This is a genomic window from Limnohabitans sp. TEGF004, assembly GCF_027924965.1.
In the GTDB taxonomy this organism is placed as follows: domain Bacteria; phylum Pseudomonadota; class Gammaproteobacteria; order Burkholderiales; family Burkholderiaceae_C; genus Limnohabitans.
This window is the reverse complement of the sequence record NZ_AP027056.1, coordinates 2,201,921-2,257,172: the sequence shown is the minus strand read 5'-3', so window position 1 is coordinate 2,257,172 and position 55,252 is coordinate 2,201,921. Positions and strand designations below refer to the sequence as shown.

The window sequence follows — 55,252 nt, the reverse complement described above, 5'->3', positions numbered from 1 at the left end:
AGAACAGATTGCTGCGGACGTAGGCCAAGAGATTGTGATCGATCAAGTTTTGGCAGTCGGTAACGGCGCTGAACTCAAGGTCGGCACACCCTTGGTGTCCGGTGCAACTGTCACAGTGACAGTTTTGTCTCATGGCAAACACGACAAAGTTCGCATTTTCAAAATGCGTCGTCGTAAGCACTATCAAAAACGCCAAGGGCATCGTCAGCAATTCACTGAATTGCAGATTGCTTCCATCAACGGCTAAGGAGCATTTGACATGGCACAGAAAAAAGGCGGCGGCTCTACGCGCAACGGGCGTGATTCCAAGCCCAAAATGCTCGGTGTGAAAGCTTTCGGCGGTGAGTTGATCTCCGCTGGCTCCATCATCGTGCGTCAACGTGGTACCAAATTCCACCCCGGCGTCAACGTCGGCGTGGGCAAAGACCACACTTTGTTCGCATTGGTTGACGGCCACGTCTCGTTCGGCGTTAAAGGCGCTTTGAACAAGCACATGGTCAACATCACACCCGTTTGATTTTTTCAAACTGATTTGTGACAAAGCCCCGACTTGTCGGGGCTTTACTTTTTACACTAGACCCATGAAATTCGTAGACGAAGCCTATATCGACATCGCCGCTGGTGATGGGGGGAACGGCTGCGTCTCCTTCCGTCATGAGAAGTACAAAGAGTTCGGCGGCCCCAACGGTGGCGACGGCGGGCGCGGCGGCCATGTGTTCGCCGTAGCTGACCCCAACCTCAACACCTTGGTTGACTTCCGTTACTCACGCCGCCACGAGGCCAAACGCGGCCAACACGGCATGGGCTCCGACATGTTCGGCCATGCAGGCGACGACATCATTTTGAAAATGCCCGTGGGCACCATCATCACCGACGTCGAAACCGGCGACGTGTTGTTTGAGTTGCTCACCCCAGGCGAAGTCATCACCATCGCCAAGGGCGGTGACGGTGGCTTTGGCAATATGCGTTTCAAGAGCGCGATCAACCGCGCGCCGCGTCAAAAAACACCGGGCTGGCCCGGTGAAAAGCGCGAACTCAAACTTGAGTTGAAGGTCTTGGCCGATGTCGGTTTGTTGGGCATGCCCAACGCTGGCAAATCCACTTTGATTTCCGCCATTTCCAATGCGCGCCCCAAGATTGCCGACTATCCCTTCACCACCTTGCACCCCAACTTAGGTGTGGTGCGTGTGGCCGCAGAGCAAAGCTTTGTGGTGGCCGATGTGCCGGGTTTGATTGAAGGCGCGTCTGACGGCGCGGGCTTGGGCCACCAGTTCTTGCGCCATTTGCAGCGCACACGTTTGTTGCTGCATCTTGTGGACATTGCGCCGTTCGATGAAGGCGTGGATCCTGTGGCGCAAGCCAAGGCCATCGTCAACGAACTTAAAAAATACGACAAAGCCTTGTACGACAAGCCGCGTTGGGTTGTGCTCAACAAGCTCGACATGGTCGCAGCCGATGAGCGCGAAGCCTTGGTGGCTGACTTCGTTAAGCGCATGAAATACAAAGGTCCCGTGTTCCAAATCTCTGCGCTCACGCGCGAAGGTTGCGAGCACCTGATCAAAGATATCTACAAACACATCAAAGCGCAGCAAGTCTCTGAGCAACCGCCAGAGTACGTGGACCCGCGCTTTGCTGAGCCCACGCCTGAATAAGCAGCCATGACGCCTTCCACCTCCACCGTGTTGCGCGATGCACGCCGCATCGTGGTCAAGGTCGGCTCTAGCTTGGTCACTAACGAAGGCCGTGGCTTAGATGAACAAGCCATTGGCGAATGGTGCCGCCAGCTCAGCGCCTTGGTGCGCGATGGCCGCGAAGTCATCATGGTGTCCAGCGGCGCGATTGCCGAAGGCATGAAGCGCTTGGGCTGGACCACCCGCCCACAAGAACTGCACGAGCTGCAAGCCGCAGCCGCTGTCGGGCAAATGGGCTTGGCCCACATGTACGAAACCAAGCTGCGCGAAAACGGTTTGGGCTCAGCCCAAGTCTTGCTCACGCACGCGGATCTTGCTGACCGCGAGCGTTACCTCAATGCCCGTTCCACTTTGTTGACATTGCTCACGCACGGCGTGTTGCCCGTCATCAACGAGAACGACACCGTGGTGAACGACGAAATCAAGTTTGGCGACAACGACACTTTGGGCGCCTTGGTGGCCAATTTGGTCGAGGCCGATGCCCTCATCATCTTGACCGACCAAAAAGGTTTGTACACCGCCGACCCGCGCCGCGACCCGGCTGCCACTTTTGTGCACGAAGCACGCGCAGGTGACGCCAAGCTCGAAGACATGGCGGGCGGCGCAGGCTCCAGCATTGGCAAGGGCGGCATGATCACCAAAATCTTGGCAGCCAAACGCGCCGCAGGTTCGGGTGCATCCACCGTCATCGCATGGGGCCGCGAGCCTGATGCTTTGGTACGTTTGACGCAGGGCGAAGCCATTGGTACTTTGCTGGTGGCGCAAACTCAAAAGCAGCAAGCCCGCAAGCAGTGGATGGCCGACCATCTGCAACTGCGCGGCTCCGTCACCATCGACGATGGCGCGGTGAGTAAGCTCAAGGGCGATGGTTCCAGCCTCTTGCCCATTGGTATGACAAGCGTGGACGGCGATTTCTCTCGTGGTGAAGTCATCGCCATTCTGGATGGTCAAGGCCAAGAAGTTGCACGCGGCTTGGCCAACTATGCAGCCGCCGAAGCGCGTTTGCTGTGCCGCAAGCCATCCAGCCAAATGTCTGAATTGCTTGGTTACGCCGCCGAGCCAGAGATGGTGCACCGCGACAACTTGGTGCTATTCAAATAAGAAAAAGCCCACCGAAGTGGGCTTTTTCATGAGCCTTCGCGATATCGCAAATCGGCCTGTGGGTCTGGATCAAAGGTCGCGCCTGGCGGCAGTTCCATGTTAATCGCCGGACCAAATCGCTTGTAGCTGGTAACGTGCTCTTGTTGCTGATGTTGACCTGCACGCAAATAACGGCTGCGGTTATCTTGGCGCGGCAAAAAGCGTGACAGCTCGGTCAGCGCCATTTCGTAAACCCCGCGTTTGAACTCGACCACCAAATCGAGCGGCACCCAGTAGTCGTTCCAGCGCCAAGCATCAAACTCGGGATGGTCGGTGGCACGCAAATTCAGATGATGGTCAGGCGCAACCATTTGCAGCAAAAACCAAATTTGCTTTTGGCCTTTGTAAAACCCGCGCGCGTCACGGCGGATGAACCGGTCTGGCACCTCATAGCGCAACCAATCACGGGTACGGGCAACAATACGCACATGCTCTTGTCTGAGCCCCACTTCTTCGTGCAATTCACGAATCATGGCCTGCTCTGGCGTTTCGCCACGGTCGATGCCGCCTTGCGGGAACTGCCAGCTGTGGGTGCGGATGCGCTTACCCCAAAAAACCTGATTTTTCTGGTTGAGCAAGATGATGCCGACGTTGGGTCTGAACCCTTCTCGGTCAAGCATAATCGAACCTCAAATTTTTAAACTGAGTCGATTATGCACAGAGCTGCAGCAGTTCACTCAGAATTTGCCCTAATTCCCTACTAAATTGACGATTCGATTGCACGCATGAAAGCCTCCCAGTTTCTCATTTCCACCCTCAAAGACGCCCCAGCTGACGCAGAAGTGGTCAGCCACAAATTGATGATGCGCGCGGGCTTGATCAAAAAGCTCGGTGCTGGCATTTACAACTACATGCCCATGGGCTTGCGCGTGATCCGCAAGGTCGAAGCCATCGTGCGCGAAGAAATGAACAAAGCGGGCGCAATTGAGCTGACCATGCCCGTGGTGCAACCCGCTGAGCTGTGGCAAGAAACCGGCCGCTTCGACAAGATGGGCCCAGAGCTCTTGCGTATCAAAGACCGCCACGGCCGCGACTTTGTGGTGCAACCCACCAGCGAAGAAGTGGTGACCGACATCGCCCGCCAAGAAATTCGCAGCTACAAACAGCTGCCTAAAAACTTCTACCAAATTCAAACCAAATTCCGCGACGAGCGTCGCCCACGTTTTGGTTTGATGCGCGGCCGCGAATTCATCATGAAAGATGCGTACAGCTTTGACCGCGATCAAGACAGCGCCAAGCAAAGCTACCAAGTCATGGCGGGTGCGTACCGCAACATTTTTGACCGCTTCGGTTTGACCTACCGTGCCGTAGCCGCAGACAGCGGCGCGATTGGTGGCGACTTGAGCGAAGAGTTCCAAGTGATTGCCGCCACCGGCGAAGACGCCATCGTCTATTGCCCCACCAGCAACTACGCCGCCAACATGGAAAAGGCCGAGGCTTTGGCACCTGCGCAAACGCGCGGCGCAGCCACTCAGGCTATGACCAAAACCGCCACACCCGGCAAGAGCACATGCGAAGACGTGGCTGCTTTGTTGAATGTGCCGTTGAACACCACCGTCAAATCATTGGTGTTGGCCACCGATACCCTCAACGACAGAGGCGAAGTCGTCAAATCGCAAGTGTGGCTCTTGCTCTTACGTGGTGACCACGATATGAACGAAGTCAAAGTGGGCAAACTGCCCGGCTTTGAAGGTGGATTCCGCTTTGCTACCACTGCTGAGATTGAAGACCATTTCGGTTGCAAGCCTGGTTACCTTGGTCCCGTGAATTTGAAGCAGCCCTTGAAAATCGTGGCCGACCGCGATGTGGCTGTGATGGCCGATTGGATTTGCGGTGCTAACGAGGTGGATTTCCACATGACCGGCGTGAACTTTGGCCGTGATGTGGTCGAACCTGATTTGGTGGCCGATATTCGCAACGTGGTGGCGGGTGACGCTTCGCCGGATGGTCAAGGCGTGCTCGCCATTGAGCGCGGCATTGAGGTGGGCCATGTGTTCTACCTCGGCACCAAATACAGCCAAGCCATGAACGCCACGTTCTTGGACGTGAACGGCAAACCGCAGTTCATGGAAATGGGCTGCTACGGCATTGGCGTTACGCGCTTGCCGGCTGCTGCCATCGAGCAAAACCACGATGAGCGCGGCATCATTTGGCCCGACGCGATTGCGCCGTTCACCGTCGTGATTTGCCCCGTCAACATGGACCGCAGCGAAGACGTGAAAGCCGCAGCCTTCAAGCTCTACGAAGAGTTGCTGGCCTTGGGCGTGGACGTTATCTTGGACGACCGTGGCGAGCGCCCCGGCGCGATGTTTGCCGATTGGGAGCTGATCGGCGTGCCACACCGCGTGACCATTGGTGACAAGGGTTTGAAAGACGGCGTGGTCGAGTACCAAAATCGCCGCGACACCGAGTCCACCAAGGTGGCCGTGGCCGATGTGTTGGCGCATGTGAAAGCCAAGCTCGGTTTGTGATTCTCATGGCCCGCAGCCTGCGTCTTTTCAGTCGTGTGCTGCGCGCGCCAATGGCAACATGGCGGCTCCGTTTGGGGCCGCTTTTGTTTTTGACGTTCATCAGCGCTGTACAAGCGGGTACGCAACGTGAAGAGCCCTTGATCGACTCTGTGCGTACCGCGCTGAGTGCGGCGGTGCATCAGTCTGGCCCACCCACTTTGGTTCATGCTGATGTGAAGGCAGTCAATGCGTTTGGGCAGTGGCTGACACAAAATGAAGCGCGACTCGACAAGCATTTGCAACGTCGTAAGAGCAGCCCCACAGCTGCGAGCGTGGCAAACGTTGCCATTGCAGCTGCCCCAAATAGCTCAAATGTTGCCCCTGACTTCCTAGCGCATGAATTGGCCAACTCTCATTTGCGCCGGGAGTTTTTGCAAACGGTTTGGTACGAAAGCCAACGTGCAGGCTTAGATCCATCGCTAGTGCTCGGCCTCATTCAAGTGGAAAGCGGATTTCGTAAATTTGCCATCAGCAGCGCAGGGGCGAGAGGTTTTATGCAGGTCATGCCGTTTTGGACGCGTGTGCTGGCTGACGGGGATGCTGGTGTGCTGTTTCAAGCGCAGACCAATTTGCGCTTTGGCTGCGTCATCTTGCGGCATTACTTGAACGTTGAGAATGGAGACTTATTTTTGGCGCTAGGCCGTTACAACGGCAGCCGTGGGCAAGCGCCATATCCAAATGCTGTGCTAGCGGCACAAAAGGGGTGGCAATGAAACTGTGGCTTCTCGTGTTGGCAACGGCGCTGCTGACAGGCTGCGCCACCAAGGCTTATCGGGCAGTGGAAGGTGAGTGTGCGCCACAAGCTTGGGTCGACTACCCCGAGAGCAAAGTGCAAGTGGTTCAAACACGTCAGCGCGTGATCCATGTGTCCACCGGCATGCGCAACTGCTTCAGTCGTAGAGATGGCAACCAAGTGCACACCATTTGCAACGACATCACCCGCCCTGAATACATCCCATACCAAGAAACAGTGGTGATTGACCAAAACGAGGCAGTGCGCAAGATGGCCGTTGCGTCGTGTTCAGTCAATTTGTGTGTGCAGCGTTATGGCAATGCCCAGTGCAAAACTGACCAGTTGCTGGTGCCAGTGTCAGCACCGCCTTATAACGATGCACCCTCACCCGTGCCGTTGCCAGACCCAGTGCCCGTGCAATAAAAAAGCCCGCTTTAAGCGGGCTTTGTTCTATCGGTCCGTATCAGACTCGTATCAGACTCAAGGTCAATCAGCCGTTGATGACTTTTTGCAACTCGCCCGACTCATACATTTCCATCATGATGTCTGAGCCACCGATGAACTCGCCCTTGATGTAGAGCTGAGGGATGGTGGGCCAGTTGCTGTATTCCTTGATGCCTTGGCGAATTTCTGCGTCGTCCAGCACGTTCACAGTTTTGATGGCTTTGGGTTCTACGCCGCAAGCTTTGAGCACTTGAATTGCACGGCCCGAAAAGCCACACATGGGGAAGCTGGCGCTGCCTTTCATAAACAGCAACACTTCGTTGCCTTTCACGAGTTCATCAATGCGTTGTTGTGCGTCGCTCATGGGTTCTCTCCAAATAAAAGTTAATTATTTCACTGTTGGCCATTGTCCACCCGAGCAGCGCAGGATTCCCGCAAGGTCAGGACGGCTTTGTACGTTCACAAACCCTTGGTTGCCCAGCAAGGTTTGCACGGCATGGGCTTGGTCGTAGCCGTGTTCGAGCAGCAGCCAGCCGCTGGGCTTGAGGTGTTGCGCAGCTTCGCGCACGATGGTGCGAATGTCGTCTAGGCCATCCGCCCCAGAAGCCAGTGCGGACAAAGGCTCATGCTTCAGCGCGGCCAAGTGTTCATCATCGCTGGCCACGTAGGGCGGGTTGGACACGATCGCGTCAAAGGTGTGACCGTTCAAAGGGGCAAGCCACGAACCGTGGTGGAAGTTCACTGGCAATGCCAAGCGTTCGGCGTTTGCGCTGGCCACAGCCAAGGCATCGGCGCTGGCATCCACCGCGCTCACTTGGGCATCAGGGCGTGTGTGTTTGATGGCTAAAGCAATCGCGCCGCTGCCGGTTCCTAGGTCCACCACTTCAGGTGACGAGGTATCGGCGAGGCAAGACATGGCCCACTCCACCAAGGTTTCGGTGTCAGCGCGTGGGTCGAGCACGCGTTTGTCCACTTGCATTGTCAAGCCAAAAAACTCTTTTTGCCCAGTGATGTAGGCCACGGGTTCGGTGTTGAGGCGGCGTTGTGTATTGGTTTCAAAGGTGGCTTGAACAGCCGCGTCTAGCGGGTCATCGCCATGCGCCAACAACCAAGCGCGGTCGTGCGGTGCGCGGCCCAAGGCGTGCAGCAACAGCACTTGCGCGTCTAGGCGAGGCAGGCCTAGGGTTTGCGCCCAAGCTGCGGCTTGCATTACGGTCAACACGCTCATGTGTTGCCTTCCAATGCCGCCAGCTGTTCGGCTTCATGCGCGTGCTTCAGCGCCTGCATCGCCTCACTCAAATCACCTTCCATGATGAAGTTGAGTTTGTACAGCGTGAGGTTGATGCGGTGGTCACTCCAACGCCCTTGCGGAAAGTTGTAAGTGCGAATGCGGTCGCTGCGGTCGCCGCTGCCAATCAGGCCTTTGCGCATAGCCGCGTCTTTGGCAGCGCGCTCGGAGCGGTCTTTTTCTTGGATGCGTGCGGTCAACACTTTCAGCGCTTGTGCTTTGTTGCTGTGCTGACTGCGGCCGTCTTGGCATTCGGCCACGATGCCCGTGGGCAAGTGGGTGATGCGCACGGCAGAGTCTGTTTTGTTGATGTGCTGGCCACCCGCACCGCTGGCGCGGTAGGTGTCGATGCGCAAATCCGACGGATTGATTTTGATGGCCTCGGCTTCGTCCGGCTCGGGTAGCACCGCCACCGTGCACGCGCTGGTGTGGATGCGGCCTTGTGTTTCAGTAGCTGGAACGCGCTGCACGCGGTGGCCGCCTGACTCGAACTTGAGCCAGCCATACACGCCGTCGCCACTTGAACCTCCGTCCATGCGCACGACCACTTCTTTGTAGCCGCCCAGTTCGCTTTGTGATTCGCTCACGATCTCGGTGCGCCACCCTTGGCGCTCGGCATAGCGCATGTACATGCGCAGCAAGTCTGCGGCAAACAAGGCAGATTCGTCACCGCCCGTGCCTGCACGAATTTCGATGAAGGCAGGGCGGGCATCGTCTGGGTCTTTGGGCAGCAACATGCGTTGCAGCTCGGCTTCGAGTTGCAACAGTTCGGCTTGGGCGCTGGCAATTTCTTCTTCGGCCATGGCGCGCATGTCGGCGTCATCGCCGCCGTCTTGCAGCATTTGCTGTGCCGCTTGCACATCGGCTTCACGTTGTTGGTAGCGTGCGTAGCGGCCGGCTGTGGCGGTCACGTCGGTGTGTTCGCGTGACAAGGCCAAGAACTGCGTCATGTCCTTCATGATGTCTTCGCGAGACAGCAAGAAGTCGAGTTCATGCAAACGTTGGGTATGGCGCTCCAGCTGAGCGCGCAGAAAGTCTTTCATGGATTCAGCGCCTAACGGTTGCCGCGCAAAAAGAAATGCTCAATCGCGTGGCGTGCGCGTTCGCGCGATTCCGCATCACCCGCATGCAATTCGGCCATTGCGCCGTGCAGCATTTTTTGGGTCAGTCCGCGTGACAGGCTTTCCAGTACGGCATCCACATCGTCGCCTTTGGCAATCGCTTTACGGGCGCGGGCCAATTCGGCACTGCGCCAATCTTCGGCCTGCGCGTTGAGTTGTTGAATCAGCGGCACGTTGCTGCGTTGGTCCATCCAGTGCTCGAAGCTTTGCACGCCAGCGTCGATGATGGCTTCGGCTTGCGCTACCGCGGCTTGGCGGTTGGCTTGGCCGGTTTGCACCACGTCAGACAAATCGTCCACGGTGTACAGATACACATCTTCAAGCGACTTCACCTCAGGCTCAATGTCGCGCGGCACTGCTAAGTCGACCATGAACATGGGGCGATGTTTGCGTTGTTTGAGTGCGCGCTCGACTGCGCCCAAACCAATCAAGGGTAGGGTGCTGGCGGTGCAGCTGATGACCACATCAAACTCGTGCAGTCGTTGCGGCAAGTCGGCCAAGCGCATGACTTCGCCGCTGAATTGGGTGGCCAGTTTTTCGCCGCGTTCCAGAGTGCGGTTAGCAATGGCAATCGCCTTGGGGTTCTTGGCCGCAAAGTGCGTGGCGCACAACTCAATCATTTCGCCCGCACCTACAAACAGCACGCGGGTTTCGCTCAGGTCTTCAAACAGCTGGCTGGCCAAACGCACGGCCGCAGCAGCCATGCTGATGGAATGCGCGCCAATCTCGGTGGAGCTGCGCACTTCTTTGGCCACAGCAAAGGAGCGTTGGAATAGTTGGTTGAGCGTTGTGCCCAGTGCGCCGGCTTCAGAGGCGGCACGCACCGCGTCTTTCATTTGGCCCAAGATTTGAGGCTCGCCCAATACCATGGAATCGAGACCACTGGCCACGCGGAAGGCGTGACGGGCCGCATCGGCTTCGAGCAGTGCGTAGGTGTGGCCTTTCAGATCGTCGGCAGACACTCCGCCAGACTTGGCCAACCAAGCCATGGTCTGCTGCATTTGCGCCTCACCACCCGCGCAATAAATTTCGGTACGGTTGCAGGTGGATAGGATGGCCACCTCGCTGTCGGGCGAAAAAGAATGGCGCAGGGTCGCGAGGGTCGGACCCATTTGGTCGACCGCAAAAGCGAAACGGCCCCGCAAATCAAGCGGGGCTGTCGTGTGATTGAGGCCTAAAGCCCAGACTGCCATAACGCAGATTATAAAATTTACTCACATGGGCCCTTTAGAACAAATCCTTCACACTTTTAACTTCATCGCACCGGCATGGGGTGTGGCCCTGTTTTGTGTGCTGATAGCCCGATTCACCGCCCGTTGGTGGCTGCCTTTAGCCAGTTGGGGCTTGTTGAAACAAACGGTGGTGAGCGGTGTTTTAGGCACAGCGGTCCTGGCAGTAGGCTTAGTTTTATGGGGTGTCGACGGAAAAATGGCCACGTATTCGGCCCTCGTCATTGCCTGCGGTACAGCCCAGTGGTTGATGTGCAAAGGCTGGCAGCGTTGATGTGAAGCGCTCAAGGTGAGTTGCCTGTATGCACGTTGGCTCCTCTTCGCTTGCTCAGAATGTCGCTCACCGCGCACACAGGCAACTCGCCTTGAGCTTTGGGTTGTCGAATAACCTTAAAAGCCGATGTCGTACACCCCCAGCCCCAGTAAGTGCACTAAGGCCCTCTCCTCAGAGAACCTAAGCCCCTGCAGTAAAATCGGGCCTTAATTCGCGCCTCAATGCGCCTTAGCGCGCACATCACACCATGAATGCTCCCACCTCGCTGAACCACTTGCTCGCCACGGCTGAAGAAAGCCCGCGACTGCGCGAAATTCCCTATAACTACACCTCGTTCTCCGACCGCGAAATCGTGTTGCGTTTGCTCGGCGCAGATGCGTGGGAACTGCTGCTGCGTTTGCGCCAAGAGCGCCGCACCGGCCGCTCGGCCCGCATGTTGTACGAAGTGTTGGGCGACATCTGGGTGGTGCAGCGCAACCCCTATTTGCAAGACGACTTGCTCGACAACCCCAAGCGCCGCCTGCAGTTGGTCGAGGCTTTGCATCACCGCCTTGGTGAAGTTGAGCAACGCCGCACACCTGACGTGGACGCCGAGCGTGATCTCATGGTGGGCCAACTGTTGCAAGCCGCCAGCCGCGCGATTGAAACGTTCAACAGCCAATTTGAAGCGATTGCCGCCCTGCGCAAAAAAGCAGCGCGCATGCTCAAGAAGCACACCGCCCACGACAACATCAAGTTCGACGGCCTCTCACGTGTGAGCCATGTGACCGACGCCACCGATTGGCGTGTGGAATACCCCTTCGTCGTGCTGACCCCAGACACCGAAGAAGAAATGGCGGGCTTGGTCAAAGGTTGTATCGATCTTGGCCTCACTATCGTCCCTCGTGGCGGCGGCACAGGCTACACAGGTGGCGCGATTCCGCTCACGTGGAAGAGCGCGGTCATCAACACCGAAAAGCTCGAAGCCATGACCGAAGTCGAAATGGTCGACTTGCCTGGCATCGCGCACAAAGTGCCCACGATTTACACCGAAGCTGGTGTGGTTACCCAGCGTGTGGCCGATGCGGCTGAGCGCGGTGGTTTTGTGTTTGCGGTAGACCCCACTTCTGCCGAAGCCTCGTGCATCGGTGGCAACATCGCCATGAACGCAGGCGGCAAAAAAGCCGTGTTGTGGGGCACCGCGCTCGACAACTTGGCCAGCTGGCGCATGGTCACCCCCAATGCTGAGTGGCTCGACGTCATTCGCGTGGACCACAACCTCGGCAAGATTCACGATGCCGAGATGGCCAGCTTCGATTTGAAGTACTACCAAGCCGACGGCAAAACATTCATCCGCCAAGAGCGCCTCGACATTCCCGGCAAGTCCTTCCGCAAAGAAGGCTTGGGCAAAGACGTGACCGACAAGTTCCTCAGCGGTTTGCCCGGTGTGCAAAAAGAAGGCTGCGATGGTTTGATTACCAGCGCACGTTGGATCCTGCACCGCATGCCTGCCCACACACGCACCGTGTGTATGGAGTTCTTCGGCAACGCCAAAGACGCTGTGCCAAGCATTGTCGAAATCAAAGACTACATGTTTGCTGAGCAAAAGCGCAGCGGCGTATTGCTGGCTGGCCTTGAGCATTTGGACGACCGCTACTTGCGTGCCGTGGGTTATGCCACCAAGAGCAAACGCGGCGGCCTGCCCAAGATGTTGCTGATTGGCGACATCGCGGGTGACGATGCTGACGAAGTGGCCCGCGTCACCTCTGAGGTCTCACGCATGGCCAACACCCGCAGCGGCGAGTGCTTTGTGGCCGTGAGTGCAGAAGCGCGTAAAAAGTTTTGGCTCGACCGCAAGCGCACCGCTGCGATCAGCCGTCACACCAACGCGTTCAAGGTCAACGAAGACGTGGTGATTCCTTTGCCACGCATGGCCGAGTACACCGATGGCATCGAGCGCATCAACATCGAGCTGAGCTTGCGCAACAAGCTTGAACTGTGCGACGCGTTGGAAGATTTCTTCGTCAAAGGCAATTTGCCTCTGGGTAAATCTGACGACGCAGCCGACATTTCCACACCTGAATTGTTGGAAGACCGCGTGCAGCAAGCCCGCTCGCTTGTGGGTGAAGTGCGTGGCCTGTGGCAGCAGTGGCTCAACGAGTGCGATGCACTGTTCCCACAGTTGCAAGACCACACTTTGCGTGCGAGCTGGAAAACACAAATCCGTGCGCAGTTGCAAAACATTTTCACGGGCGCACAACTCGCGCCCATCTTGGAAGAGTGCAACGCCATTCACAAACGCGTGCTCAAAGGCCGCGTGTGGGTAGCCCTTCACATGCACGCCGGTGACGGCAACGTGCACACCAACATTCCCGTCAACAGCGACAACTACGCCATGCTGCAAACCGCTCACGAAGCGGTGGCCCGCATCATGGTGTTGGCGCGCTCGTTGGACGGCGTGATTTCTGGTGAGCACGGCATTGGTATCACCAAGCTGGAGTTTTTGACCGATGACGAGTTGAAACCGTTTGCGGATTACAAAGCCAAGGTTGACCCAGAAGGCCGTTTCAACAAAGGCAAATTGCTGCGCAACCAAGATGTGGACACATCCTTGCGCCACGCCGACTTGAGCCAAGCCTACACACCAAGCTTTGGCTTGATGGGGCATGAATCGCTCATCATGCAGCAGTCCGACATTGGTGCGATTGCCGATTCGGTGAAAGACTGTTTGCGTTGCGGCAAGTGCAAGCCCGTGTGTTCGACACACGTGCCACGTGCCAACTTGCTGTACAGCCCACGTAACAAAATTTTGGCTACGTCGCTGTTGGTCGAGGCCTTCTTGTACGAAGAGCAAACCCGCCGTGGTGTGTCCATCAAACATTGGCAAGAGTTTGAAGATGTGGCCGACCATTGCACGGTGTGCCACAAGTGTTTGACGCCTTGCCCAGTCAAGATTGACTTTGGTGACGTGACCATGAACATGCGCAACCTGTTGCGCAAGATGGGCCAAAAAACCTTCCGTCCCGGCAATGCTGCGGCGATGTTCATGCTCAATGCCACCAACCCTGAAACCATTAAGTTCGCGCGTACGGCGATGGTTGGCGTGGGCATGAAGTTGCAACGCTTTGCGCACGATCTGCTCAAAGTGGTGGCGCGCAAGCAAACCAAGGCGCCGCCTGCCACCGTGGGTGCGGCGCCCATCAAAGAGCAGGTGATTCACTTCATCAACAAGAAGATGCCGGGCAACCTGCCTAAGAAGACTGCGCGTGCTTTGCTCGACATCGAGAACAACGATTACGTGCCCATCATTCGCGACCCGAAAACCACCACCTCTGAAACAGAAGCGGTGTTCTATTTCCCCGGTTGCGGCTCTGAGCGTTTGTTCAGCCAAGTGGGCCTCGCCACGCAAGCCATGTTGTGGCACGCGGGCGTGCAAACGGTGTTGCCACCTGGCTACCTGTGCTGCGGCTATCCGCAAAAAGGCTCGGGTCAGTTCGACAAGGCCGACAAGATCATCACCGACAACCGCGTGTTGTTCCACCGTGTCGCCAACACACTCAACTACCTCGACATCAAAACCGTGGTGGTGAGCTGCGGCACTTGCTTTGACCAACTGCAAGGCTATGAGTTCGACAAAATTTTCCCTGGCTGTCGCATCGTCGACATCCATGAATATTTGCTCGAGAAGGACATCAAGCTCAGCACGGCTGACCAAGCGGGTTATTTGTTCCACGACCCATGCCACAGCCCCATGAAGCAGCAAGACCCCATGAAAACGGTCAAGGCGCTGTTGGGTGACCAAGTGCGCAAGAGCGACCGCTGCTGCGGCGAGTCTGGCACTTTGGGTGTGACGCGTCCTGACATTTCGACCCAAGTGCGCTTCCGCAAAGAAGAAGAGCTGCAAAAAGACGAAGCCGCTTTGCGTGCCATGACGGGCGAAGCCAAAGGCGACATGAAGATCCTCACCAGCTGCCCCAGCTGCTTGCAAGGTTTGAGCCGCTACGGTGATGACTTGCAAAACGGTTTGCTCGAAGCCGACTACATCGTGGTCGAGATGGCACGCAAGATGTTGGGTGAGCAGTGGATGCCCGAGTACGTGGCACAAGCCAATGCCGGTGGCATTGAGCGCGTCCTTGTTTAAATAGGAATACCTCATGGCAGGCTTGCAAAAAAACACTCCCGCGCCTGAAGACATCACGGTGCATGGCGCATCGCGCGTGTTGGAAGTCAGCTTTGCCGACGGCGCGAGTTTTCGCATCCCGTTTGAGCTGATGCGCGTTTACAGCCCATCCGCCGAAGTGCAGGGTCACGGCCCAGGCCAAGAGGTGTTGCAAACCGGTAAGCGTTTGGTGGACCTCGAAGGCCTTGAGCCCATTGGTAACTACGCCATCAAGCCCACCTTCAGCGACGGCCACGACAGCGGCTTGTTCACTTGGGAATACCTGTATTTCTTGGGCTCGGAGCAAGATCAACTGTGGGCCGACTACGAACGCCGCCTCAAAGAAGCGGGTACAGACCGCGACGCGGCCATGCCTGAAAAAGGCGGCGCGGGTTGTAGCAGCCACGCGCATTGATACCATTACCAATATGAGCAGCACACATTTCGGTTTCAAAACCGTCGACGAAAAAGAAAAAGCCAAACACGTCCGTGGCGTGTTTGACTCGGTCGCGTCCAAGTACGACGTGATGAACGACCTCATGTCCGCTGGACTGCACCGCGTGTGGAAGCGCTACACCGTCATGGTGGCTGACTTGCGTGAGGGCTCGCAAGTGCTCGATATCGCAGGCGGCACGGGTGACCTGTCGATGGCTTTTGCCAAGAAGGTTGGCAAAACCGGCTGCGTGGTGCACACAGACATCAACGAAGCCATGTTGCGCACAGGCCGCGACCGCTTGCTCGACCATGGCATGGTCTTGCCCACCTTGGTGTGCGATGCCGAAAAACTGCCTTTCCCTGATAACCACTTTGATGTGGTCAGCGTGGCTTTTGGTCTGCGCAACATGACCCACAAAGATGCGGCCCTGCGCGAAATGTGCCGCGTGCTCAAGCCCAATGGCAAGTTGCTGGTGCTCGAATTTTCCAAAGTGGCCAAGCCGCTTGAGAAAGCCTACGACTGGTACTCATTCAACATCTTGCCCAAGCTGGGCCAGATGATTGCGGGCGATGCGTCGAGCTACCAATATTTGGCCGAGTCCATTCGCATGCACCCCGGCCAAGAGGAACTGAAATCCCTTATGAAACAAAATGGCTTTGGCCATGTGGACTTTCACAACATGAGCGCCGGCGTGGTCGCGCTTCATGTTGGAATCAAGTGCTGAGATGTAAAAAACAAGACAACGACAACCGGAGATGACGCAATGAAGAAACTTTTGACAGCCCTTTTTGTGGTGGCCATGGCCTTTGCCACCATGCACGCTGAAGCTGCCAAACGCTTGGGCGGTGGTAAATCGATGGGCCAACAGTCCAGCAATGTGACGCAACGCGAAGCTGCCAAGCCTGCACCTGCTGCCACGCCCAATGCTGCGCCTGCTGCAGCTCCGCAAGCGCCCGCAGCACCAGCTGCTGCGCCTAGCCGCTTTGGTGGCATGGGCGGCATGCTCGGTGGTTTGGCTGCCGGTTTGGGCCTCGCTTGGTTGGCCCACTCCATGGGTTTTGGTGCTGAATTCGGTCAGTTCTTGATGTTTGGCGTGTTGGCCTTGGTCGTGATGATGGTCATTGGCGCCATCATGCGTCGCCGCCAACAACCCGAAGCCAGCAACACCAGCCCCTACGCCTTTGAAGGCGCTGGCGCCCCTGCCAACCCCAGCACACTGCCTCAGTACAACCCCAAGAACGTGGGCAACGACTCGTCAGCCCGTCCCATGGACACGCAAGCCAATTTCACACCTGCTGCTGGTGGTTCGATGATTGGTTCCGCTTTGGGCGGTAGCCAAACGTGGGGCATCCCTGCTGACTTTGACACCGCAGGCTTTGTCAACGCGGCCAAGCAAAACTTTATGACTTTGCAGCATGCGTGGGACCGTTCCGACATTTCCGCGTTGCGCACCATGATGACCGACAGCATGTTGGACGAAATCAAAGCCCAATTGGCTGAGCGCGAAGCCACAGCCAACGGCCAAGTGAATCACACCGACGTGGTCATGCTCGATGCACACTTGTTGGGCATCGAAGACGTGGGCAACAACTACATGGCCAGCGTGGAGTTCTCGGGTCTGATCCGTGAAGAGCCATCTTCTGGTCCCACACCGTTCCGCGAAGTGTGGAACATGACCAAACCCAAAGACGGCAGCTTGGGCTGGCTGGTGGCAGGCGTACAAGCCTTGCAATAAACCGGTTAAATCAGGGCGTGCCGAGAAGGGCGCCCAAACAAGGAATAATTGGGGACTATGGCAACACAGTCCCCTTTTTCTTGGTTGGCCGATGCAGCAGACACGCTGCGCGCCCAACTCCCCGCAGATTTCCCGCAATCGTTCACCCCGCCCGCTTGGGCTGTGGCTGAAGTGCAGCAGCGTGTGGTTCTCTTGTTAAACCACATACTCATGCAAGAGCCTGCGGCACGCGACCGCTTGCAACGCCAAAAAGGCCGCCAAGTGCAAGTGTGCTGGCGCGACCAAGTGTTTCAATGCGCGTTCACACCTGCAGGCTTGGTGGAGTTCATCACACCCGATGCAGGCACTAAAGCGGCCGACCTCGTGCTGCGTGTGAACGAACCTTCACCGTTTGAGTTGGCCAAGACTGTGCTGCAAGGCGAGAAGCCTGCTATTCGCATCGAAGGCGATGTGCAGCTGGCCGCCGAAGTTAATTGGCTGATCGACCACGTGCGCTGGGACCCTGAAGAAGACGTGGCCCGTCTCATTGGCGACGCACCTGCCCACACCTTGGTGCAAACCGCCAAGCGCATCGTCGATGCCCTGCGCAGCTTTGTGCAACAACAAACCGCGAAGGCCGCGCCATGATGACCCGTTTGCTGCGCGGTATTTATATTGTCTTCATCGTCTTGCGTTACGGCTTGGACGAGCTGGTGCTCACCAGTTTCCAAAAGCCGGGCCTGCGTTTGTTGGCCCGCATTGTGTCGGTGGGGCGCGATTTATCGGCGCCACGTGGCCAGCGTTTGCGTGAGGCTTTGGAGCACCTCGGCCCCATCTTTGTGAAGTTTGGCCAAGTCTTGTCGACGCGCCGCGATTTGTTGCCGCCAGACATTGCTGATGAGTTGGCGTTTTTACAAGACCGCGTGCCGCCGTTTTCTTCAGACGTTGCCGTGGGCACCATTGAGCGTGCGTTTGGTCGTCCGCTGAATGAAATTTTTGTGGAGTTCACGCACAAGCCAGTGGCCAGTGCATCCATTGCACAAGTGCACTTTGCGGTTATCAAAGACAGCAACGGTGTCACACGTGAAGTGGCTGTGAAGGTGCTGCGCCCCGGCATGTTGACGGTGATCGACAAAGACCTGAGCCTCATGCGCATGATGGCCGGTTGGGTCGATCGCCTCAGTGCCGACGGCAAACGCTTGAAGCCCCGCGAAGTGGTGGCCGAGTTTGACAAGTATCTGCACGACGAACTCGACTTCATGCGAGAAGCCTCTAATGCTGCGCAGTTGCGCCGCAACATGGAAGGCCTCAACTTGGTTTTGATTCCCGAGATGATTTGGGACTTTTGCCGTGATGACGTGATCGTGATGGAGCGCATGAAGGGCGTACCCATCAGTCAAGTGGAGAAGCTGCGTGCGGCGGGCGTGGATATCCCGAAGCTCGCACGCGATGGCGTGACCATCTTCTTTACCCAAGTGTTTCGCGATGGTTTTTTTCATGCCGACATGCACCCCGGCAACATCCAAGTCAGCTTAGAGCCCGCCACCTTTGGCCGTTACATCTCGCTGGACTTTGGCATCGTGGGCACGCTCACGGAAACCGACAAAGAGTATTTGGCGCAAAACTTCACGGCCTTCTTCCGTCGCGACTACAAGCGCGTGGCCGAGTTGCACATCGAGTCAGGCTGGGTACCTTCTGACACGCGAGTGGATGAGTTGGAGTCCGCCATTCGTGCCGTGTGTGAGCCTTACTTTGACCGCCCGTTGAAAGAGATTTCCTTGGGTCTGGTGCTCATGCGTTTGTTCCAAACCTCGCGCCGCTTCAATGTCGAGATTCAGCCGCAGCTGGTGTTGTTGCAAAAAACACTGCTCAACATCGAAGGCTTGGGCCGTCAGCTCGATCCCAATTTGGATTTGTGGAGCACCGCCAAACCGTTTTTGGAAACGTGGATGCTTGACCAAGTCGGCCCCAAAAAGTTGTGGAAGCAATTGGTGGCCGAAGCGCCGCGCTACGCCAAGCTCTTGCCCGAGTTGCCACGTTTGGTGCATGACTTCTTGAAGCATCGCCAAAGCAATGACAACGCTCAGTTGCAGTTGCTCATTCAAGAGCAGCGCCGCACCAACCGTTTGCTGCAAGGCATTGCGTGGGTGGGCGGTGGTTTTGTGCTCGGCATGTTTGCCATGCAGATGTTTGTGCGTCTGCACCATTACTTTTAATCACTAAGCGGAGTTGACCCGTGCTGCTCACACTCGTCATCGTCTACTTGCTGGTCACCATCGCCATTGGCTTGATGGCGGCCAAGCGCGTTCAAAACTCGGCTGACTTTGCCATTGCTGGCCGTCACCTGCCCATGGCCATGGTCATCACCACCACGTTTGCCACATGGTTTGGTTCTGAAACCGTGTTGGGCATTCCTGCCAAGTTTGTGAACGGTGGTTTGCACGGCGTGGTGGAAGACCCCTTCGGCGCTGGCTTTTGCTTGATCTTTGTAGGCCTGTTCTTCGCGGGCAAGCTTTACCGCATGACGCTGCTCACCATCAGCGATTACTTCCGTGAGCGCTATGGCCGCGTGGTGGAAGTGGTGTGCTCTCTCATCATCATGGTCAGCTATCTGGGTTGGGTGTCGGCGCAAGTCACGGCTTTGGGCCTCGTGTTTAACTTGTTGTCCGATGGCGTGGTCAGCCTAGAGCTGGGTATGGTCATTGGAGTGGTGTCGATTTTGGCTTACACCTTGTTTGGCGGCATGTGGTCGGTGGCCATTACTGATTTCATTCAGATGATCATCTTGGTGGTGGGCTTGTCTGTTCTTGCGGTGTTTGCTGCAGACCAAGCGGGCGGGGCAGACAAGGTGCTGGCGCTGGCCATTAGCCAAGACATGTTCAAGTTCTGGCCCGAGCCACAGCTCAAAGACATTTTGTTTTTCTTCGCTTCTGCCATCACCATCATGCTGGGGTCGATTCCGCAGCAAGATGTGTTTCAACGCGTCATGTCGGCCAACAGCATCAAGGCCGCCACGCATGGCCCCGTGATTGGCGGCATTTGCTACATCTTGTTTGCGTTTGTGCCCATGTTCTTGGTGGTCAGCGCCATGATCATCATGCCCGAGCAAGCGGCAACCTTGATTGCCGATGACCCACAAAAAGTACTGCCCACTTTGGTGATGACGCAAATGCCGTTTGTCATGCAGGTGCTGTTCTTTGGCGCGTTGTTGTCGGCCATCAAGTCATGTGCCTCGGCCACCTTGCTCGCGCCTAGCGTGACGTTCACTGAAAACATTTGGCGTCAGTTCTTTCCCCACCAAAGCGACCAACAAGAGCTGCGCGCCATGCGTGTGACCGTGTTGGTGTTCAGCATCTTGGTGCTGGGCTATGCCATTCGCATGCAAGGCACGTCCATTTACGAGATGGTGTCGGGCGCATATCAGGTGCCCTTGGTTGGCGCATTTGTGCCGCTGACCTTTGGCTTGTACTGGAAACGAGCCACCACGCAGGGCGCTATTTTTGCATTGACCTTTGGCTTGCTGACGTGGGGCCTGTTCTTGGCTACGCCAGCGGGTGACGAGTTTCCGGCCCAGTTGGTCGGCGTGTTGGCCAGTTTGACGGGCATGGTGCTGGGTTCTTTGGGCCCACAAGCCATTCGCAACGCCCACGCCAGCCACCACAAACTGGTGGGCGCGGCCTAAGTCGGCACTTCACGGACGAAAGAGGGCAGCGCAGGTGTCTGCCGCCCCTTGAAATAGGGGCTAGGCGCCTATAATTCAGGGTTTTACCGAACCCCCTCGCCATGCCAATTTACGCCTACAAATGCGGGTCCTGCGGTCATGCCAAGGACGTGCTACAAAAAATTGCGGATGCTCCGCTGACGGATTGCCCTGAATGCGGCAAACCCACGTTTTCCAAACAACTCACCGCCGCGGGCTTTCAGCTCAAAGGCTCGGGTTGGTACGCCACCGATTTCAAAGGCGGCTCGGGTGGCACGTCTGCCCCAGCCGCTACAGCGAGCACGGCTGCCGCAGCCGCGACCAGCGACAGCGCTACTGCCAGCACCAGCTCTAGTAGCAGCACGGACACCGCTTCTAGCAGCTCCGCCACGCCAGCCGCTTCGGGCGGTTGCGCCACAGGCTGCGCTTGTCACTGATTTTTCAAAACCACAAAGCTCTTCATGCCGATTAAAAAATACCTGCTCGCAGGCCTCTTGGTCTGGACACCCTTGGTCATCACTGTGGCGGTCTTGAGCTGGCTGGTGGGTTCATTGGACAGCGCGTTTCTAGGCACGCTGACCAAATTGCACTTGGTCTCACCCGACATGATTTATTGGCTCGATCACGTGCCAGGTTTGGGCGTGATCTTGTTGGTCTTGGTTTTGTTGCTGACGGGCGCTTTGGTGTCTAACGTGGCTGGCCGTTGGTGGGTCAGGCAATGGGACCGTTTGTTGAACCAAATCCCCATCGTCAAGTCGATTTACTCCAGCGTAAAGAAGGTATCAGACACCTTGTTCTCCGATGGTGGCAATGCGTTTCGCAAAGCCTTGTTGGTGCAATACCCACACAGTGGTACATGGACCATCGCTTTTCAAACGGGTACACCGATGGGTGAAGTGGCCAGCAAACTCGATGGCGAGTTTTTGAGCGTCTATGTGCCCACCACACCCAACCCGACCAGCGGCTACTTTTTGCTGGTTCCCAAAAACGATGTCATCGAGCTCGATCTCAGTGTTGACGAAGCTCTGACGTATGTGATTTCCATGGGCGCTGTCTCTCCCAGCGTTCCCGCCCTCAAAGAAAAGAGAAACTAAAAATGGCAATGCGCTCCCACTACTGCGGTCTCGTGACCGAAGCCCTCAATGGCCAAACCGTGAGCCTGTGCGGCTGGGTCAACCGTCGTCGTGACCACGGTGGCGTGATCTTCATCGACTTGCGTGACCGTGAAGGTTATGTGCAGGTGGTGTGCGATCCAGACCGTCCTGAGATGTTCAACGTGGCCGAGAACGTGCGCAATGAGTTTTGTATCCAAGTCAAAGGCTTGGTGCGCGCCCGTCCTGATGGCACGACCAATGAAGGTTTGAAGAGCGGCAAGATTGAAGTGTTGTGTCACGAGCTCATCGTGTTGAACGAGTCGGTCACGCCTCCATTCCAAATTGATGACGACAACTTGTCTGAGACCACACGCCTCACACACCGTGTGCTCGACCTGCGTCGTCCGTACATGCAAAACAACCTGATGCTTCGCTATAAAGTGTCAATGGAAGTGCGCAAGTACCTCGATGAAAACGGCTTTGTCGACATCGAAACACCTATGTTGACCAAGAGCACGCCCGAAGGCGCGCGCGATTACCTCGTGCCTAGCCGCGTGCACGATGGCCACTTCTTTGCGTTGCCACAGTCGCCACAGTTGTTCAAACAGCTGTTGATGGTGGCGGGTTATGACCGTTACTACCAAATCACCAAGTGCTTCCGCGACGAAGACTTGCGCGCTGACCGTCAACCTGAATTCACCCAGATTGATATTGAAACCTCGTTCTTGAGCGAGGAAGAAATCCGCGACATGTTCCAAGGCATGATCAAGCGCGTGTTCACCAACACCATCGGCGTGGACCTGGGCGAGTTCCCCGTCATGACTTACCAAGACGCCATGCACATCTACGGCTCTGATAAGCCAGACCTGCGCGTGAAATTGCAGTTCACCGAAGTGACCGATGTCATGGGCGATGTGGACTTCAAAGTGTTCTCAGGCGCTGCCAACATGAAGGGCGGCCGCGTGGTGGCCCTGCGCGTGCCCAATGGTTCTGTGGAAGGTGGCGGCATCAGCCGTGGCGAGATCGACGCGTACACCGAGTTCGTCAAGATCTACGGTGCCAAGGGCTTGGCCTACATCCGCGTGAACGAGTTGGCCAAGGGCCGTGACGGCTTGCAGTCACCCATCGTGAAAAACATCCACGACGCAGCTTTGGCCGCAGTGCTCGAGCGCACAGGCGTACAAGACGGCGACTTGATTTTCTTCGGCGCAGACAAAGCCAAGATCGTGAACGACGCCATCGGTGCCTTGCGCATCAAGATTGGCCACAGTGAGTTCGGCAAGAAGAACGGTTTGTTCGAAAACCGTTGGGCCCCAATGTGGGTGGTCGACTTCCCGATGTTTGAGTTTGACGACGAAAGTCAACGCTACACCGCCGTGCATCACCCCTTCACCGCGCCCAAAGACGGCCACGAAGACTGGATGGTCACTGCGCCCGAGAAGTGCATCTCCAAGGGCTACGACATGGTGTTGAACGGTTGGGAAATGGGTGGCGGCTCTGTGCGTATCCACCGCGCCGACGTGCAACAAAAAGTGTTTGACGCTTTGAAGATCACGCCCGAAGAAGCCCAACTCAAGTTCGGCTTCTTGCTCGACGCCTTGCAATACGGCGCGCCTCCACACGGCGGCTTGGCCTTTGGTTTGGACCGCATCGTCACGTTGATGACCGGTGCTGAATCCATCCGCGACGTGATTGCCTTCCCCAAGACCCAACGCGCTCAGTGTTTGCTTACCCAAGCACCGAGCCCTGTGGACGAGAAGCAATTGCGCGAGCTGCACATTCGCTTGCGCAACTTGGATGCAGCCAAGGCCTAACATTGGTTCAATGGCACTTCGGTGCAAACGACAAAGGCTCCCTCGGGAGCCTTTTTTATATTTGCGATTTAGCGTGGTGTGTCTAAGTTGAGCACGCTCGCCAGTGGCAAATCGTTGGGTGCTTGGTAATCCGCCACGATCCATGCGCGACTAGTGTGCTCGGCTGCTTCTTGGAAGAACTCATGGATGACGCGAACCGATGCCAAGTCGAGTGCGGCAAATGGCTGGTCTAGCAAGGTCACGGTTGCACCTGATGCCAAAGCCGCCACCACCATCACCTTGCGGCGACTGCCGGCTGACAGCATGCTGAGGCGTTTGTCGAGGTGTTGGGTCATGCCGAGTTCTTCGGCCAAGTCTTGCAGCAGGTCTTGGTTCCAGCGCGGGTAGTGCGCACGCAAGGCATCCCAGCAGGCTTGCACGGTGATGTCATCATGCGTGGCATCTTGCAGATCGACCCAAAACACGCCACCTGCGGGTGTGACGACTTGGCCCGCTGCCGGATGAACATCGCCTGCCAGCAAACGCAGCAGGGTGGTTTTGCCTCTGCCTTCATCGCCGCAGATCCAGCCCACGCCAGAGGGCCATGCAAAAGACAAGTTTTGAATGGGACCACACGTGAGGTGGTTGACTTGGATGAGCCATGGTGCAGACATGGTTCAATCGTATTCAATCTTTGGTGCGTTTTTAAACATGAAAGTCCTTGTTTTATTTCTTCAATACCAATGGGCTAGGATGAACGAATACCTATGACAGTTTCTAAATTCCCCTCCCTTGAATTTCATTTGCCCAAAGGCAACCGCCACTTGGCCTATAGCTCGGTGGGCGATGCCAATAGCCCGCATGTGTTGTTGTGTTTGCCCGGCCTGTTAGAAACTCGCGCCACGTTCGACCCGCTGCTGAAAGCCGCTGATGGTTTACAAGGCTTGCGCGTCATCAGTGTGGATTTGTGCGGACGTGGTGATTCCAGCCCTCTGCCTGGCGACAAGGGCTACACCATGCAGGTGTACTTGGAAGACATCGTGCAATTCATTCGCCACGAGCTGATGCCCGATGGCAAGCCAGTGCCGCACATCGAGGTGCTGGGCACCAGCATGGGCGGCATCTTGGCCATGTACTTGGCGCATGAACAAAGCAACCACATCCGAGGTTTGTTCTTCAACGACATTGGGTTAGAGCTGCCGTGGATGTCCATCTATGGTTTGTACGACGGCATGAAGAAAGAAGGCCGCTTGCCCACGCCAGAAGAGATGGCTGACAAGTTCAATGTGAGCATCGGTGCTGTGCTGGCGGTGCAGTCACCCGCGCACTTTGATTTGCCGTATCGCAAAGACTGGAAGGGCATGAAGTTCGGTCACTTGCTCAGCGACTTCAAGGGCCCTGTGCGATTGATGCATGGCAGCGACTCGGGCGTGTGCACGGACCAACAAGTCAAAGGGTTGCAGCGTGAGTTTCCTAAGGCGCAGGTGCTTGAAGTGGCGGGTGCTGCGCACCCTGTGCCCTTCAATGCCATGGTGAATCAGTTTGTCTTGCAGTCACTCAGCTTGGCTGTTGTGGCGCCTGTCAAAGTCGCGGCCGTGCGCGAAGTGCCTGTGTCACCGACGGTGCAGTTGGCCATGCCCTTAGACGCGCCTGAGCCCGTGGCGGAACCCGAGCCTGTGCCTGCTCAGCCATCGGCAGCGATACCTCCTCAGCAGCCCGTTGCGCCGCGTGTGGGCTTGTTGGGTTTGATCAAGCAGCTGCTAGGCGCCACAAAGAAGTAACTTCTTTGGCGCGTGCCGCGTGCAGCGGGTCCGTCTCGTCGCTGACTTTGCCGTGACGCGGCTTGATGTCATGGCGATCCACCAGCTTCAACCCTGCTTCACTGATCCAACAAATCAGCTCTTCACGCGTGCGCAGCCCCAAGTGCTCGGCCAAGTCCGACAAGATGAGCCAGCCTTCGCCGTTGGGGCTCAAGTGCTCACGCAAACCACTCAAGAACCCACGCAACATGCGGCTGCCTTCGTCGTACACCGCGTGTTCAATCGGCGAGCTCGGACGTGCAGGCACCCACGGCGGGTTGCACACCACCAAAGGCGCTTGGCCTTCTGGGAATAAATCGGTTTGCACCAACTCGACTTTGTCGATGCGCTGCAAGCGTTGCAGGTTCTCGCGCGCGCAGGCGAGGGCGCGTGGGTCTTGATCAGTTGCGATGATGCGCTGCACACCGCGTTTGGCCAACACCGCAGACAACACGCCGGTGCCCATGCCAATGTCAAACGCAAGGGATTTGTCTTGGATGGGTGTATTGGCCACGAGGTCTACATACTCACCACGTACCGGAGAGAACACGCCGTAGTGTGGGTAGATGCGGTTGTTGGAGGCGTCACCCAAGGCGGTAATTTCCACGCCTTTTTTGCGCCACTCGTGTGCGCCCACCACGCCCAGCAGTTCTCGCAACGACACCATGCAGGCTTCGCCATTGGCGGGGCCCCAGGCTTCCGTGCATGCTTGTTTCAAGTCAGGTGCGCGGCGCAGCGGAATGGTGTAGTCGCCTTCCATCGGCACGATGACCATCGCCAAGATGCGGGCGCGTTGACCCAAGACTTGACGGTGTGCATTGAATGCTTGCACCGGTGTGAGTGCTGCCTCAGGTTTTTTGCTTTTCTTCGGCTTGCGCTCGGTGCGGCGGGCCAAGGCTTGCAGCAGTTGGCGTGCGTTGTGAAAGTCCCCTTGCCACAACAACCCTGTGCCCTCGCAAGCGAGTCGGTAGGCGGTATCGGCCGACAGGGTGTCGTCAGCGGCCACCACACGACGTGGGGCGGCTGCGCCGCTTTCGGCGCGCCAAGTGGGTAAGTTGTCGAGTGGGGTGAGCATGGCGGCATCATAGAGGCGATACCGTTGCTGAGTGGTGTTTAAGGTGTGGCGAATTCCCAAACCATGCCAATTTGCCAGCGATGACTTTCGGGTTCTATCCAATATTTGCCGCCCATGGCTACGGTGTTGGAGTCGGCCAAATGGGTGTAGCGCACGAAAGGTTTGAGCGATTCACCATTGCTCAACGCCACATTCATTGCGACTTGTGCGTATTGGCCGCGATGTTGGGTGTTCACGATGTCTTGGTAACTGGTGTTCACTTCTGACAGCTTGGACGTGTGTCGCCCGAAAATCAACAAGCCTGCATCCAATTCCCACATGTCGTCGATGCGCCAACGCATGGGCAACCAAAGTTGGCTTGCACTGCGCTGGTAGCCACCGTAAGTGGTGCCTTGGAAAGTGGTGGTGCCGCGCAAATCGTTCCACAGCGTGTGCAAGGCCAGACCTGCAGACAAGCCTTCTTGGATGTCTGACATCACGGGCCACAGTGCGCGCCAACGCGTTTCAAGGTTGGTGACACCATTCATGCTGCCCGAGCTTTGGCTGGTGTACTTTTGCTGACCCAAGAAGATGTCGCCTTCTAGCTGCGCGCTTGGCATGTCGGCCCATGGTGTGACACGTGCATGCAAACCCAACTCAGGGCCTTTGAGTTGCATGAGGCCGGGTTCTTTGTATTGGTTGATGCCACCGCTTGCACCCCAGTGAATACGGACGGGTTCCGAAATATCTTGGCTGCAAGCGTTGGCAACAAAGAAGCTCAAGCAAATGCCTGCCATGTGCCAGAGACGAGAGGTGTGTGTCATTGGGTTTGGATGCGAACCATGCGAATGGTGGGATTGTTGAAAATGGTGAGGCGCGTCGTATCGGCAGTGGAGACGTTCACCGAACCTGATTGGCTGCTGGCACTCAAAGCTGTGTAAATAGTGACGGTGGCTTTGTTTACCGCAAGCTGCGTGTTGCTTTGAACATCCATGATGCGAATAGAACCTACCTTCCCTGTGAAGCGGTAAAACACATCCTTGTTGTCGATAGGCGCGTTCGTGCCATAGGCTTGTGTCGCGCAGGCCAATGCGCCCACGTAGCCGGGTTTGCTGAACAGACAAATTTGCGCTTGCGCAATGACTGGGTCAGTGTTGGCTCCACCACTGGTGCTGGATGCTGAGCCACTGCTCTCTGTGGTGCCTAGCAAGCGGTAGCTGCTGGCTGTCAAACGCAGGGCCGGCCGTGTGATGTTTTGGCTGCCATCATTGACTGTCAGGTGCATTGCGGAAGAACCACTCAAGCCCAATGCGGCAATGTCGGTGGTCAATGCATTTTCTACTTCTGCCAAGGTGGCGCTGGGTTTGACGCTGTAAAGCACGGCCACGCCACCGGATGCCATGGCTGTGGCGGGCGATGTGCCAGCCACTTCTTGCCAGCAGTCGTAGCTGCCAGCGGTGGGGCACACCACGGGTAGGGTGTAGCGGCCTGAGCCATCCACATCGCCACCGAGCGCAATGAGTTTGGTTTGGTTGTTGAAGTTGGCGTAACTCGCCAAACCGCTGTAGTTGAGTTTGGCCGCGGACACACTCAGGGTGTTGCTCACACAGGCAGGAAACGCAATGGCATTTTTGGTGCCACCGTTGCCTGTGGCAATGATGGGCAACACCCCTTGGGTGCGCAAATTGGCAAATGCGGTTTTGAACAAGCTGCCCACATAGTCTGAGTCGCACGCTGCGGTGTAGCTGCCGCCACCTAAGCTCATGTTCATGGCCACGATGGGACTTTGACCTGCGGTGCGTCGACGGCGCGCTTCGCTGGTGACCCATTCGATGCCTGCCAGCAAATCACCCGCTGATGCCGACAGGCTTTTGCCTGTGCTGGTGATGGTTTGGTTGAACACCTGTACCGGCAAAATTTGCGCGTTGGGTGCGATGCCTTTGGCAGTGACGCCACCCACGCTGTAATTCATGCTCGCGGCAGCGGCCATGCCCGTGCCGTGAGCGCAACCTGCTTGAATGGCTTCGGTGCGCGTGCCACTCCAAGTGTCAGCGCAGCTTTTACCGGCAGTGGTCGAAGTGGTGTCTGTGCTTTGGCCGTTAGGGCAAAAACCGCGCCCGCCATTGGTGGGGGTGGAGAAGCAGGCACCGTTCAAAACCTTGTCACCACTCAGTGCGGGATGTAGGTTTTCCACACCTGAGTCCATCAATGCGATCACTTGGCCTGTGCCGTCTGCCACGCGTGTGTTGAGAGTGGGCTGAGCGGTCACGCCATCAAAACTCAGTTTGACAGCATCGTTGGTTTTGCTGACGGTGCTGTTGGTGATGCTTTGCGTGGACATGGGAATGTCCGCATGTACCGCCGCCACGCCTTTGAGCTTGGGCAGCAAATCGAGTTCGCAGGCGTTGAGGTCAATGCGCACCACGTTGCCAGAGTTAGGGGTATGCGCTTGGTTGATGCGTGTGGCCAAGTCGGCGGTGGTGCAACTGCTGCCGGTGGTGGCTTGCAAAGCGCCGCTGGCGTTGGCTTTGAGGGAGGCCAAAAAGTTTTGTTGGCTTTGCGCGCGTTGCTCGTCTTCGGTTTGAAAGACGCTGCCGATGCCTGAAACGGTGTTGTTGCTGTCTAAAGCCACAAACACTGACACGGTGTCATCGGCGTTGCCGGGTGTGATGTCTGCCACTTGGGCGGCCACCGTGGCATTGGGTGTGCTGTTGAGCGAGTTACCCCCGCCGCCACCCCCACCGCACCCAGCGAGAATGGCAGATAAGAAGAGGGGGACAATGAGGCGATGATTCATCTGTTGCAGGGTGTGGGTGTATTCAACCACTGTAAATCGACCTTATGTCCATATTTTAAAGAGAGCTTTACATTTCTAGTGATAAGCCACCTGAAGTCATGAACACTTTTCGTATCGCGACCTACAACATCCACAAAGGCGTGCAAGGCCTAGGCCCCGCACGCCGCCTTGAAATTCATAACCTCGGCCATGCGGTGGAGCAGTTTGATGCCGACATCGTGTGCCTGCAAGAAGTGCGTGCGTTCAACCGCCAACAAGCCCGTCGTTTCAAGCGCTGGCCGGATCAAGGTCAAGCTGAATTTTTAGCGCCTGAGGGCTACACACCGGTGTACCGCACCAACGCCATCACCAAGCATGGCGAGCACGGCAATGCGCTGCTGAGTCGCTGGCCCGTGCTGGAGCATCGCCACGAAGACATGTCGGACCACCGCTTGGAGCAGCGTGGTTTGTTGCACGTCACCTTGCAGATGCAAGCGCGTGAGGTGCATGTGATCGTGATTCATTTGGGGCTTTTGCCGGGCAGCCGTTTGCGTCAAACACAGCAACTGCACGACTTCATTGCGCGTGAAGTGCCTGCCGATGCGCCGTTGTTGGTGGCGGGCGATTTCAACGACTGGGGCAGCGCGGTGTCGCGCATGATGGCCACGGTGGGCTTGCACACCAACATGGGCAAGCAATATCCCACCTACCCATCGCGTTTGCCGCTGGCGCAACTGGACCATGTGTATGCGCGCGGTGTGCATCGCGTGGCCACGCATGTGCCGCGCGGTCCGATTTGGGGGCGCATGTCTGACCACTTGCCGTTGCTGGTGGAGTTCGCGTGGGACGCCCCATGAACGCCCAGCACGCCGCACACGACACACGTTTGTTGCGCAGCGGTGGTGCTTTGTTTGCCGCCTTGATCGAGGCGGTTGACCGCGCTCAACATGAAGTACTTTTAGAAACCTACATCTTTGACTTTGCAGGCGCAGGTGCTGATGTGGGGCATGCGCTGACCCGTGCTGCCCAGCGCGGCGTGCGCGTGTGCGTGGTGGTGGATGGTGTGGGCACGGGTGCGTTGCCTCCCGAGTGGACGCAACGTTTTGACCAAGCTGGTGTGCAGTGCCGCGTGTACTCGCCCTTGGCGGGGCTTGGCTTTTGGTTGCCCAGCCGCTGGCGGCGTTTGCACCGCAAGCTGTGTGTCATCGATCAAGCCTTGGCGTTTTGCGGTGGCATCAACATCTTGGATGACTTCATCGACCCCAATGTGCCCGGTGGTTTGCAGCTGCCTCGCTTGGACTATGCGGTGAGCCTGCGTGGTCCTTTGGTGCGTCAGGTGCATGACGCCATGAGCCAGCTGTGGTCGCGCATCGAGGCTGTGCGCGAATTGCGTAGCCAAGATATTGCGGGCGCGCTTGATGCCCTGCGCAGCGCTGACCAAGATTTGAAATTGCCCACGCGCGGGACCGTGCAATTGGTGCTGCGCGACAACGTGCGACACCGTTCACAAATTGAACGTGCCTATCGCAAAGCCATTGGTTCGGCTCGACACGAGGTGCTGGTGGCGAGTGCGTATTTCTTTCCAGGCTTGCGTTTGCGTCGCGCTTTGGTGCTGGCAGCACGCCGGGGTGTGCGCGTGCGTTTGCTGTTGCAAGGCAAGTACGAATACTTCGTGCCCTACCGCGCCTCACGCCAGCTTTACAGCAAGCTGTTGGCGGCAGGCGTGGAAATTTATGAGTACCACGACAGCGTGTTACACGCCAAAGTCGCTGTGGTGGATGGGCACTGGGCCACGGTGGGCTCGTCCAACCTCGACCCGTTTAGCCTGCTGCTGGCGCGTGAAGCCAATGTGGTGGTGCGCGACACCACTTTTGCCCAAGACCTGCAAGCCAGCCTGAGCGAAGCCATGTACACCGGCGCAACGCGGGTGGACGCGCACACCTTTGCCCACCGACCGTGGTGGCAGCAGCTGGTGGACTGGGGCGCTTCGTTGGTCTTACGCTTTGGCGTGTTTTTAACGGGCAAACGCTACTGAAGGCCCTAGCCCGTAGGGGCTTTGCTTCGCTGATACCATCGTTGCCATGACTGCAAAAGACAACTTCGAAGGCACGCCCGTTTCTGTCAAGATCCGCGAGCGCATTGCCGCCTCACGCAAACGCTTCCACAGCAATGACAACATTGCCGAGTTCATCCAGCCCGGCGAATTGGAAGCCTTGCTCGACGAAGTCGAAGTCAAGATGCAAGGCGTGCTCGACAGCTTGGTGATTGACACCGAGCACGACCACAACACTGGCGACACCGCCCGCCGCGTGGCCAAGATGTACTTGCAAGAAGTCTTCAAAGGCCGTTATGTGCAAGCACCGGCCATCACTGAATTCCCCAACGCTGAGCATTTGAATGAGCTGATGATCGTCGGCCCCATCACCGTGCGCAGCGCCTGTAGCCACCACTTTTGCCCTGTCATTGGCAAGATTTGGATTGGCGTGTTGCCCAACGAGCGCACCAACGTCATTGGCCTGTCCAAGTACGCACGCTTGGCCGAGTGGGTCATGGGTCGCCCTCAAATTCAAGAAGAGGCCGTCGTCCAATTGGCCGACCTCATTCAAGAAAAAACACAGCCCGATGGCTTGGCCATCGTCATGGAAGCCAGCCATTTCTGCATGTCATGGCGCGGTGTGAAAGACATGGACAGCAAGATGATCAACTCGGTCATGCGCGGTGCTTTCTTGAAAGACCCCAACTTGCGTCGTGAGTTCTTGTCTCTGATTCCCAAATAAGGATAAATGCCATGTTGGTTCGTTTGCTATACGTCAGCCGTTCGGTCAAACCCGAAACTCCAGAAGAGACAGAATCTATTCTCAACAGCTCGCGCGAGCACAACATCAGCAATGGCATCACCGGCGTGCTGTGTTTTGGTGGCGGCATTTACTTGCAAGCCATCGAAGGTGGCCGCAACCAAGTGAACGCGCTGTACACCCACATCGTCAAAGACCCACGCCACAAAGACGTGGTCATCTTGGACTATCAAGAAATCACCGAGCGTCGCTTTGGTGGCTGGACCATGGGCCATGTGCGCCTCGACAAACTCAACCCATCCATCGTGTTGAAGTACTCCGAAACGCCAGAGCTCGACCCCTACGGTGTGTCGGGCCACGTGTCGTTCGCGTTGCTGGAAGAACTGATGGCCACTGCGTCCATCGTCGGTCGCGCCTGACGCGCTTGTTGGTCAGCGCTTGAGCGCCAACGCTCTTTCCATTGTTTTGCTCGCAGGGCTGCTGCATGCCTTGTGGAACATTCTCGCCAAAAAAGCGGGCGGTGACGCACGCTTTGCTTGCTTCACCGCAGGCGTTGCCATGGTGGTTTGGGCCCCTGTTGGGGTTTGGATCGGATGGGACGTGTTGCCGCAGTGGGGTACATGGGAATGGGGCTTTGTCATTGCCAGTGGCGTGTTGCACGTGCTGTACTTTGTGGTGCTGTTACGCGGCTATCGCCATGCCGATTTGACTGTGGTGTATCCCTTGGCGCGTGGCACAGGCCCCTTGTTGTCATCGCTGGTGGCCTTGGTGTGGTTGGGCGAATCCATGTCGTACATCGGCGCTTTGGGTGTTGCGGGGGTGGTGAGTGGTGTGTTCCTCATTGCGGGTGGCCCTAAGCTCATCACCGATTGGCGCCGTGTGGATGTTGTCAATGAAGATCAGCTGGCATTCCAACGCCTGCGCAGCGCAGGCTTGCGCTATGGTGTGTTGACGGGGCTATTCATTGCCGGCTACACCGTGGTGGATGGCTATGCGGTGAAGGTGTTGTTGATGTCGCCTATCTTGGTGCACTACCTGGAAAATTTGGTTCGCTTTGCCTTGTTGGCGCCTGTGGTGTTGCGCGATCGACCCACGGCTTGGACGCTGTGGCGTCAACAGTGGAAGTACGCGCTCATCGTTGGCACGGTCACGCCCATCTCGTATGTGCTGGTGTTGTATGCCATGCAAACTGCGCCTTTGTCTTTGGTGGCGCCTGCGCGTGAGGTGTCCATGCTTTTTGCTGCGCTCATTGGTGGTCACTTGTTGGGCGAGGGAGATCGCTGGTTGCGCTTGCTAGGTGCCTTGCTGATTGCTGCTGGTGTGGCGATGTTGGGGCTGGCATGACCGCTTCGCCACTTTTGGTGGGATGCGACTTCAGCAGCAGCCCCACCCCACGCAAAGCCATCGTTGTGGCCCTGGGCCACGCCAAAGCCGGACGCGTGCAATTGCAAAGCCTGCTGCGGTTTGACGCCTTGGCCTCTTTCGCTGATTGGCTCAAACAGCCCCAAGCGTGGGTGGGTGGTTTTGACTTGCCCTTTGGCCTGCCGCGTGAACTGGTCGAGCATCTGCAATGGCCCACCGATTGGTTGGCCTGCATGCAGCACTACAGCGCACTCAGCCGTGCCGACATTCGTGCCACCTTCAAAGCCTTTTGCGATGCACGCCCCGTGGGCGGCAAGTTTGCCCACCGCGCCACCGATACGCCCGCAGGTTCTAGCCCATCGATGAAATGGGTCAACCCACCCGTGGCCTACATGCTGCACGCGGGTGTGCCTTTGCTGATCGAGGCTGGCGTGACCTTGCCCCGCTTGCACGCACCTGCTGTGCCTGTTGCTTCACCCGAGTCATTGCGCGTCGCGCTAGAGGCCTACCCCGGCTTGCTGGCGCGTGAGCTGATTGGCAACACCAGCTACAAAAGCGATGACAAAGCCAAACAAACCCCTGAGCGTTTGATAGCCCGTAAGCAACTGCTGCAAGCTTTAGAAGTTGGCCAAACCCGTTTGGGTCTGCGCCTCAAACTCACCCATGCGCAGCACGACACCTTGGTGGACGATGCATCAGGCGACAGCCTAGACGCCGTGCTTTGCATGGTGCAAGCTGCGTGGGCACAAAGCCAGCACGAGGCGGGTGACGGGCACTACGGGCTGCCCGAATGTGACCCGCTAGAAGGCTGGATCGTCACCGCTTAACTTGTGAAGTGATTGGTATTCATTTCTGCATCGTTCTGGCTATAGTTGCACATCGCAACAAAGCTGCACGGCGCAGGAGTTTTTATGGATCGCAAAGACTGGCTGGTTCCCTTGTTGGCCGCCGTCATCGGGGTGATGGGCACATTGGGTGGCAGCTGGGTGGCGGGCTATCAGCACGAACGTGCCGCAGGTCGCCAGGCGCACATCGACCTCGCCAATCAACTTGCGGCCGAACGCGCCGCCGAACTCAATGCCTTCAAAGAATCGGGCCTGCGCTACATGAATGCCACCGATGCATTGGTGAACAACCTTGTGTTTGCTCAAGCCCGTGACAAAACCTTGGCAGAGCACCTCTCCCTCGTGCAAAGTGCGGCCAACGAAGTGATGCTGATTGGCGACGAAGAACTTACCCATCAAACCATCACCCTCAATCAAACCATCGCTCGCCTGCTCATGCCCAGCGCCAAACCCATGGAGCAGCGTTTAGGCGAACTCAATGTGCAGGTGCTAGCTTGGATCAAGCAATTCAAACGCAGCTTGGATGCTTTGAAAATGCAAAACGAAGAAGCGCTTGGCTTGCATGCCAGCGTGCAAGTGGCTGCGCCACTCAAGCGCTAAGCGCGCAGCCTAACGTTCCGACTCCAAATCCGGAATCCGATTAAACGCAATCCGCATCGGCGCATGGTCCAGCCCCGCTTGTGCGCTGGCAAAGTACACGGTGTTTTTGCCGTGCTTGCCGTTGAGTGCATCAATCGCGGCCATCAGTTTGCGGCGGTCTTTGGCAGGCGCTACACGGGCTGACAACGAGCCTGAAGGGCTAGGCTCAGTGCCTGCTGCCACCGCATCTAAAGCAGCATCCGCCGCTGCTTCCTCAAACCCAAACAAATCGCCCGTGTGCTGACCCGCTTCAATGAGGCCATGCAGCTGCACCCCAACTGTCACAGGCTGAGGCAGCAAGTGCAGGCCGCTGTGCCACAGCTGCTCTAGCGTGTGCAGCAAAAATGCGGTGTCTTGTGTTTCGCCCACATGCGCGGCGCGGTCGTCACCCATCAGCCCACGGTTGTCGCCATACCCGTGGCGGCAGCGCACATGCACGCTCATGCTGGTGGCGTACACGTTTTGTTTGCGCAGGCGCATGGCAGCTTTTTGCGTGAGGCGGTTGAGCACGGCAAACGCACCTGCGGGGTTGCGCAGGTCGGGCGGCAGCACGTGCGAGTGGCCCAGCGACTTGGCCACTGTCTCACGCGGGCCGTACCACTGGCCGCGCAGCTTGTCGTACATCTCGGCCCCCGCCACGCCGCCCCATGCTGTGCGCAGCAGCTCGCGGGGCGCGGCATACAGCTGCTCCATCGTGTGAATGCCGCAGCGCTCTAGCCGCTGCACCATGCGCGGGCCAATGCCGTTGATCGCCTTGGGCTTGAGCCCATACAAACGCTGCGGCAGCTCGTGCGCCTCAATCACCGTCAGCCCATCGGGTTTTTGCATGTTCGACGCCAGCTTGGCCAGCAGCGTGTTGGGCGCAATGCCCACCGACGTGCGCATGCATTCGCCCAGCTGCGCCACCATCTCAGCCTTGACGCGCTCGGCCAGCCCCACCGCACGTTCGCGCTGTTGCCAGCGGCCGGTTAGCTCGCACTCCATTTCGTCAATCGACAGCACTTGGCGCACGGGGGCCAGAGTGTCCACCACCGCCACCGCGCGGTGGTGCATCTCCACATACTTGGCGTGGTCGGCCAGCACGATGGCAATGTCGGGGCACAGCCGCCGCGCCTCGGCCACACCCGTGCCCGTGCCAATGCCCAGCGCCTTGGCCTCGTAACTGGCGGCAATACAGGACGACGTTTCGGCCAGCACCGGCACCACGCCCACAGGCCGTCCGCGCAGAGCGGGGTTGAGCTGTTGTTCAACCGAAGCAAAGTAGCTGTTGAAGTCGACGAAGAGGGAACGGAGTGTCATTGAATACTGTTTATAAAAACAGTATTCTAGGCATATGGCTTTAAATACACCACCCCATATCCGCAGGCAACGCCTCCAGTTGTCGCAGCTGCTGAATCGCTTCCGCATCCGTGCGATACATGTGCAGCCCCGCATGCGCTTGCAGGCAGCCTGCGCGGCGCAGCACGGTTTCTACGGGTAGCTTCATGCCGCTGATGTGCAGGCTGATGCCGCGCTCGCGCAGCATGGCTTCTAGCTTGGCGAGGCTTTCCACGCCGGTGGCGTCGATGCGGTTGATGGGCAGTGCAAACAGGCACACATGGCGCACGTTGGGGTGCTGGCCCAGGTGCTCCATCACCGCACGCTCTAGGGTGCTAGCGGCGGCAAAGTCCAGCTCGGCGTCCATGCGCAGGGCGTAAAGGTGGTTCGCCAAGGGCGGCAGTTTCCACAGGTGGCGGTCGCGCAGGCTGCCGTCGGGGTGCAGGCCCACTTCAATGATGCGCGGGTGCAAGCGCGTGTGTAAAAAGTGACTCAGGCCCATCACCACACCGGCCAACACGCCCCAATACAAACGCGGGGCCGAGAGCAGGGTAATCACAAACGTCACCACCGCCGTGGCGGCTTCGACGCGGTCAATTTTGTAAAGCTGCACAAACGCGTGTGGCTTGATCAGGCCCAGCACGGCAGCCACCACGATGGCCGCCAACACCGACTGCGGCACAGGCTGCAACACCGAGGTGAAGCACAAGAGGATGACCAAAATCACTGCCACCGAAAAGATGGTGGCCCATGCCGACTGCGCGCCTGCATACAAGTTAAGCGCCGAGCGGCTGAATGACGAGCTGGTGGGAAACGCGCCACACAGACCCGATGCCACTTTGGCCAAGCCTTGGCCAATCAAGTCTTGGTCTTGGTCCCAGCGTTTGCCGCTGCGGTCGTTGTCTACTTTGGCGCTGGATGCGGTTTCTAAAAAGCTCACCAGCGTAATCACCAACGTAGGCAGCACCAACTGTTTGAACATTTCCCACTCAATGACGCTGGGCACAAACAACGCAGGCAAGCCCTGCGGCAACGCGCCCACCACCGCTGTGCCCGAGGCCTCTAGCCCCAGCGCCCAGCTAGCGCCCGCTGCACCCAGCACCACCACCAACACGGTGGGGAAAGTGGGCCGCCAGCGCCGCGCCAACAGCAGCAACACCAAGGTGACCACGCCAAACACCAAGCTGGCCCAGTCAATGCCCGCGCCTGTGGCCAACGTGGACCAGCCATTTGTAAAACCCAACATCGCCGGAATTTGCGACGAGATGATGAGCACGCCCGCGCCCTGAGTGAACGCCATCAACACCGGCGAGCTGACCAAGTTGAGCAACCAGCCAAAACGCGCAAAGCCCAACACCACTTGCAACAAGCCCGTCATGAGCGACAGCCACACGGTGAGGTTGACCCACTCGGCACTTCCAGGCGCAGCCATCCCGCTGAGCGAGGCCGCAATCAAGATAGACGTGAGCGCCGTGGGCCCCACCGACAAACGTGGCGAAGCACTGAACAGCACCGCCACCAACGCAGGCAGCAGCGACGCATAAATGCCGGTGATGAGTGGCATGCCCGCCAACGCTGCATAAGCCACACCTTGCGGAATGACCATCAGGCCCACGCTCAGGCCCGCGAAGGCCTCGCTCTTGAGCAGTTGAGGGGTGGGCTTAGGCCAGCTTAGGAACGGGAAGAGACGCTTTGCAGAGTGCATGCGCTAATCGTAACGGCTGGCTCACCACCCGTAACGGCTGGCTCACCACCTGATACGCGGTAGTTTGCACAATGCGGTTTTGGGTTTGAGGTGATGGATGAACTTCACGCGGTGCAAGCAAATGGCAACAACGGCGCAAGGCCTGTGGGCTTGCATGCTTGTCACGTGGCTGCTGTGTCTGTGCGCCTCTGTGCACGCATGGCCCGGCGTGGTCACGCACGTGAGCGATGGCGACACGGTGTGGGTGCAACCGCTGCAAGGCGGTGAGGCGCACAAGGTGCGGCTGCTGGGCATTGATGCACCCGAGATTTGCCAGCCGTGGGGCCCACAGTCACGTGCCGCTTTGCACGCTGTGCTGCAAGGCCAAGTGGTCGAGGTGCGCGCCCGCACGCGCGACACCTATGGCCGCTTGCTGGCGCAGCTCACGCGTCAAGGCAACGATGTGGGCGCGTGGATGGTGGGGCAGGGCTATGCGTGGTCGTACAGTTACAAAAGCAACGCAGGCCCCTATGAGGCGCTGCAGCTGCAGGCGCAAACGCAGCACTTGGGGTTGTTCTCGGATGGGCGGGCTTTGCAGCCGAGGTTGTTTAGGAAACGCTTTGGGTCGTGCCACACACCGGGCAGCTAGCGTTGCGCTGCAAGCGCACTTCGTTCCACTCCATGCCACGGCCATCTAGCATTTGCAGGCGGCCCGTAAGGCGCGAGCCAATGCCTGTGATGAGCTTGACGGTTTCCATGGCTTGCATCGTGCCAATCACGCCCACCAGCGGCGCGAGCACGCCCATGGTTGAGCACATCACTTCTTCAGGTGCATCTGCCGGCGGGAAGATGCAGGCGTAGCAGGGTGATTTGTCGTCACGTGCGTCATACACCGACAGCTGGCCATCCATGCGAATAGCCGCGCCTGAGACGAGCGGCACTTTGTGCTTCACGCATGCGGCGTTCACGGCTTGGCGGGTTTCAAAGTTGTCACAGCAGTCCACCACCACCGTCACAGTGGGTACGAGGGCGTCTAGCTGAGCGGCGTCTAGTTTGTGGGCCAGCGCAGTCACGCGCACTTCGGGGTTGAGGGCCAGCATGGCGTGTGCGGCTGACTCCACCTTGGGGTGGCCCACACGCGCAGTGGTGTGGGCGATTTGGCGTTGCAGGTTGGTGAGGTCGACCGTGTCATGGTCGGCAATGGTGATATGACCCACGCCGCTGGCGGCCAAGTACAGCGCAACGGGAGAACCCAAGCCACCTGCACCCACCACCAGCACATGGCTGTCAACCAAGTGCTGCTGGCCTTCGATGCCCACATCGTCAAGCAGGATGTGGCGCGAATAGCGCAGCAGTTGGTCGTCGTTCACCGCAGATTCACAAGTGAATTACTTGTCTTTCTTCTCAGCAGCAGGGCGCACGCTTTGCGTCTTGCTGGCCAACACGGGTTGGCCTTTCAGGCGGTTGAGGGCCTGTTGCAGCTGGAAGTCTTTGTCGCTGCCAAACTCAGGTGGGCGGCGTTCACTATTTGGCTTTTTGGACTCTTCTTCCAAACGCTTCATGGCTTCTTCGCGTGCTTTCTCTTTTTCTTTTTCCTTAGCCACGTCCTTGGCATCTTTGCCTTGGCCGCTTTCTAAGTGTTTGTCGAGGTCGGCTTCACGCATGCGCAGGATGGCAAACGGGCTGCCCTCGGCGGTGTCATCCAGCAACACATCAGGCACGATACCTTTGGCTTGAATGCTGCGGCCGCTTGGCGTGTAGTAACGCGCAGTGGTGATTTTCAATGCGGTATCAGGGCCCAACTGGCGCACGGTTTGCACCGAGCCTTTGCCAAAGGTTTGGCTGCCCATGATGGTGGCGCGTTTGTGGTCTTGCAAAGCACCGGCCACGATTTCGCTGGCAGAGGCAGAGCCTTCGTTCACCAACACCACCAAGGGCACGGTGCGGTAAATGCCTTTGGTGTTTTGGTGCAAGCGGGCCACGGGGTCGTTGCCACTGCTGCGGCGGTAGAACTCGGGCGATGCTTTGTAAACAAACTTGCTCTCAGCCAATTGGCCGTTGGTGGACACCACAGCAATGTTCTCAGGCAAGAACATGGCAGACACGGCCACAGCTGCATCGAGCAAACCACCTGGGTCGTTACGCAAGTCGAGCACCAAGCCCTTCAGCTTGGGTTCTTGTTTGTAGATTTCTTCTAGTTTCTTAGTGAAGTCTTCCACCGAGCGGTCTTGGAACTGGCTCAGTCGAATCCAGCCATAGCCAGACTCCATCACTTTGCCTTTGACGCTTTGGGTTTTGATTTCTTCGCGCACGATGTTCACGGGGAAGGTGCGGTTCTCGTCTTTGCGGAAAATGGTGAGGATCACCTTGGTGCCGGGCTCGCCACGCATGCGTTTGACAGCTTCATTGAGCGACAGGCCTTTGACAGCCGTGTCGTCAATCTTGGTGATCAAGTCGCCCGACTTGATGCCGCCACGAAAAGCGGGGGAACCTTCAATGGGCGACACAATTTTGATCAAGCCTTCTTCTTGCGTGATCTCGATGCCCACGCCCACAAAGCGGCCGGTGGTGCCTTCGCGGAATTCTTTGAAAGACTTTTTGTCGTAGTACTGCGAGTGAGGGTCGAGGCTAGCGACCATGCCCGAGATGGCATCGCTGATGAGTTTTTTCTCGTCTACGGGTTCGACGTAGTCACTCTTGACCATGCTGAACACCGCAGCGAGCTGCTGCAGTTCTTCCAGCGGCAGAGGGGCCATGTTCGCGCGTGCCGCGGTTTGCAACGAAACAGTGGTCAGTGCGCCGGTCAGGGCGCCGATGGCGACCCAGCCTGCAATCTTGAGTTTTTGACGCATGTGGCCTTCGAGAATTGACAAATTTAGTAGGTGCTCAATATACAACGCGCCCAGAGGGCGCGCTGTGAGTGGGACGATTAGGCTTTGCCTTGTGTGGCTACCGCAGCGGCTGCTTTGGCAGCGGCTTCGGCATCACCCAAGTAGTAGTGACGGATGGGCTTGAGGTTTTCATCCAGCTCATACACAAGTGGGATGCCGTTGGGAATATTCAAGCTCACGATGTCTTGGTCGCTGATGCCGTCTAAATACTTGATCAAAGCGCGGATCGAGTTGCCGTGTGCAGCGATGACGATGCGTTTTCCAGCCTTGATGGCAGGGGCGAGGGCTTCGTTCCAGAAGGGCACCACGCGGGCCACGGTGTCTTTGAGGCACTCGGTCAATGGCACGGGGTTGGGTTCAAAGCGGGTGTAGCGTGGGTCGTTGCGCTCGCTGCGTGGGTCATTGGCTTCGAGTTCAGGAGGTGGGGTGTCGTAGCTGCGACGCCAGACCAGCACTTGCTCATCGCCGTATTGCTTGGCTATGTCGGCTTTGTTCAAGCCTTGCAAGCCGCCGTAGTGGCGCTCGTTCAAACGCCAGCTTTTCACCACGGGCAGCCATGTGGCGTCCATCTCGTCCAAGGCAAGGAACAGGGTGCGAATGGCGCGTTTCAACACGCTGGTGTAGGCCACGTCAAACTCAAAGCCTTCGGCCTTGAGCAGCTTGCCAGCGTTCTTGGCTTGTTCAACGCCGGTGGGGGTCAGGTCGACATCGGTCCAGCCGGTGAAGCGGTTTTCAAGGTTCCAAGTGGATTCGCCGTGGCGGATTAATACGAGCTTGTACATGGTGATTCAAACAAAGTCAGTGAAAGGTTGGCCGTGATTTTAGAATGCTGCACTGACGCGATACTTTTAATTCCCCTTTTTGCTTTTTTGAACTGGATTCCCCTGTGAAATTTATTCTCGATAACTGGATGTTGATCACCATCGCCCTGAGCACTGGCTTCTTTTTGCTGCTGCCCGTGGTGCAAGGCGCCGCAGCCACCGGTATTTCGCCTACAGAGGCGGTTCTGTGCATGAACCGTGAAAAAGGTGTGGTGATTGACGTGTGCGGCGCAGACGAATACGCCCAAGGCCACATCAAAGGCGCCGTGAACGTGCCGTTGGACGAGCTGGAAGCCCGTTTGGACAAGGCCGTGAAGAACAAAAGCACACCCGTCATCATGGTGTGTGCAGCCGGTGCGCGCTCAAAGCGTGCCCAAGGCATTGCGCAAAAACTGGGTTACGAGAAGGTGCATTCGCTGCACGGCGGGCTGAAAGCTTGGAAAGAAGCTAACCTGCCCGTTACTAAAGCCTAAGTTTTTGGCTTCATTACTTCGGAGAATTCCCCATGCCCGCCGTCAAGATGTACACCACCGCCGTTTGCCCATATTGCATTCGTGCCAAGCAACTGCTGAACGCTAAGGGCGTGGCCCAGATCGAAGAAATTCGCATCGATACCGACCCCACAGCGCGTGCACACATGATGGAAATCACGGGTCGCCGCACCGTGCCGCAAATCTTCATTGGTGACACCCATGTGGGCGGTTGCGATGATTTGATGGCCTTAGATGCCAAAGGTGGTTTGCTGCCTTTGCTGCAATCTTGAGCTGACATAATTAGCCATCCCGATTTGCTGCCCGCTTCGGTATTGCCGATGCGGGCATTTTTTTGTTTTAGGAAATAACAATGTCAGACGAACAAGCCACTCCAGTTTTTCAAATTCAACGCGTCTATTTGAAAGACCTGTCTTTGGAGCAACCCAACTCACCCGCCATCCTGACCAGCACCGAGCAACCTTCGGTGGACATCCAGTTGGGCGTGGGCATGGAACAAGTGGCCGACGGCATTGTGGAAGTGACTGTGACCGCCACCGTCACCACCAAGATTGAAGACAAAACTGTGTTCTTGGTCGAAGCCAAGCAAGCTGGCATTTTCGAAGTACGCAACTTGCCTGAAGACCAAATGGGCCCCGTCATCGGCATTGCTTGCCCACAAATCATTTACCCCTACCTGCGCGGCAACGTGGCTGACGTGATTCAACGTGCTGGCTTCCCACCTGTGCACTTGGCCGAAATCAACTTCCAAGCCATGTACGAACAACAGCAGCAACAAGCTGCTGGCTCTGTTCAGTAACTTCACGCATTAGGCCGTCGACATGAAGATTGCCGTTTTAGGTGCAGGCGCGTGGGGCACAGCGCTGGCGATCAACGCAGGCGCACACCACACCGTGACGCTGTGGGCACGCGATGTGCCTCAGGCCCAAGCCATGCAAGCCGAGCGTGTGAACACGCGCTACTTGCCTGAGCAGCCCTTCACCGCAGGCGTTCAAGTGTCGTCAGCCCCTCTCGGCCCTTGGCTGGCCGAGCAAGATTTGGTCGTCATTGGCTCGCCCATGAGCAGCCTGCGTGGCATGCTCACGCAGCTTGCGCCCATCTTGGGCAGCAGCGTGCCTGTGGCGTGGCTGTGCAAAGGTTTTGAAGCAGCGCAAGCCGACGCTTCAGCCGTTGATGCATTGCAACAAAGCATTGGCTTGATGGCCCACGAAGTCAAAGCCCAAGTGGCCCCTGCGTTGCGCGGCGGTGCTTTGAGCGGCCCCAGCTTTGCACAAGAAGTGGCGCGCGGCATGCCTACCGCATTGGTGGCTGCTAGCGATGACGCTGCGGCGCGCGACGCCATGGTGCAAGCCTTTCACAACAGCAGCCTGCGCGTGTACGCCAACGACGACATCGTGGGCGTAGAAGTAGGCGGCGCAGTCAAAAACGTATTAGCCATCGCTACCGGTTTGTGCGATGGCTTGCAGCTGGGCCTCAACGCCCGTGCTGCACTGATTACACGCGGCTTGGCCGAAATCACTCGCTTAGGCGTGGCACTGGGTGCCAAGACCGAAACCTTCATGGGCCTGTCGGGCTTGGGCGACTTGGTGCTCACCTCCACTGGTGACCTCAGCCGCAACCGTAAAGTTGGCTTGGCTTTGGCCCAAGGCATGACGCTGCAACAAGCCGTCGATTCACTGGGCCATGTGGCCGAAGGCGTGTATTGCGCCCGCACCGTGGTGCAACGTGCGCAGCACCTCGGCGTGGAAATGCCGATTGCGCAGGCGGTGGTGGCGTTGCTCGATGGCAGCATCACACCCGCGCAAGCTGTGGCCTTGCTGATGGGGCGTGGCGCAAAGGGCGAATAGCTTTTTGCTGTGCTCGCTTCTCGTCTAAGGAATGAGCGGGTTCCTCATGCTGGGGTACCAGAAATCGTCACCCGCCCACTCCCTAGGCGAGAAGACTGCGGCTGACAAATGGGTGTTTTGAAAACCTCTGGCGCAGGTTAGTTGCTTCAACGTCGCTTTCGTTCCAGCGAAGACTTTCTAGATCGAAAAGTTGTGTGCGTGAGGTGCGGCGGCCAACGATTTCTGGTACTCCAGCATGAGGCGGCCGCCGTGCCTCACGCACACGACCGTAGCCGGAGAAAACCACCACGCACACCAATACCTAAGCCAAAGAGGAACTCAAACTTCGAGGTTATCAATCAACCGCGTCTTACCCAACTTAGCCGCACCCAACACCACCAACGGCTCAGCACATGGGCCATTCAAGGGTGATAAGTCATGCTGGCGGCGCAGGGTGATGTAGTCAGGGGCCCAGCCGCGTTGGCGCAGGGCGTCCATCGCAGCGGCTTCAGCGGCTGCCACATCCAGCTGGCCAGCAGCATTGCCGGCACGAGCGGCAGCAGCCAAACCTTTCAAAGCCATAGACAGTTGCACAGCTTCGGCGCGTTCGTCGGAGCTCAGGTAGCCGTTGCGTGAGCTGAGGGCCAAGCCATCTTCAGCGCGGCGGGTTTCGCCGCCGATGATCTCGATGGGCAGGGCCATTTGCTGCACCATGCGGCGGATGACCATGAGCTGTTGGTAGTCCTTCTTGCCAAACACGGCCAAGTCGGGCTGCACGATGTTGAACAGCTTTTGTACCACGGTGCTCACGCCCACAAAGAAGCCGGGTCGGAACGCGCCTTCCAAGATGTCGGCCAGCTCAGCGGGTGGGTGCACCTTGAACATTTGGGGTTCGGGGTACAGGTCTTTTTCGGATGGGGCAAACACCACGTCGCAGCCGTTGGTTTCTAGCAAAGCGCAATCGTTTTCTAGCGTGCGTGGGTAGGTGTCGAAGTCTTCGTTGGGGCCAAATTGCAGGCGGTTGACGAAGATGCTGGCCACGGTCATGCCGCCGGTTGCTGCTCGCTTATCGACCTCTTGGCGTGCCATTTGCATCAGCTCTAAGTGGCCTTGGTGCAGATTGCCCATGGTGGGCACAAAGGCACGCAGGGCGGCCGGCTGTAAAGCGCGGCGCAGGTCCGCGAGGGTGTGAACGATTTGCATGAAACGAAAGGGGTTGGGTTAGGCCCAAGCGTGCTTGGCGTTGTCGGGAAATGTGCCGTTTTTCACAGCAGCCACATAGGCGCTCATGGCGGCTTGCACGCTGGCTTGGCCTTCCATGAAGTTGTGCACGAATTTGGGGTTCTTGCCCAAGTTGACGCCCAGCATGTCGTGCATGACCAGCACTTGGCCGGCCGTGCCGTTGCCCGCTCCAATGCCGATGGTGTGACAGGTGGGCAGCTCTTGCGTGAGGGCAGTAGACAGTGGCTCGGGCACCATCTCTAGCACCAGCATGCTGGCGCCTGCGTCTTGCAGGGCAATGGCCTCTTGGCGCAGCTTGGTGGCAGAGTCACCACGGCCTTGCACGCGGTAGCCGCCTAGGGCGTGAACGGTTTGTGGGGTCAGGCCCAAATGGGCGCAGACAGGAATGCCGCGTTCGACCAAAAAATGCACGATGTCGGTGGTCCAGCCGCCGCCTTCGAGCTTAACCATGTGAGCACCCGCTTGCATCAGAACCATTGCGCTGCGTAGGGCTTGTTCTTTGGATTCTTGGTAGCTGCCAAAGGGCAGGTCGCCAATGATCCAAGCTGTGCCTTGCACGCGGCGGATGCCACGGGCCACGCTTTCGACGTGATAGCGCATGGTGTCTAGCGTTACGCCCACGGTGCTGGTGAGGCCTTGGCAGACCATGCCCAGCGAGTCGCCCACCAAAATGCATTCCACGCCAGCGGCATCGGCCACGGCGGCAAAGGTGGCGTCGTAGGCGGTGAGCATGGTGATTTTTTCACCACGGGCGCGCAGCTCGTTCAAGCGGGGCAAGCTGATGGGCTTGCGGGCGGCGACGGGGGATGCGGGGGGCAAAGTGCCGTAGGGCGAAGCGTTGGTGTTGCTCATAGAACGGTGTGGCGCAAAGCCAGTCCTGTGTTGCCGAGAGGGTGTGGAGTTTACGTGGGTCTATTACGTAGGGGTATAGGCCAAACGCACGTAAATAGGGGCAAAAGCCTCGGCCTGTGTGATTTCAATCAGCGTTTCTTTGGCCAGCTCAAGCAGGGCGATGAAGGTCACCACCAGCACGGGCACACCTTGTTCGGGCTGAAACAGGTTTTCAAACTCGACAAAGCGTTTGCCTTGCAAGTGCTTGAGCACGATGCTCATATGTTCGCGAACCGAGAGTTCTTCGCGGCTGATCTTGTGGTGCTGCACCAGCTTGGCACGCTTCAAGATGTCGGCCCAAGCTTGCTGCAACTCGACCACATGCACATCCGGGAAGCGTGGCTGCAGCGATTGTTCGATGTAGACCTGTGCACGCAAAAAGTCGCGGCCAAACTGCGGCACTTCGTTGAGCTTGGCGGCGGCCAGCTTCATTTGCTCGTATTCGAGCAAGCGGCGCACCAGCTCGGCGCGGGGGTCTTCGGGCTCTTGGCCTTCGGCTACCTTTTTTGGGGGCAACAGCATGCGTGATTTGATTTCAATCAGCATGGCGGCCATCAGCAGGTATTCGGCGGCAAGCTCTAGGTTGCGTGTGCGAATTTCGTCCACATAGCTCAGGTATTGGCGCGTGAGCGCGGCCATGGGGATGTCGAGGATGTTGAAGTTTTGCTTGCGGATGAGGTAGAGCAGCAAGTCCAGCGGGCCTTGGAAGGCTTCGAGGAAAACTTCGAGCGCGTCTGGCGGGATGTACAAATCCTGCGGCATGGCAAACAGCGGCTCGCCATACAGGCGGGCCACGGCCACGTTGTCGATCACCTCTGGCATGACAGAGGCGATGTGTGCCTCGTCGTTAGGCAGGGTGGGGTCGGCAGGATGCACGTTGGGCGCTTAAAACAAACTGAACGCTTTACGCGTTGGTTTGGTAGGGGTAAGGCTTTTGCGCCACGCGGCCAGCTTGCACGTCTTGCTGGATTTCGGTGTTCACTTGCTTGTCCCACAGCAAAGCGCGACCGTCGCGTTGGGCTTTTTCGAGCTGTGGGTTTTTGACCTTGAGCGACTCGATGAACTGAGTGGCTTCTGAGGTGTAGTTGTCACGTTGAAAAATCGACATTGTGAAGTTCCTAATTTGGATTTCTTGAAATTGGGTAAATTTTAGCGACCGAGGGCCAAGGCCAAACCGTGGCTCAAATTGGGCACAAGGTCTGTGTCAGGCAACGCGTGCAGTACGCCGCTGCGTTGCGCCATGTCCAGCGGCTGGTGGCCCAAGCCGCAGACGATGAGGCGCACATGCTTTTTCTTGCATGAGCGAGCCAGTGCCAAAAGGGCGTCAGCACCGGACGAGTCAACATAAATGAGGTTTTTCAGGTCTAGCACCAGCGCTTGGGCGGGTAGGCTTTCTTCAATGGCCTCGACCAGTTTGACCGCACCAAAAAACAGAGCGCCATACAAGCGGTGGGCTTGCACGTTGGCTTCATGGCCTGCCAGTTCAGGAAAGGCGTCGGCCTGCACATGCTCGGCACGGCTGAGGCTGGAGATGCGGTAGATAAATGTCAGGCACGCGGCCATCAGGCCCACTTCCACAGCCACCGTCAAATCAACGATGACCGTGAGCAAGAAAACCGACAGCAACGTGGCGCGATAAGGTAGACGGAACTGGCGCAGGTGCACAAACTCGTGCCACTCGCCCATGTTCCAAGCGACAAACATCAGAATGGCCGACAACGCAGCCAGTGGCACATCGCCCGCCAGCGGCGCGGCCACCAGCATGACCACCAGCAGCGTGGCCGCATGCACCATGCCGGCCACTGGGCTGTTGCCGCCGTTTTTCACGTTGGTCACGGTGCGGGCAATCGTGCCCGTGGCGGGCATGCCGCCGAAGAAGGGCGTGATGATGTTGGCAATGCCTTGGGCCATCAGTTCTTGGTTGGCATCGTGGCGGTCGCCGTAGGGGCCGTCGGCCATCATTTGGTCCGCAATGCGGGCGCACAGCAAGGATTCAATCGAGCCCAACAAGGCCAGTGTGGTGGCAGGGATGAGCAAGAACTTGGCGGTGTCCCAGCTGAACTCGGGCCACGCAAACGCTGGCAAGTTGCTAGGAATGCTGCCAAAGCGTGATGCGATGGTTTCCACCTCAAGTCCCATCATTTTTGCGGCCACCGTGGCGCCAACCAACACCACGATAGAGCCAGGGATGGTGGAGAAACTTTTGGTGCTGGGCATGGCATTGGCCAAACGTGGCAAGGCCAATTGCCAAAACGCCAACACTGCCAAACACATCACAGCCAAGCCCAAAGCTTCGCCGTTGAGCGTGCCAAAGCTGTCGCTGAGCGTGCGCAAGATGCCAAAGAAGTCGGCCGGCATAGCTTTGACTTGCAGACCAAAAAAGTCTTTGAGCTGCGACACCATGATGAGCACCGCAATGCCGTTGGTAAAACCAATCACCACCGCCACAGGAATGAAGCGAATCAGCGTGCCCAAGCGCAGCAAGCCCATGGCAAACAACATCACGCCCGACATGGCGGTGGCGATGATGAGGTTGGCCAAGCCATAGCGCTCCAAGATGCCATACACGATGACGATGAACGCGCCCGCAGGCCCGCCAATCTGCACGCGGCTGCCACCCAAAGCGGAAATCAAAAATCCCGCAATGATGGCCGTGAACAAACCCGCTTCAGGCTTGAGCCCCGACGCAATGGCAAATGCCATGGCCAGTGGCAAAGCCACCACACCCACCGTGATGCCCGCGCCCACGTCTTGGTAAAAGCGCTGGCGCGTGTAGTCCTTCAGTGAATCAATGACGTGAGGGCGGAAAAAAGAAGACGCATTCATCGTTGCAATCCGGTTTTTACGTCGTCGAGTACGGGGCGCAAGGCCACGGTCCACAGCAACAACGCCAGCGGCAAAGTGGTGATGTAGCCCCAGCCCTTAAAGCCCAAAGCGCCCACCAGTCCGCCGCAGAAAAAACAAGCAATCAACAGCGCTTGAAGCCATAAGCGCTCGCGGTTCGCACGAACGCGGGGCAAGCCTTGGGCTGAGGTTTTGCTGCGATTGACGTAAAACAATTTCCCTAATTCAATGCCAAAGTCGGTCACTAGACCGGTAATGTGCGTGGTGCGAATTTCGGCGTGAGAAATCTTGGTGATGACCGCGTTTTGCAAACCCATCATGAAGCACAGCAACATGACGGTGAGTGGAAGAAATAGGCTGGCATAACTGCTGATGGCCGCGCCAAATAAACCAAATATCAGAAGCGCCAAGGACTCCAGCACCAAAGGCAAGCTGTAAGCGCTGGCCAGATGGCGGCGCAGGCCCCAGTTCACCAATACGGCGGTGCACATGGCGCCCGCAACAAAGGAGATCAAGCTTCCCAAACGTGTTGCCACCAAGTCGACATGCCCCAACACCAAGTCGTCTGCGACCGAAGAGACCACGCCAGTCATGTGCGATGTGTAACGGCCCGCCGCCAAAAATCCACCCGCATTGGCCGCCCCAGCCACAAAGCACAACACAGCCCCCAACTTGACGTTGGCGTGGTTTGAGCGCGCGATGCTGGTCCAGCCGTGGATGAGGGGAAACATGGTGTGTTTAGTGAATACGCATACCGGGCTTTGCACCGAGCCATGGGTGCAACACATAGATGCCGGGTTCGGCCTTTTCGTCTGCGTGGCTGGCGGCAAGCACCATGCCCTCACTCACGCCAAACTTCATCTTGCGTGGGGCCAGGTTGGCCACCATCACTGTGAGTTTGCCTTTGAGGTCTTCGGGCTTGTAAGCGCTGGCGATGCCGCTGAACACGTTGCGCGTGATTGGACGACCCTGCGGGTCGGTGCCTTCGCCCACATCGAGTGTGAGGCGCAACAGCTTGGTGGAGCCTTCCACCGCTTCGCAGTTGACGATTTCGGCAATGCGCAAATCGATCTTGGCAAAGTCGTCGATGCTGATGGTGGGCGCGATCTCTTCGCCACCGGGGGTGACTTTTTCTTCCACCACGGCTGGGGGCTCAAACAAGGCTTCGAGTTGCTCGGGGGTGACGCGTTGCATGAGGTGTTGGTAGGGTTGAATGTTGGCCACGTTGCCTGATGTGTTCCAGTTTTGCATGGACGTGCCGGTGAAGGCTTCGACCGCTTGCGCAAGCGCGGGCAACACAGGGGCCAAGTAGCGGCTCAGCTCGGCAAAGGCGTTGATGAGTAACGAGCAGACTTGGTGCAGGGCTTCGTTGTTGGCGGCGTCTTTGGCCAAGTCCCAAGGTTTGTGTTGGTCCACATACGAGTTCACCTTGTCGGCCAGCAACATGATTTCGCGTGCGGCTTTGCCGTACTCGCGAGCGTCATAGGCTTGGGCGATGCTGTCTTTGGCGGCGTGAATGTCGCTCAGCAACGCCGTGCCTTGTTCGCCAAAACTTTGTGTGAGCTTGCCTTCAAAGCGCTTGGTCAAGAAGCCCGCTGCACGTGATGCGATGTTGACGAACTTGCCAATCAAATCGCTGTTCACGCGCAGCATGAAGTCTTCGGCGTTGAAGTCCACATCTTCGTTTTTGTTGTTTAGCTTGGTGGCCAAGTAGTAACGCAGCCACTCGGGGTTCATGCCCAGGCCTAAGTACTTGAGCGGGTCAAGGCCCGTGCCACGGCTCTTGCTCATCTTCTCGCCGTTGTTGACGGTGAGGAAGCCGTGCACAAACACGTTGTTAGGTGTTTTGCGGCCGCTGAAGTGCAGCATCGCGGGCCAGAACAAGGTGTGGAAGGTGACGATGTCTTTGCCGATGAAGTGGTATTGCTCCAGCTTGTCGTTGGCCATGTAGGCGTCGTAGCTCTCGCCGCGCTTGTCGAGCAAGTTTTTCAACGAGGCCAAGTAGCCCACAGGCGCATCGAGCCACACATAAAAGTATTTGCCCGGCGCATCAGGAATTTCGATGCCAAAGTAAGGCGCGTCGCGCGAGATGTCCCAGTCGCCCAAGCCTTCGCTGGTTGTGCCATCGGGGTTGGCGCGCACGCTGAACCACTCTTTGACCTTGTTGGCAACTTCGGGTTGCAACTTGCCGTCTTGCGTCCACTTCTCCAAGAATGCCACACAGCGCGGGTCAGACAGCTTGAAGAAGAAATGCTCTGAGCTTTTCAATTCAGGCTTAGCGCCCGACAAAGCCGAGAACGGGTTGATCAGGTCGGTGGGGGCGTAAACCGCGCCGCACACCTCGCAGTTGTCGCCGTACTGGTCGTGGGCGTGGCACTTGGGGCACTCGCCTTTGATGAAGCGGTCGGGCAAGAACATGTTCTTCTCGGGGTCGAAGAACTGGTCAATCGTGCGACGCTCGATCAGCGAGCCGCCTTCAGATTCGGGGATGTCGCGCAAGTCACGGTAAATCTGGCGGGCCAGTTCGTGGTTCTCGGGTGCGTCGGTGCTGTGCCAGTTGTCAAACTGGATGTGAAAGCCATCCAAATACGGCTTGCGGCCTGCGGCGATGTTGGCCACAAACTGCTGCGGGGTGATGCCCGCCTTCTCGGCGGCAATCATGATGGGCGCGCCGTGTGTGTCGTCTGCGCCTACGAAATCGACCTTGTGGCCCTGCATTCGCTGGAAACGCACCCAGATGTCGGCCTGGATGTACTCCATGATGTGGCCGATGTGGAAGTTGCCGTTGGCGTAGGGCAGGGCGGTGGTAACAAATAGCTGGCGCTGGGACATTTGGAAGCAAGACCTTAGGGCGAAGGGGGCGATTCTAGTTCCTACAGAATGCGCTGATGAACTTACCCAGCTTTGACGAATTCCGCCAAAAAGTCCTAGCCGCTGGCTTTGATGAGGTGATCGAGCGCGAATGGGAACCCAACACGGTTTTAGAGACCCACACCCACCCGTTTGGCGTGCACGCCATCGTCACGCGAGGCGAGATGTGGCTGACCATGAATGGCCACACCCAGCACTTGCAGCCCGGCGCTATTTTTGAGCTGGAGCCCAACGTGCCCCATGACGAGCGATATGGTGCGCAAGGCGCGATTTATTGGGTAGCGCGCAAGAACGTTTGATCGGCGCTTGCGCTGACCTTCACTTTCTTTTCTCAACGCTCAGTCGCAGGGATGACCTGTGATGTGTGCGGTCAAACGCGCCGCGCTAGACTTGCCAGCAATTCACATTTCAATATCAAGAAGTTTCTATGTCCCTGAACGAACAAACTCTGACCGCCGCCCTGCAGACGGTCATCGACCCCAACACGGGCAAAGACTTTGTCACCACCAAAGCATTGAAAAATCTGCAAATCAATGGCGGTGATGTGTCGTTTGACGTGGTGCTGGGCTACCCCGCCAAAAGCCAAATTGCGGGTTTTCGCAAAGAGCTGATTGCCGCTGCCAAAGGCGTGGCGGGCGTGGACAACGTGTCGGCCAACATCACCATGAACATCGTGGCGCACGCAGCGCAGCGCGGCGTAGCTTTGCTGCCGCAAGTCAAAAACATCATTGCTGTGGCTTCTGGCAAAGGCGGTGTGGGCAAAAGCACCACCGCTGCCAACTTGGCTTTGGCTTTGGCTGCTGAAGGCGCCAGCGTGGGTTTGCTCGACGCCGATATTTACGGCCCCAGCCAGCCCATGATGATGGGCATTGAAGGCCGCCCCGAGAGCAGCGACGGTCAAACCATGGACCCGCTGGAGAACTACGGCGTGCAAGTCATGTCCATCGGTTTCTTGGTGGACCAAGACGAAGCCATGATTTGGCGCGGCCCCATGGCAACCCAAGCGCTAGAGCAGCTGCTGCGCCAAACCAACTGGAAGGCTCTGGATTATTTGATCGTCGACATGCCCCCAGGCACGGGCGACATTCAGCTCACGCTGAGCCAACGCGTGCCGATGACGGGCGCGGTGATCGTCACCACACCCCAAGACATTGCGTTGCTCGACGCCAAAAAAGGCATCAAGATGTTTGAGAAGGTGGGCGTGCCCATCCTCGGTTTGGTCGAGAACATGGCCGTGCACGTGTGCACCAACTGCGGCCACATTGAACACATCTTTGGCGCAGACGGCGGCAAGAAAATGGCCGCGCAATACGGCATGGACTACTTAGGCGCATTGCCTCTCAACATGCAAATCCGCCTGCAAGCCGACAGCGGCAAGCCCACCGTGGTGGCTGACCCCGATGGCGAAGTGGCAGGCATCTACAAGGCGGTGGCCCGTCAAGTCGCTGTGAAGATTGCTGCGAAAGCCAAAGACTTTTCTAGCAAGTTCCCAAGTATCAAGATCTCTAAAGAGACTTAATTCACACATGTCGCAACGCCCTAGCCTCCAAGTCGCCGTCGTCATGCGCCGTGAGCGTGTGCCCGGCGATATGAGCCGTTGGCAACAGTGGCGCTGGGTGCTGCACGACGTGACAGGACATGACTTGTTGCCCCACGCCGATCACTTTGGCACTGAGCCGCGCTGCTTGCGCCAAACCGACGATGAGCAAATTTGGTTGCATCCGGGCTTCACGGTTGAGCTGTTCAAAGATGATGCCGAGGGTTACTACCTCAATGCCTCGTCACCCGCGCCGTGCTGGTTTGTGCTGTGGCGCATGGAAGAAGAACCAAACATCAGCGACGAAGTGATGGCCGTGCCCATCATGGTGAGCCTGAGCTATCACGACGCAGGGCGCTGGCTAGACGCTCAAGAAAACGTGGATCAAGTGCCCGTGCCACCAGAAGTGGTGGCGTGGATGGGCGACTTCATGGATGAGCACTGGGTGGTTGAAACCAAGCGTCGCAAGCGCCCAGACAGTTTTCGTGCCTTGCAAGACCGTTTTGGCAATCCCGCCTCGGTGAGCACCGAAAAAATTCGAGGCGGTGGTCCGCACAACGGAGGCAGCCATGGCCAATGACGACACCCCAGCTGGTTTTTTAAGCCGTTGGTCGCGCCGCAAGGTGGAGGTGCGCGAAGGTCGCCCGCTGGAGGAGCCAAAACACGTGCCTGCTGTCAGCACGGGCCTTGCATCGGCTTCAACAGCTGCAGTGCCTCCCATGCAAGCGCCACAAACGGATGCTGTGCCAATGCCCAGTTTGGCTGACACCCAGCATCTCACGCCTGAGTCTGATTTCACAGCTTACGTGGCCCGTGGCGTGACACCTGATGTGAAAAACGCAGCCATGAAAAAGCTGTTCGCTGACCCGCATTTCAATGTGATGGACGGCTTGGACATCTACATCGACGACTACAGCCAACCCGATCCATTGCCGCTAGCGATGCTGCGTCAAATGACCAGTGCCAAGACTTTGAACTTGTTTGATGATGAGTCGGAGAAAATCGCCGAAATAAGCGGTGGTGACAAGAGCGCAACAGAAGAACCCAAAGTCGTGGCACAGTCCGTCCCTGCTGATAACCATTCCAACATTGAGCCCACTACGCATGACCACGCTGATTTGCGACTGCAACCAGACCCAACCGCTAGACCCGAAGGCACTGAGCCAAAGCCTGTCTGAGCCGCTCACGCTGCACACGGCTTTGTGCCGCCGCGAGGCGAACGCATTTGTGCAAGCCGTGCAAGGCACCGACGATGTGGTGGTGGCCTGCACCCAAGAGCAACGCTTGTTTGGCGACTTGGCTGTGGAGGCGCAAGCCAAGACATCGGTCATCAAGTTCGTCAACATCCGCGAAACCGGTGGCTGGAGCAGCGACGCCAAAAACGCATCTCCCAAAATCGCCGCGCTGTTAGCCGCTGCGCATTTGCCCGAGCCCGAGCCTGTGCCCACGGTGACGTTCAAGAGTGCAGGGCGTTTGCTCATCTTGGGGCAGATAGACCACGCCGAACAAGCGGCCGCTTTGTTGGCCGACACCTTGAAAGTGACGATCTTCACCCAAGGCGCTGGCGAGGCTGGCGGCGCACAAAACCGCACCTACCCCGTGTTGGGCGGCCAAGTGGTGCGTGTGGACGGTTGGCTGGGTGCGTTCAAGCTCACCTGGCAAAACAACAACCCCATTGACTTGGACCTCTGCACACGTTGCAACGCCTGCGTGGCTGCTTGCCCTGAGCAAGCGATTGGCTTGGACTACCAAATTGATTTGAACAAGTGCAGCTCGCACCGCGATTGCGTGACTGCTTGCGGTGCTATTGGTGCGATTAACTTTCAGCGCGAGGTTCAAGAAGAAACCGCCGAGTTCGACCTCGTGCTTGATTTGCGCGAGCAAAGCGCCTTCACACGCCACGCGTTGCCCCAAGGCTATTTCCGCGGTGCAACTGCGGCCAACTTGTTGCGCTTGCGCGAGCTGGTGGGTGAGTTTGAAAAGCCCAAGTTCTTTGACTACAAACAAAAACTCTGCGCGCACAGCCGCAACGAACAAGTCGGCTGTAACGCCTGCGTGGACATTTGCTCGGCCGAGGCTGTTAGCTCTGACAAGTCACGCCAACAAATCAAGGTCAACCCCAACTTGTGTGTGGGCTGCGGTGCGTGCACTACGGTGTGCCCGACCGGTGCGCTGACCTACGCCTACCCGCGTGCGAGTGAGCAAGGCGTCAAGCTCAAGACCCTGCTCAGCACCTACCAAAAAGCAGGCGGCAAAGACGCG

The 55,252-nt window shown here is 57.6% G+C and carries 57 protein-coding genes (2 of these 57 cut by a window edge); 36 read left to right on the top strand and 21 right to left on the bottom strand.

The genetic code is table 11. The features are described from left to right. The 4 genes from rplU to proB all read left to right on the top strand — a co-directional run. Window positions 1-247 carry the 3' portion of a 50S ribosomal protein L21 gene (gene rplU / locus LINBF2_RS11060; protein ID WP_104796975.1) on the top strand. It extends 65 nt beyond the left edge of the window, so the window shows 247 of its 312 coding nt (coding positions 66-312); the start codon falls outside the window, past its left edge; it ends in the stop codon at window positions 245-247. Window positions 248-259: 12 nt separating this feature from the next. Next, a complete protein-coding gene (gene rpmA, locus LINBF2_RS11055) occupies window positions 260-517 on the top strand; it encodes a 50S ribosomal protein L27 (protein WP_104796974.1) in 258 nt (85 codons plus the stop codon). 64 nt (window positions 518-581) lie between these two features. Next, complete coding sequence (gene cgtA / locus LINBF2_RS11050) at window positions 582-1,652, top strand: Obg family GTPase CgtA (protein ID WP_281888901.1); 1,071 nt, start codon at window positions 582-584, stop codon at window positions 1,650-1,652. A 6-nt stretch (window positions 1,653-1,658) separates the two neighbouring features. Continuing rightward, the gene (proB, locus tag LINBF2_RS11045; protein ID WP_281888899.1) at window positions 1,659-2,792 is read left to right on the top strand and encodes a glutamate 5-kinase; all 1,134 of its coding nucleotides are present in this window, start codon (window positions 1,659-1,661) and stop codon (window positions 2,790-2,792) included. A 26-nt stretch (window positions 2,793-2,818) separates the two neighbouring features. Here the strand turns inward: proB and LINBF2_RS11040 are convergent, their stop codons facing one another. Continuing rightward, window positions 2,819-3,451 carry an RNA pyrophosphohydrolase gene (locus tag LINBF2_RS11040; RefSeq protein WP_281888897.1) on the bottom strand — a complete coding sequence of 211 codons (633 nt, stop codon included), beginning with the start codon at window positions 3,449-3,451 and terminating at the stop codon, window positions 2,819-2,821. A 105-nt stretch (window positions 3,452-3,556) separates the two neighbouring features. Here LINBF2_RS11040 and LINBF2_RS11035 point away from each other — a divergent pair, with 105 nt between their 5' ends. The 3 genes from LINBF2_RS11035 to LINBF2_RS11025 all read left to right on the top strand — a co-directional run bounded on the left by LINBF2_RS11035 (window position 3,557) and on the right by LINBF2_RS11025 (window position 6,497). Continuing rightward, window positions 3,557-5,302, top strand: a complete 1,746-nt coding sequence (locus LINBF2_RS11035; protein WP_281888894.1) for a proline--tRNA ligase — start codon at window positions 3,557-3,559, stop codon at window positions 5,300-5,302. 83 nt (window positions 5,303-5,385) lie between these two features. After that, window positions 5,386-6,054: a transglycosylase SLT domain-containing protein gene (locus LINBF2_RS11030; protein WP_281888892.1), complete on the top strand. Its 669-nt coding sequence runs from the start codon at window positions 5,386-5,388 to the stop codon at window positions 6,052-6,054. Continuing rightward, the gene (locus LINBF2_RS11025; RefSeq protein WP_281888890.1) at window positions 6,051-6,497 is read left to right on the top strand and encodes a hypothetical protein; all 447 of its coding nucleotides are present in this window, start codon (window positions 6,051-6,053) and stop codon (window positions 6,495-6,497) included. The genes LINBF2_RS11030 and LINBF2_RS11025 overlap by 4 nt, the downstream gene beginning before the upstream one ends. Before the next feature lie 67 nt (window positions 6,498-6,564). On the opposite strand, the gene grxD is transcribed toward LINBF2_RS11025, so the two are convergent. From grxD to hemA, 4 genes are read right to left on the bottom strand one after another with little or no spacing between them, the layout of a single operon-like run. Beyond that, window positions 6,565-6,882, bottom strand: a complete 318-nt coding sequence (gene grxD / locus LINBF2_RS11020) for a Grx4 family monothiol glutaredoxin (RefSeq protein WP_104796968.1) — start codon at window positions 6,880-6,882, stop codon at window positions 6,565-6,567. A 24-nt stretch (window positions 6,883-6,906) separates the two neighbouring features. Further along, window positions 6,907-7,746 carry a peptide chain release factor N(5)-glutamine methyltransferase gene (gene prmC / locus LINBF2_RS11015; protein ID WP_281888887.1) on the bottom strand — a complete coding sequence of 280 codons (840 nt, stop codon included), beginning with the start codon at window positions 7,744-7,746 and terminating at the stop codon, window positions 6,907-6,909. After that, window positions 7,743-8,849, bottom strand: coding sequence for a peptide chain release factor 1 (gene prfA, locus LINBF2_RS11010; RefSeq protein WP_281888885.1), 1,107 nt, complete (start codon window positions 8,847-8,849; stop codon window positions 7,743-7,745). Before prfA ends, prmC begins: the two co-directional genes overlap by 4 nt. A gap of 11 nt (window positions 8,850-8,860) precedes the next feature. Then, window positions 8,861-10,120 carry a glutamyl-tRNA reductase gene (gene hemA / locus LINBF2_RS11005; protein ID WP_281888883.1) on the bottom strand — a complete coding sequence of 420 codons (1,260 nt, stop codon included), beginning with the start codon at window positions 10,118-10,120 and terminating at the stop codon, window positions 8,861-8,863. A 25-nt stretch (window positions 10,121-10,145) separates the two neighbouring features. Here hemA and LINBF2_RS11000 point away from each other — a divergent pair, with 25 nt between their 5' ends. The 11 genes from LINBF2_RS11000 to aspS all read left to right on the top strand — a co-directional run bounded on the left by LINBF2_RS11000 (window position 10,146) and on the right by aspS (window position 23,326). Then, complete coding sequence (locus tag LINBF2_RS11000) at window positions 10,146-10,430, top strand: hypothetical protein (RefSeq protein ID WP_281888881.1); 285 nt, start codon at window positions 10,146-10,148, stop codon at window positions 10,428-10,430. Window positions 10,431-10,677: 247 nt separating this feature from the next. After that, entirely contained in the window at window positions 10,678-14,550 is a 3,873-nt protein-coding gene (locus LINBF2_RS10995; protein ID WP_281888879.1) for an FAD/FMN-binding oxidoreductase, read from the top strand. Between the two features lie 13 nt (window positions 14,551-14,563). Continuing rightward, window positions 14,564-14,983, top strand: coding sequence for a DUF971 domain-containing protein (locus LINBF2_RS10990; RefSeq protein WP_281888877.1), 420 nt, complete (start codon window positions 14,564-14,566; stop codon window positions 14,981-14,983). A gap of 13 nt (window positions 14,984-14,996) precedes the next feature. Further along, the gene (gene ubiE, locus LINBF2_RS10985; RefSeq protein WP_104796961.1) at window positions 14,997-15,728 is read left to right on the top strand and encodes a bifunctional demethylmenaquinone methyltransferase/2-methoxy-6-polyprenyl-1,4-benzoquinol methylase UbiE; all 732 of its coding nucleotides are present in this window, start codon (window positions 14,997-14,999) and stop codon (window positions 15,726-15,728) included. Window positions 15,729-15,767: 39 nt separating this feature from the next. Further along, entirely contained in the window at window positions 15,768-16,739 is a 972-nt protein-coding gene (locus LINBF2_RS10980) for a Tim44-like domain-containing protein (RefSeq protein WP_281888875.1), read from the top strand. A gap of 57 nt (window positions 16,740-16,796) precedes the next feature. Next, on the top strand, window positions 16,797-17,366 hold the full coding sequence (locus LINBF2_RS10975; protein WP_281888873.1) for a hypothetical protein: 570 nt from the start codon (window positions 16,797-16,799) through the stop codon (window positions 17,364-17,366). Beyond that, entirely contained in the window at window positions 17,366-18,934 is a 1,569-nt protein-coding gene (gene ubiB, locus LINBF2_RS10970; protein ID WP_281891328.1) for a ubiquinone biosynthesis regulatory protein kinase UbiB, read from the top strand. The genes LINBF2_RS10975 and ubiB overlap by 1 nt, the downstream gene beginning before the upstream one ends. Window positions 18,935-18,954: 20 nt before the next feature. Then, a complete protein-coding gene (locus LINBF2_RS10965; RefSeq protein ID WP_281888871.1) occupies window positions 18,955-20,400 on the top strand; it encodes a sodium:solute symporter family protein in 1,446 nt (481 codons plus the stop codon). A 101-nt stretch (window positions 20,401-20,501) separates the two neighbouring features. After that, window positions 20,502-20,855 carry an FmdB family zinc ribbon protein gene (locus LINBF2_RS10960; RefSeq protein ID WP_281888869.1) on the top strand — a complete coding sequence of 118 codons (354 nt, stop codon included), beginning with the start codon at window positions 20,502-20,504 and terminating at the stop codon, window positions 20,853-20,855. A gap of 24 nt (window positions 20,856-20,879) precedes the next feature. Continuing rightward, window positions 20,880-21,512 (top strand): DUF502 domain-containing protein, encoded by a 633-nt coding sequence (locus LINBF2_RS10955; RefSeq protein WP_281888867.1) that lies wholly within the window; start codon window positions 20,880-20,882, stop codon window positions 21,510-21,512. A 2-nt stretch (window positions 21,513-21,514) separates the two neighbouring features. Then, entirely contained in the window at window positions 21,515-23,326 is a 1,812-nt protein-coding gene (aspS, locus tag LINBF2_RS10950; RefSeq protein WP_281888865.1) for an aspartate--tRNA ligase, read from the top strand. A 68-nt stretch (window positions 23,327-23,394) separates the two neighbouring features. On the opposite strand, the gene LINBF2_RS10945 is transcribed toward aspS, so the two are convergent. Further along, window positions 23,395-23,979, bottom strand: coding sequence for an ATP-binding cassette domain-containing protein (locus LINBF2_RS10945; protein WP_281888863.1), 585 nt, complete (start codon window positions 23,977-23,979; stop codon window positions 23,395-23,397). Window positions 23,980-24,072: 93 nt separating this feature from the next. Here LINBF2_RS10945 and LINBF2_RS10940 point away from each other — a divergent pair, with 93 nt between their 5' ends. Beyond that, a complete protein-coding gene (locus LINBF2_RS10940; protein ID WP_281888861.1) occupies window positions 24,073-25,086 on the top strand; it encodes an alpha/beta fold hydrolase in 1,014 nt (337 codons plus the stop codon). Here the strand turns inward: LINBF2_RS10940 and LINBF2_RS10935 are convergent. From LINBF2_RS10935 to LINBF2_RS10925, 3 genes are read right to left on the bottom strand one after another with little or no spacing between them, the layout of a single operon-like run. Continuing rightward, complete coding sequence (locus LINBF2_RS10935) at window positions 25,055-26,179, bottom strand: class I SAM-dependent methyltransferase (RefSeq protein WP_281888859.1); 1,125 nt, start codon at window positions 26,177-26,179, stop codon at window positions 25,055-25,057. The two genes, LINBF2_RS10940 and LINBF2_RS10935, sit on opposite strands and share 32 nt — an antisense overlap. A gap of 38 nt (window positions 26,180-26,217) precedes the next feature. Then, entirely contained in the window at window positions 26,218-26,982 is a 765-nt protein-coding gene (locus tag LINBF2_RS10930; protein WP_281888857.1) for a hypothetical protein, read from the bottom strand. Then, window positions 26,979-28,955 carry a S8 family serine peptidase gene (locus LINBF2_RS10925; RefSeq protein WP_281888855.1) on the bottom strand — a complete coding sequence of 659 codons (1,977 nt, stop codon included), beginning with the start codon at window positions 28,953-28,955 and terminating at the stop codon, window positions 26,979-26,981. Before LINBF2_RS10925 ends, LINBF2_RS10930 begins: the two co-directional genes overlap by 4 nt. A gap of 98 nt (window positions 28,956-29,053) precedes the next feature. Between LINBF2_RS10925 and LINBF2_RS10920 the strand changes: the two genes are divergently transcribed. From LINBF2_RS10920 to LINBF2_RS10890, 7 genes are all read left to right on the top strand, one after another. Then, entirely contained in the window at window positions 29,054-29,791 is a 738-nt protein-coding gene (locus LINBF2_RS10920; RefSeq protein ID WP_281888853.1) for an endonuclease/exonuclease/phosphatase family protein, read from the top strand. Beyond that, window positions 29,788-30,969 carry a cardiolipin synthase ClsB gene (gene clsB / locus LINBF2_RS10915; protein ID WP_281888851.1) on the top strand — a complete coding sequence of 394 codons (1,182 nt, stop codon included), beginning with the start codon at window positions 29,788-29,790 and terminating at the stop codon, window positions 30,967-30,969. The genes LINBF2_RS10920 and clsB overlap by 4 nt, the downstream gene beginning before the upstream one ends. A gap of 46 nt (window positions 30,970-31,015) precedes the next feature. Then, window positions 31,016-31,711 (top strand): GTP cyclohydrolase I, encoded by a 696-nt coding sequence (gene folE / locus LINBF2_RS10910; RefSeq protein WP_281888849.1) that lies wholly within the window; start codon window positions 31,016-31,018, stop codon window positions 31,709-31,711. Between the two features lie 11 nt (window positions 31,712-31,722). Then, window positions 31,723-32,148, top strand: a complete 426-nt coding sequence (locus LINBF2_RS10905; RefSeq protein WP_281888847.1) for a BLUF domain-containing protein — start codon at window positions 31,723-31,725, stop codon at window positions 32,146-32,148. A gap of 19 nt (window positions 32,149-32,167) precedes the next feature. Beyond that, window positions 32,168-33,073, top strand: coding sequence for a DMT family transporter (locus LINBF2_RS10900; protein ID WP_281888845.1), 906 nt, complete (start codon window positions 32,168-32,170; stop codon window positions 33,071-33,073). Further along, the gene (locus LINBF2_RS10895; protein ID WP_281888843.1) at window positions 33,070-33,918 is read left to right on the top strand and encodes a DUF429 domain-containing protein; all 849 of its coding nucleotides are present in this window, start codon (window positions 33,070-33,072) and stop codon (window positions 33,916-33,918) included. Before LINBF2_RS10900 ends, LINBF2_RS10895 begins: the two co-directional genes overlap by 4 nt. Before the next feature lie 84 nt (window positions 33,919-34,002). After that, window positions 34,003-34,536 (top strand): hypothetical protein, encoded by a 534-nt coding sequence (locus LINBF2_RS10890; RefSeq protein ID WP_104801304.1) that lies wholly within the window; start codon window positions 34,003-34,005, stop codon window positions 34,534-34,536. Between the two features lie 9 nt (window positions 34,537-34,545). Here LINBF2_RS10890 and LINBF2_RS10885 read toward each other — a convergent pair whose 3' ends face one another. Then, window positions 34,546-35,874 (bottom strand): DUF4113 domain-containing protein, encoded by a 1,329-nt coding sequence (locus LINBF2_RS10885; protein ID WP_281888841.1) that lies wholly within the window; start codon window positions 35,872-35,874, stop codon window positions 34,546-34,548. A 40-nt stretch (window positions 35,875-35,914) separates the two neighbouring features. Further along, window positions 35,915-37,597, bottom strand: a complete 1,683-nt coding sequence (locus LINBF2_RS10880) for a SulP family inorganic anion transporter (RefSeq protein WP_281888839.1) — start codon at window positions 37,595-37,597, stop codon at window positions 35,915-35,917. A 121-nt stretch (window positions 37,598-37,718) separates the two neighbouring features. On the opposite strand from LINBF2_RS10880, the gene LINBF2_RS10875 reads away from it, so the two are divergent. Beyond that, on the top strand, window positions 37,719-38,225 hold the full coding sequence (locus LINBF2_RS10875; RefSeq protein WP_281888837.1) for a thermonuclease family protein: 507 nt from the start codon (window positions 37,719-37,721) through the stop codon (window positions 38,223-38,225). Here LINBF2_RS10875 and moeB read toward each other — a convergent pair. The 3 genes from moeB to gpmA all read right to left on the bottom strand — a co-directional run bounded on the left by moeB (window position 38,185) and on the right by gpmA (window position 41,249). After that, a complete protein-coding gene (gene moeB, locus LINBF2_RS10870; protein ID WP_281888836.1) occupies window positions 38,185-38,946 on the bottom strand; it encodes a molybdopterin-synthase adenylyltransferase MoeB in 762 nt (253 codons plus the stop codon). The two genes, LINBF2_RS10875 and moeB, sit on opposite strands and share 41 nt — an antisense overlap. Window positions 38,947-38,964: 18 nt before the next feature. Further along, complete coding sequence (locus LINBF2_RS10865; protein WP_281888834.1) at window positions 38,965-40,428, bottom strand: S41 family peptidase; 1,464 nt, start codon at window positions 40,426-40,428, stop codon at window positions 38,965-38,967. A gap of 77 nt (window positions 40,429-40,505) precedes the next feature. Continuing rightward, a complete protein-coding gene (gene gpmA, locus LINBF2_RS10860) occupies window positions 40,506-41,249 on the bottom strand; it encodes a 2,3-diphosphoglycerate-dependent phosphoglycerate mutase (RefSeq protein ID WP_281888832.1) in 744 nt (247 codons plus the stop codon). A 104-nt stretch (window positions 41,250-41,353) separates the two neighbouring features. Here gpmA and LINBF2_RS10855 point away from each other — a divergent pair, with 104 nt between their 5' ends. The 4 genes from LINBF2_RS10855 to LINBF2_RS10840 all read left to right on the top strand — a co-directional run bounded on the left by LINBF2_RS10855 (window position 41,354) and on the right by LINBF2_RS10840 (window position 43,626). After that, on the top strand, window positions 41,354-41,761 hold the full coding sequence (locus LINBF2_RS10855; protein ID WP_281888830.1) for a rhodanese-like domain-containing protein: 408 nt from the start codon (window positions 41,354-41,356) through the stop codon (window positions 41,759-41,761). A gap of 32 nt (window positions 41,762-41,793) precedes the next feature. Next, the gene (gene grxC / locus LINBF2_RS10850; RefSeq protein ID WP_104801297.1) at window positions 41,794-42,051 is read left to right on the top strand and encodes a glutaredoxin 3; all 258 of its coding nucleotides are present in this window, start codon (window positions 41,794-41,796) and stop codon (window positions 42,049-42,051) included. Between the two features lie 80 nt (window positions 42,052-42,131). Continuing rightward, window positions 42,132-42,578, top strand: a complete 447-nt coding sequence (gene secB, locus LINBF2_RS10845; protein ID WP_108281831.1) for a protein-export chaperone SecB — start codon at window positions 42,132-42,134, stop codon at window positions 42,576-42,578. Between the two features lie 22 nt (window positions 42,579-42,600). Further along, window positions 42,601-43,626, top strand: a complete 1,026-nt coding sequence (locus tag LINBF2_RS10840) for an NAD(P)H-dependent glycerol-3-phosphate dehydrogenase (protein ID WP_281888827.1) — start codon at window positions 42,601-42,603, stop codon at window positions 43,624-43,626. Between the two features lie 318 nt (window positions 43,627-43,944). On the opposite strand, the gene panC is transcribed toward LINBF2_RS10840, so the two are convergent. From panC to metG, 7 genes are all read right to left on the bottom strand, one after another. Then, window positions 43,945-44,808, bottom strand: a complete 864-nt coding sequence (gene panC / locus LINBF2_RS10835; RefSeq protein ID WP_281888825.1) for a pantoate--beta-alanine ligase — start codon at window positions 44,806-44,808, stop codon at window positions 43,945-43,947. Window positions 44,809-44,826: 18 nt separating this feature from the next. Next, the gene (panB, locus tag LINBF2_RS10830; protein ID WP_281888823.1) at window positions 44,827-45,699 is read right to left on the bottom strand and encodes a 3-methyl-2-oxobutanoate hydroxymethyltransferase; all 873 of its coding nucleotides are present in this window, start codon (window positions 45,697-45,699) and stop codon (window positions 44,827-44,829) included. Window positions 45,700-45,762: 63 nt separating this feature from the next. Continuing rightward, the gene (locus tag LINBF2_RS10825) at window positions 45,763-46,560 is read right to left on the bottom strand and encodes a ScpA family protein (RefSeq protein WP_281891327.1); all 798 of its coding nucleotides are present in this window, start codon (window positions 46,558-46,560) and stop codon (window positions 45,763-45,765) included. Window positions 46,561-46,642: 82 nt separating this feature from the next. Beyond that, a complete protein-coding gene (locus LINBF2_RS10820; protein ID WP_281888821.1) occupies window positions 46,643-46,846 on the bottom strand; it encodes a DUF3460 family protein in 204 nt (67 codons plus the stop codon). 41 nt (window positions 46,847-46,887) lie between these two features. After that, window positions 46,888-48,564, bottom strand: coding sequence for a SulP family inorganic anion transporter (locus LINBF2_RS10815; RefSeq protein WP_281888819.1), 1,677 nt, complete (start codon window positions 48,562-48,564; stop codon window positions 46,888-46,890). Continuing rightward, window positions 48,561-49,313, bottom strand: a complete 753-nt coding sequence (locus tag LINBF2_RS10810; protein WP_281888817.1) for a YoaK family protein — start codon at window positions 49,311-49,313, stop codon at window positions 48,561-48,563. The genes LINBF2_RS10815 and LINBF2_RS10810 overlap by 4 nt, the downstream gene beginning before the upstream one ends. A gap of 7 nt (window positions 49,314-49,320) precedes the next feature. After that, entirely contained in the window at window positions 49,321-51,414 is a 2,094-nt protein-coding gene (metG, locus tag LINBF2_RS10805) for a methionine--tRNA ligase (RefSeq protein WP_281888815.1), read from the bottom strand. Between the two features lie 56 nt (window positions 51,415-51,470). On the opposite strand from metG, the gene LINBF2_RS10800 reads away from it, so the two are divergent. The 5 genes from LINBF2_RS10800 to LINBF2_RS10780 all read left to right on the top strand — a co-directional run. Then, a complete protein-coding gene (locus LINBF2_RS10800; RefSeq protein ID WP_281888812.1) occupies window positions 51,471-51,752 on the top strand; it encodes an AraC family ligand binding domain-containing protein in 282 nt (93 codons plus the stop codon). Between the two features lie 128 nt (window positions 51,753-51,880). Continuing rightward, complete coding sequence (apbC, locus tag LINBF2_RS10795; protein ID WP_281888810.1) at window positions 51,881-52,972, top strand: iron-sulfur cluster carrier protein ApbC; 1,092 nt, start codon at window positions 51,881-51,883, stop codon at window positions 52,970-52,972. A gap of 7 nt (window positions 52,973-52,979) precedes the next feature. Then, window positions 52,980-53,570 (top strand): DUF3305 domain-containing protein, encoded by a 591-nt coding sequence (locus LINBF2_RS10790; protein WP_281888808.1) that lies wholly within the window; start codon window positions 52,980-52,982, stop codon window positions 53,568-53,570. Then, complete coding sequence (locus LINBF2_RS10785) at window positions 53,560-54,168, top strand: DUF3306 domain-containing protein (protein WP_104801287.1); 609 nt, start codon at window positions 53,560-53,562, stop codon at window positions 54,166-54,168. The genes LINBF2_RS10790 and LINBF2_RS10785 overlap by 11 nt, the downstream gene beginning before the upstream one ends. Further along, a protein-coding gene (locus LINBF2_RS10780; protein ID WP_281888806.1) for a 4Fe-4S dicluster domain-containing protein crosses the window boundary here: on the top strand, window positions 54,095-55,252 show its 5' portion. The gene runs 942 nt beyond the window's last position; the window shows 1,158 of its 2,100 coding nt (coding positions 1-1,158); its start codon is at window positions 54,095-54,097; its stop codon lies off the right edge, out of view. Before LINBF2_RS10785 ends, LINBF2_RS10780 begins: the two co-directional genes overlap by 74 nt.

Excerpts from the sequence above, each read along its gene's own strand:
- rpmA (WP_104796974.1), top strand. The coding sequence starts at position 260 with ATGGCACAGAAAAAAGGCGGCGGCTCTACGCGCAACGGGCGTGATTCC.
- cgtA (WP_281888901.1), top strand. The coding sequence starts at position 582 with ATGAAATTCGTAGACGAAGCCTATATCGACATCGCCGCTGGTGATGGG.
- proB (WP_281888899.1), top strand. The coding sequence starts at position 1,659 with ATGACGCCTTCCACCTCCACCGTGTTGCGCGATGCACGCCGCATCGTG.
- LINBF2_RS11040 (WP_281888897.1), bottom strand. The coding sequence starts at position 3,451 with ATGCTTGACCGAGAAGGGTTCAGACCCAACGTCGGCATCATCTTGCTC.
- LINBF2_RS11035 (WP_281888894.1), top strand. The coding sequence starts at position 3,557 with ATGAAAGCCTCCCAGTTTCTCATTTCCACCCTCAAAGACGCCCCAGCT.
- LINBF2_RS11025 (WP_281888890.1), top strand. The coding sequence starts at position 6,051 with ATGAAACTGTGGCTTCTCGTGTTGGCAACGGCGCTGCTGACAGGCTGC.
- grxD (WP_104796968.1), bottom strand. The coding sequence starts at position 6,882 with ATGAGCGACGCACAACAACGCATTGATGAACTCGTGAAAGGCAACGAA.
- prmC (WP_281888887.1), bottom strand. The coding sequence starts at position 7,746 with ATGAGCGTGTTGACCGTAATGCAAGCCGCAGCTTGGGCGCAAACCCTA.
- prfA (WP_281888885.1), bottom strand. The coding sequence starts at position 8,849 with ATGAAAGACTTTCTGCGCGCTCAGCTGGAGCGCCATACCCAACGTTTG.
- hemA (WP_281888883.1), bottom strand. The coding sequence starts at position 10,120 with ATGGCAGTCTGGGCTTTAGGCCTCAATCACACGACAGCCCCGCTTGAT.
- LINBF2_RS11000 (WP_281888881.1), top strand. The coding sequence starts at position 10,146 with ATGGGCCCTTTAGAACAAATCCTTCACACTTTTAACTTCATCGCACCG.
- LINBF2_RS10995 (WP_281888879.1), top strand. The coding sequence starts at position 10,678 with ATGAATGCTCCCACCTCGCTGAACCACTTGCTCGCCACGGCTGAAGAA.
- LINBF2_RS10990 (WP_281888877.1), top strand. The coding sequence starts at position 14,564 with ATGGCAGGCTTGCAAAAAAACACTCCCGCGCCTGAAGACATCACGGTG.
- ubiE (WP_104796961.1), top strand. The coding sequence starts at position 14,997 with ATGAGCAGCACACATTTCGGTTTCAAAACCGTCGACGAAAAAGAAAAA.
- LINBF2_RS10980 (WP_281888875.1), top strand. The coding sequence starts at position 15,768 with ATGAAGAAACTTTTGACAGCCCTTTTTGTGGTGGCCATGGCCTTTGCC.
- LINBF2_RS10975 (WP_281888873.1), top strand. The coding sequence starts at position 16,797 with ATGGCAACACAGTCCCCTTTTTCTTGGTTGGCCGATGCAGCAGACACG.
- ubiB (WP_281891328.1), top strand. The coding sequence starts at position 17,366 with ATGACCCGTTTGCTGCGCGGTATTTATATTGTCTTCATCGTCTTGCGT.
- LINBF2_RS10960 (WP_281888869.1), top strand. The coding sequence starts at position 20,502 with ATGCCAATTTACGCCTACAAATGCGGGTCCTGCGGTCATGCCAAGGAC.
- LINBF2_RS10955 (WP_281888867.1), top strand. The coding sequence starts at position 20,880 with ATGCCGATTAAAAAATACCTGCTCGCAGGCCTCTTGGTCTGGACACCC.
- aspS (WP_281888865.1), top strand. The coding sequence starts at position 21,515 with ATGGCAATGCGCTCCCACTACTGCGGTCTCGTGACCGAAGCCCTCAAT.
- LINBF2_RS10945 (WP_281888863.1), bottom strand. The coding sequence starts at position 23,979 with ATGTCTGCACCATGGCTCATCCAAGTCAACCACCTCACGTGTGGTCCC.
- LINBF2_RS10940 (WP_281888861.1), top strand. The coding sequence starts at position 24,073 with ATGACAGTTTCTAAATTCCCCTCCCTTGAATTTCATTTGCCCAAAGGC.
- LINBF2_RS10935 (WP_281888859.1), bottom strand. The coding sequence starts at position 26,179 with ATGCTCACCCCACTCGACAACTTACCCACTTGGCGCGCCGAAAGCGGC.
- LINBF2_RS10930 (WP_281888857.1), bottom strand. The coding sequence starts at position 26,982 with ATGACACACACCTCTCGTCTCTGGCACATGGCAGGCATTTGCTTGAGC.
- LINBF2_RS10925 (WP_281888855.1), bottom strand. The coding sequence starts at position 28,955 with ATGAATCATCGCCTCATTGTCCCCCTCTTCTTATCTGCCATTCTCGCT.
- LINBF2_RS10920 (WP_281888853.1), top strand. The coding sequence starts at position 29,054 with ATGAACACTTTTCGTATCGCGACCTACAACATCCACAAAGGCGTGCAA.
- clsB (WP_281888851.1), top strand. The coding sequence starts at position 29,788 with ATGAACGCCCAGCACGCCGCACACGACACACGTTTGTTGCGCAGCGGT.
- folE (WP_281888849.1), top strand. The coding sequence starts at position 31,016 with ATGACTGCAAAAGACAACTTCGAAGGCACGCCCGTTTCTGTCAAGATC.
- LINBF2_RS10905 (WP_281888847.1), top strand. The coding sequence starts at position 31,723 with ATGTTGGTTCGTTTGCTATACGTCAGCCGTTCGGTCAAACCCGAAACT.
- LINBF2_RS10895 (WP_281888843.1), top strand. The coding sequence starts at position 33,070 with ATGACCGCTTCGCCACTTTTGGTGGGATGCGACTTCAGCAGCAGCCCC.
- LINBF2_RS10890 (WP_104801304.1), top strand. The coding sequence starts at position 34,003 with ATGGATCGCAAAGACTGGCTGGTTCCCTTGTTGGCCGCCGTCATCGGG.
- LINBF2_RS10885 (WP_281888841.1), bottom strand. The coding sequence starts at position 35,874 with ATGACACTCCGTTCCCTCTTCGTCGACTTCAACAGCTACTTTGCTTCG.
- LINBF2_RS10880 (WP_281888839.1), bottom strand. The coding sequence starts at position 37,597 with ATGCACTCTGCAAAGCGTCTCTTCCCGTTCCTAAGCTGGCCTAAGCCC.
- LINBF2_RS10875 (WP_281888837.1), top strand. The coding sequence starts at position 37,719 with ATGGCAACAACGGCGCAAGGCCTGTGGGCTTGCATGCTTGTCACGTGG.
- LINBF2_RS10865 (WP_281888834.1), bottom strand. The coding sequence starts at position 40,428 with ATGCGTCAAAAACTCAAGATTGCAGGCTGGGTCGCCATCGGCGCCCTG.
- gpmA (WP_281888832.1), bottom strand. The coding sequence starts at position 41,249 with ATGTACAAGCTCGTATTAATCCGCCACGGCGAATCCACTTGGAACCTT.
- grxC (WP_104801297.1), top strand. The coding sequence starts at position 41,794 with ATGCCCGCCGTCAAGATGTACACCACCGCCGTTTGCCCATATTGCATT.
- secB (WP_108281831.1), top strand. The coding sequence starts at position 42,132 with ATGTCAGACGAACAAGCCACTCCAGTTTTTCAAATTCAACGCGTCTAT.
- LINBF2_RS10840 (WP_281888827.1), top strand. The coding sequence starts at position 42,601 with ATGAAGATTGCCGTTTTAGGTGCAGGCGCGTGGGGCACAGCGCTGGCG.
- panC (WP_281888825.1), bottom strand. The coding sequence starts at position 44,808 with ATGCAAATCGTTCACACCCTCGCGGACCTGCGCCGCGCTTTACAGCCG.
- panB (WP_281888823.1), bottom strand. The coding sequence starts at position 45,699 with ATGAGCAACACCAACGCTTCGCCCTACGGCACTTTGCCCCCCGCATCC.
- LINBF2_RS10825 (WP_281891327.1), bottom strand. The coding sequence starts at position 46,560 with ATGCCAGAGGTGATCGACAACGTGGCCGTGGCCCGCCTGTATGGCGAG.
- LINBF2_RS10820 (WP_281888821.1), bottom strand. The coding sequence starts at position 46,846 with ATGTCGATTTTTCAACGTGACAACTACACCTCAGAAGCCACTCAGTTC.
- LINBF2_RS10815 (WP_281888819.1), bottom strand. The coding sequence starts at position 48,564 with ATGAATGCGTCTTCTTTTTTCCGCCCTCACGTCATTGATTCACTGAAG.
- LINBF2_RS10810 (WP_281888817.1), bottom strand. The coding sequence starts at position 49,313 with ATGTTTCCCCTCATCCACGGCTGGACCAGCATCGCGCGCTCAAACCAC.
- metG (WP_281888815.1), bottom strand. The coding sequence starts at position 51,414 with ATGTCCCAGCGCCAGCTATTTGTTACCACCGCCCTGCCCTACGCCAAC.
- LINBF2_RS10800 (WP_281888812.1), top strand. The coding sequence starts at position 51,471 with ATGAACTTACCCAGCTTTGACGAATTCCGCCAAAAAGTCCTAGCCGCT.
- apbC (WP_281888810.1), top strand. The coding sequence starts at position 51,881 with ATGTCCCTGAACGAACAAACTCTGACCGCCGCCCTGCAGACGGTCATC.
- LINBF2_RS10790 (WP_281888808.1), top strand. The coding sequence starts at position 52,980 with ATGTCGCAACGCCCTAGCCTCCAAGTCGCCGTCGTCATGCGCCGTGAG.
- LINBF2_RS10785 (WP_104801287.1), top strand. The coding sequence starts at position 53,560 with ATGGCCAATGACGACACCCCAGCTGGTTTTTTAAGCCGTTGGTCGCGC.